Annotated in this window: 48 protein-coding genes, 3 tRNA genes and 1 pseudogene (2 of these 52 running past the window's edge); 31 read left to right on the top strand and 21 right to left on the bottom strand. The window is 65.2% G+C overall.

Annotated elements, in window-relative coordinates; all coding sequences use genetic code 11:
• The 7 genes from PGN27_RS13880 to PGN27_RS13910 all read left to right on the top strand — a co-directional run.
• A protein-coding gene (locus PGN27_RS13880; RefSeq protein WP_335326630.1) for a hypothetical protein crosses the window boundary here: on the top strand, nt 1–1348 show its 3' portion. It extends 1028 nt beyond the left edge of the window; 1348 of the gene's 2376 nt are visible here — the last part of the coding sequence; its start codon lies off the left edge, out of view; the stop codon is at nt 1346–1348.
• The gene (murJ, locus tag PGN27_RS13885) at nt 1345–4857 is read left to right on the top strand and encodes a murein biosynthesis integral membrane protein MurJ (RefSeq protein WP_335326631.1); all 3513 of its coding nucleotides are present in this window, start codon (nt 1345–1347) and stop codon (nt 4855–4857) included. Before PGN27_RS13880 ends, murJ begins: the two co-directional genes overlap by 4 nt.
• 99 nt (nt 4858–4956) lie before the next feature.
• On the top strand, nt 4957–5517 hold the full coding sequence (gene sigM, locus PGN27_RS13890; protein ID WP_335326632.1) for an RNA polymerase sigma factor SigM: 561 nt from the start codon (nt 4957–4959) through the stop codon (nt 5515–5517).
• Nucleotides 5518–5524: 7 nt separating this feature from the next.
• Complete coding sequence (locus PGN27_RS13895) at nt 5525–6163, top strand: hypothetical protein (protein WP_335326633.1); 639 nt, start codon at nt 5525–5527, stop codon at nt 6161–6163.
• 48 nt (nt 6164–6211) lie between these two features.
• A complete protein-coding gene (trxB, locus tag PGN27_RS13900; protein ID WP_335326634.1) occupies nt 6212–7174 on the top strand; it encodes a thioredoxin-disulfide reductase in 963 nt (320 codons plus the stop codon).
• Between the two features lie 9 nt (nt 7175–7183).
• A complete protein-coding gene (gene trxA / locus PGN27_RS13905) occupies nt 7184–7519 on the top strand; it encodes a thioredoxin (protein ID WP_335326635.1) in 336 nt (111 codons plus the stop codon).
• Nucleotides 7520–7645: 126 nt separating this feature from the next.
• The gene (locus PGN27_RS13910; RefSeq protein WP_335326636.1) at nt 7646–8839 is read left to right on the top strand and encodes an N-acetylmuramoyl-L-alanine amidase; all 1194 of its coding nucleotides are present in this window, start codon (nt 7646–7648) and stop codon (nt 8837–8839) included.
• A 24-nt stretch (nt 8840–8863) separates the two neighbouring features.
• Here the strand turns inward: PGN27_RS13910 and PGN27_RS13915 are convergent, their stop codons facing one another.
• From PGN27_RS13915 to rpmH, 9 genes are all read right to left on the bottom strand, one after another.
• The gene (locus tag PGN27_RS13915; protein ID WP_335326637.1) at nt 8864–9607 is read right to left on the bottom strand and encodes an acetyltransferase; all 744 of its coding nucleotides are present in this window, start codon (nt 9605–9607) and stop codon (nt 8864–8866) included.
• Between the two features lie 213 nt (nt 9608–9820).
• Complete coding sequence (locus PGN27_RS13920) at nt 9821–10825, bottom strand: ParB/RepB/Spo0J family partition protein (protein ID WP_335326638.1); 1005 nt, start codon at nt 10823–10825, stop codon at nt 9821–9823.
• A gap of 40 nt (nt 10826–10865) precedes the next feature.
• Entirely contained in the window at nt 10866–11789 is a 924-nt protein-coding gene (locus PGN27_RS13925; protein WP_030132975.1) for a ParA family protein, read from the bottom strand.
• Nucleotides 11786–12478 carry a 16S rRNA (guanine(527)-N(7))-methyltransferase RsmG gene (gene rsmG, locus PGN27_RS13930; protein ID WP_335326639.1) on the bottom strand — a complete coding sequence of 231 codons (693 nt, stop codon included), beginning with the start codon at nt 12476–12478 and terminating at the stop codon, nt 11786–11788. Before rsmG ends, PGN27_RS13925 begins: the two co-directional genes overlap by 4 nt.
• Before the next feature lie 66 nt (nt 12479–12544).
• Complete coding sequence (locus PGN27_RS13935) at nt 12545–13090, bottom strand: Jag family protein (RefSeq protein ID WP_335326640.1); 546 nt, start codon at nt 13088–13090, stop codon at nt 12545–12547.
• Nucleotides 13091–13164: 74 nt separating this feature from the next.
• Nucleotides 13165–14286, bottom strand: a complete 1122-nt coding sequence (gene yidC, locus PGN27_RS13940) for a membrane protein insertase YidC (protein WP_335326641.1) — start codon at nt 14284–14286, stop codon at nt 13165–13167.
• Nucleotides 14279–14509 carry a membrane protein insertion efficiency factor YidD gene (yidD, locus tag PGN27_RS13945; RefSeq protein ID WP_234411556.1) on the bottom strand — a complete coding sequence of 77 codons (231 nt, stop codon included), beginning with the start codon at nt 14507–14509 and terminating at the stop codon, nt 14279–14281. The genes yidC and yidD overlap by 8 nt, the downstream gene beginning before the upstream one ends.
• A gap of 50 nt (nt 14510–14559) precedes the next feature.
• A complete protein-coding gene (gene rnpA, locus PGN27_RS13950) occupies nt 14560–14937 on the bottom strand; it encodes a ribonuclease P protein component (RefSeq protein WP_335326642.1) in 378 nt (125 codons plus the stop codon).
• A 21-nt stretch (nt 14938–14958) separates the two neighbouring features.
• Entirely contained in the window at nt 14959–15102 is a 144-nt protein-coding gene (gene rpmH, locus PGN27_RS13955; RefSeq protein ID WP_073695092.1) for a 50S ribosomal protein L34, read from the bottom strand.
• 594 nt (nt 15103–15696) lie between these two features.
• Here rpmH and dnaA point away from each other — a divergent pair.
• From dnaA to PGN27_RS14010, 11 genes are all read left to right on the top strand, one after another.
• Nucleotides 15697–17190, top strand: coding sequence for a chromosomal replication initiator protein DnaA (gene dnaA, locus PGN27_RS13960; RefSeq protein ID WP_335326643.1), 1494 nt, complete (start codon nt 15697–15699; stop codon nt 17188–17190).
• Between the two features lie 593 nt (nt 17191–17783).
• On the top strand, nt 17784–18977 hold the full coding sequence (dnaN, locus tag PGN27_RS13965) for a DNA polymerase III subunit beta (protein ID WP_191293452.1): 1194 nt from the start codon (nt 17784–17786) through the stop codon (nt 18975–18977).
• Nucleotides 18970–19893, top strand: a complete 924-nt coding sequence (gene gnd, locus PGN27_RS13970; RefSeq protein ID WP_277624534.1) for a phosphogluconate dehydrogenase (NAD(+)-dependent, decarboxylating) — start codon at nt 18970–18972, stop codon at nt 19891–19893. The genes dnaN and gnd overlap by 8 nt, the downstream gene beginning before the upstream one ends.
• Nucleotides 19894–19895: 2 nt before the next feature.
• On the top strand, nt 19896–21056 hold the full coding sequence (gene recF / locus PGN27_RS13975; RefSeq protein ID WP_335326644.1) for a DNA replication/repair protein RecF: 1161 nt from the start codon (nt 19896–19898) through the stop codon (nt 21054–21056).
• Complete coding sequence (locus tag PGN27_RS13980) at nt 21053–21613, top strand: DUF721 family protein (protein ID WP_335326645.1); 561 nt, start codon at nt 21053–21055, stop codon at nt 21611–21613. Before recF ends, PGN27_RS13980 begins: the two co-directional genes overlap by 4 nt.
• Before the next feature lie 282 nt (nt 21614–21895).
• Nucleotides 21896–23923, top strand: coding sequence for a DNA topoisomerase (ATP-hydrolyzing) subunit B (gene gyrB / locus PGN27_RS13985; protein WP_036462633.1), 2028 nt, complete (start codon nt 21896–21898; stop codon nt 23921–23923).
• A 28-nt stretch (nt 23924–23951) separates the two neighbouring features.
• Complete coding sequence (gyrA, locus tag PGN27_RS13990) at nt 23952–26498, top strand: DNA gyrase subunit A (protein WP_335326646.1); 2547 nt, start codon at nt 23952–23954, stop codon at nt 26496–26498.
• Nucleotides 26499–26539: 41 nt separating this feature from the next.
• Nucleotides 26540–27478 (top strand): DUF3566 domain-containing protein, encoded by a 939-nt coding sequence (locus PGN27_RS13995; protein ID WP_335326647.1) that lies wholly within the window; start codon nt 26540–26542, stop codon nt 27476–27478.
• Between the two features lie 91 nt (nt 27479–27569).
• A tRNA-Ile gene (locus PGN27_RS14000) sits at nt 27570–27643 on the top strand.
• Between the two features lie 129 nt (nt 27644–27772).
• Nucleotides 27773–27845: transfer RNA gene (locus PGN27_RS14005), tRNA-Ala, on the top strand.
• A gap of 66 nt (nt 27846–27911) precedes the next feature.
• A complete protein-coding gene (locus tag PGN27_RS14010; protein ID WP_335326648.1) occupies nt 27912–28343 on the top strand; it encodes a hypothetical protein in 432 nt (143 codons plus the stop codon).
• Here the strand turns inward: PGN27_RS14010 and PGN27_RS14015 are convergent.
• Both PGN27_RS14015 and cwsA read right to left on the bottom strand, forming a co-directional pair.
• A complete protein-coding gene (locus PGN27_RS14015) occupies nt 28340–30670 on the bottom strand; it encodes an arylsulfatase (RefSeq protein WP_335326649.1) in 2331 nt (776 codons plus the stop codon). The genes PGN27_RS14010 and PGN27_RS14015 overlap by 4 nt on opposite strands.
• A gap of 60 nt (nt 30671–30730) precedes the next feature.
• The gene (gene cwsA / locus PGN27_RS14020; protein ID WP_335326650.1) at nt 30731–31051 is read right to left on the bottom strand and encodes a cell wall synthesis protein CwsA; all 321 of its coding nucleotides are present in this window, start codon (nt 31049–31051) and stop codon (nt 30731–30733) included.
• A 70-nt stretch (nt 31052–31121) separates the two neighbouring features.
• Between cwsA and PGN27_RS14025 the strand changes: the two genes are divergently transcribed.
• On the top strand, nt 31122–31676 hold the full coding sequence (locus PGN27_RS14025; protein WP_335326651.1) for a peptidylprolyl isomerase: 555 nt from the start codon (nt 31122–31124) through the stop codon (nt 31674–31676).
• Nucleotides 31677–31781: 105 nt separating this feature from the next.
• On the opposite strand, the gene PGN27_RS14030 is transcribed toward PGN27_RS14025, so the two are convergent.
• Nucleotides 31782–32195: a PH domain-containing protein gene (locus PGN27_RS14030; protein WP_335326652.1), complete on the bottom strand. Its 414-nt coding sequence runs from the start codon at nt 32193–32195 to the stop codon at nt 31782–31784.
• A gap of 156 nt (nt 32196–32351) precedes the next feature.
• The gene (gene crgA / locus PGN27_RS14035) at nt 32352–32633 is read right to left on the bottom strand and encodes a cell division protein CrgA (RefSeq protein WP_019512796.1); all 282 of its coding nucleotides are present in this window, start codon (nt 32631–32633) and stop codon (nt 32352–32354) included.
• Nucleotides 32634–32651: 18 nt separating this feature from the next.
• Between crgA and PGN27_RS14040 the strand changes: the two genes are divergently transcribed.
• Together PGN27_RS14040 and PGN27_RS14045 are read left to right on the top strand one after the other, a co-directional pair.
• Nucleotides 32652–33434, top strand: coding sequence for a DUF881 domain-containing protein (locus tag PGN27_RS14040; RefSeq protein ID WP_335326653.1), 783 nt, complete (start codon nt 32652–32654; stop codon nt 33432–33434).
• Nucleotides 33435–33465: 31 nt separating this feature from the next.
• Nucleotides 33466–34125 (top strand): aminodeoxychorismate/anthranilate synthase component II, encoded by a 660-nt coding sequence (locus PGN27_RS14045; protein ID WP_335326654.1) that lies wholly within the window; start codon nt 33466–33468, stop codon nt 34123–34125.
• An 82-nt stretch (nt 34126–34207) separates the two neighbouring features.
• Here the strand turns inward: PGN27_RS14045 and pknB are convergent, their stop codons facing one another.
• The 7 genes from pknB to PGN27_RS14080 form a co-directional block, all read right to left on the bottom strand.
• The gene (gene pknB / locus PGN27_RS14050) at nt 34208–36082 is read right to left on the bottom strand and encodes a Stk1 family PASTA domain-containing Ser/Thr kinase (protein WP_335326655.1); all 1875 of its coding nucleotides are present in this window, start codon (nt 36080–36082) and stop codon (nt 34208–34210) included.
• Nucleotides 36079–37272, bottom strand: a complete 1194-nt coding sequence (locus PGN27_RS14055) for a protein kinase domain-containing protein (protein ID WP_335326656.1) — start codon at nt 37270–37272, stop codon at nt 36079–36081. The genes pknB and PGN27_RS14055 overlap by 4 nt, the downstream gene beginning before the upstream one ends.
• Nucleotides 37269–38744 carry a D,D-transpeptidase PbpA gene (pbpA, locus tag PGN27_RS14060; RefSeq protein WP_335326657.1) on the bottom strand — a complete coding sequence of 492 codons (1476 nt, stop codon included), beginning with the start codon at nt 38742–38744 and terminating at the stop codon, nt 37269–37271. Before pbpA ends, PGN27_RS14055 begins: the two co-directional genes overlap by 4 nt.
• Nucleotides 38741–40156 (bottom strand): peptidoglycan glycosyltransferase RodA, encoded by a 1416-nt coding sequence (locus PGN27_RS14065; protein ID WP_335326658.1) that lies wholly within the window; start codon nt 40154–40156, stop codon nt 38741–38743. Before PGN27_RS14065 ends, pbpA begins: the two co-directional genes overlap by 4 nt.
• Nucleotides 40153–41751 carry a PP2C family protein-serine/threonine phosphatase gene (locus PGN27_RS14070; RefSeq protein ID WP_335326659.1) on the bottom strand — a complete coding sequence of 533 codons (1599 nt, stop codon included), beginning with the start codon at nt 41749–41751 and terminating at the stop codon, nt 40153–40155. The genes PGN27_RS14065 and PGN27_RS14070 overlap by 4 nt, the downstream gene beginning before the upstream one ends.
• Entirely contained in the window at nt 41748–42215 is a 468-nt protein-coding gene (locus tag PGN27_RS14075; RefSeq protein WP_019512310.1) for an FHA domain-containing protein FhaB/FipA, read from the bottom strand. Before PGN27_RS14075 ends, PGN27_RS14070 begins: the two co-directional genes overlap by 4 nt.
• Before the next feature lie 142 nt (nt 42216–42357).
• A complete protein-coding gene (locus PGN27_RS14080; protein WP_335326660.1) occupies nt 42358–43770 on the bottom strand; it encodes an FhaA domain-containing protein in 1413 nt (470 codons plus the stop codon).
• A gap of 272 nt (nt 43771–44042) precedes the next feature.
• Here PGN27_RS14080 and PGN27_RS14085 point away from each other — a divergent pair.
• From PGN27_RS14085 to PGN27_RS14120, 8 genes are all read left to right on the top strand, one after another.
• Nucleotides 44043–44125, top strand: a tRNA-Leu gene (locus PGN27_RS14085).
• 316 nt (nt 44126–44441) lie between these two features.
• Entirely contained in the window at nt 44442–45473 is a 1032-nt protein-coding gene (locus PGN27_RS14090) for a DNA cytosine methyltransferase (protein ID WP_335326661.1), read from the top strand.
• 373 nt (nt 45474–45846) lie between these two features.
• On the top strand, nt 45847–46521 hold the full coding sequence (locus PGN27_RS14095) for a hypothetical protein (RefSeq protein ID WP_335326662.1): 675 nt from the start codon (nt 45847–45849) through the stop codon (nt 46519–46521).
• Complete coding sequence (locus PGN27_RS14100; protein ID WP_335326663.1) at nt 46518–48032, top strand: DISARM anti-phage system protein DrmE domain-containing protein; 1515 nt, start codon at nt 46518–46520, stop codon at nt 48030–48032. The genes PGN27_RS14095 and PGN27_RS14100 overlap by 4 nt, the downstream gene beginning before the upstream one ends.
• Entirely contained in the window at nt 48029–49732 is a 1704-nt protein-coding gene (locus PGN27_RS14105) for a nuclease-related domain-containing DEAD/DEAH box helicase (protein ID WP_335326664.1), read from the top strand. The genes PGN27_RS14100 and PGN27_RS14105 overlap by 4 nt, the downstream gene beginning before the upstream one ends.
• Nucleotides 49729–52290: a putative DISARM system helicase DrmA gene (locus PGN27_RS14110; protein ID WP_335326665.1), complete on the top strand. Its 2562-nt coding sequence runs from the start codon at nt 49729–49731 to the stop codon at nt 52288–52290. The genes PGN27_RS14105 and PGN27_RS14110 overlap by 4 nt, the downstream gene beginning before the upstream one ends.
• On the top strand, nt 52202–53221 hold the full coding sequence (locus PGN27_RS14115; protein ID WP_335326666.1) for a helicase-related protein: 1020 nt from the start codon (nt 52202–52204) through the stop codon (nt 53219–53221). Before PGN27_RS14110 ends, PGN27_RS14115 begins: the two co-directional genes overlap by 89 nt.
• Nucleotides 53222–53232: 11 nt before the next feature.
• Nucleotides 53233–55128 carry a DrmB family protein gene (locus PGN27_RS14120; protein WP_335328732.1) on the top strand — a complete coding sequence of 632 codons (1896 nt, stop codon included), beginning with the start codon at nt 53233–53235 and terminating at the stop codon, nt 55126–55128.
• Here PGN27_RS14120 and PGN27_RS14125 read toward each other — a convergent pair.
• On the bottom strand, nt 55121–55552 hold the full coding sequence (locus tag PGN27_RS14125; RefSeq protein WP_335326667.1) for a very short patch repair endonuclease: 432 nt from the start codon (nt 55550–55552) through the stop codon (nt 55121–55123). The genes PGN27_RS14120 and PGN27_RS14125 overlap by 8 nt on opposite strands.
• Before the next feature lie 319 nt (nt 55553–55871).
• Here PGN27_RS14125 and PGN27_RS14130 point away from each other — a divergent pair.
• Both PGN27_RS14130 and PGN27_RS14135 read left to right on the top strand, forming a co-directional pair.
• Nucleotides 55872–57017 (top strand): annotated as a pseudogene (locus PGN27_RS14130) (IS3 family transposase).
• A 215-nt stretch (nt 57018–57232) separates the two neighbouring features.
• Nucleotides 57233–57671, top strand: partial view of a PGRS repeat-containing protein gene (locus PGN27_RS14135; RefSeq protein WP_335326668.1) — the 5' end (the start) only. Its footprint extends 1421 nt past the window's final position; 439 of the gene's 1860 nt are visible here — the first part of the coding sequence; the start codon lies at nt 57233–57235; the stop codon falls past the right edge of the window.

Below are 57671 nucleotides of genomic sequence, written 5' to 3' on the forward strand. Positions count from 1 at the left end.
TCGCGGACTGAGCACCACCGCGACGGGCGCGGCCGCCGATATCGTCGACCAGATCCTCGGGGTGCGTTCGGTGCGCGGGGCAACCCTGGTCGGCGACGGCCCGCTGACCGACGGGGCGGTGTCGCTACTGGCCGGGCAGAACCCGACCGTGGCGGTCTCGGCCGGTGCACTGACCGCCGAGGACACCGGGCCGACCGACGTCTCCCCGCAGCGCTACGCCCAGCAGGTGGTGGTCGCACCCTTCGATCCCGCGCTGGGCGCCGCGCTGGCCGGAGTCGGGGCCACGCCTCGCACACCGACCTATCTGGACACCGGACTGGACATTCCGCTGGACCATGACTCCCGGGTGGCCCGCCTGCAGGATGCGCTCGGCGCATTGCAGTGGCGTGGCCTGCGACCCGAGGCGCAGGGACGCACCCAGCTCGTCGTACCGCCGCTGACCTGGGACCTCAGTCCCGATGAGGCCCAGAGCGTGCTGACCGCGGTGGCGACCGCGATCAGGGCGGGGCTGGCCGTGCCGCGGCCACTACCGGTGGTGCTGCAGGAGACACCCGCATTGGCACCGTTCGATTCCAGCGCTCCCCCGTCATGGTCCGGTGATGGCGCCGGCACCTTCGACAACGGCGTGACCTCCGGTATCGGCGCGATCACCGGACGCGTGTGGGGGCTGACTGCGGCGTTGACCGTCGACGAACGCACCGGCCTGACCGGTAACCAGTACACCGCTCCCCTACGTGAGGACATGTTGCGCGCCGTGAGCCAGTCGATACCGGCGCAGTCGCGCAATGGCGCCGCCCAGCAACGTCTTTCGACGGTCAGCCGTACCGTCGCGGATCTGTTCGGCGCGGTCACCGTCGTCAACCCCGGTGGCTCGTACACGCTGGCCACCGAGCGCAGTCCGCTACCGCTGGCGCTGCGCAACGATCTGCCCGTACCGATCCGGGTCCGGCTGCGCATCGACGCGCCGCCGGGGATGACGGTGACCGACCCCGGGGAGATCGAATTGCCGCCGGGTTTCCTTCCGGTGCGGGTGCCCATCGAGGTGCACTTCACCCAGCGCTTCGCCGTCGACGTCGCCCTGACCACTGCCGACGGCATGGCATTGGGCGACCCGGTGCGGTTATCGGTGCATTCCAACGCCTACGGCAAGGTGCTGTTCTTCATCACCCTGACCGGAGGGCTGATCCTGGCGCTGCTTGTCGGTCGCCGATTGTGGCACCGATTCCGGGGCGAGCCCGACCGGGCGGACCTGGTGCCGCCCACCAGGGAACCGCGCAGGCCCGACCCGTTGGACACCGCATTGGCCCACACCGCCGAGGACACCCCCCGCCCGGAGCGGACCCGATGAGCGCCGCGCAGGGCACCCGCAAGGAGTTGTCGGACTCGGCCGTCGTCTCCCGGTCGTGGGCGATGGCACTGGCGACGCTGATCAGCAGGCTCACCGGTTTCGCGAGGATGGTGCTGCTGGCCATCATCCTCGGCGGGCCTCTGCTGAGCGCCTTCTCGGTGGCCAACCAGTTGCCCAACCTGATCGCCGCACTGGTCCTCGAGGCGACCTTCACCGCGATCTTCGTGCCCGTGCTGGCCCGCGCCGAACGCGAGGACCCCGACGGCGGAACGGCATTCATCCGCCGCTTGCTCACGCTGGCGACGCTGGTGCTGCTGCTGGCCACCATCTCCTCCACGCTGGCCGCCCCGCTGCTGACCGACCTGATGCTGGGTTCGGAACCGCTGGTGAATCGTCCGCTGACCACCGCGTTCGCCTATCTGCTGCTGCCCCAGATCATCTTCTACGGACTGTCCTCGGTGTTCATGGCAATCCTGAACACCCGCAACATCTTCGGTCCCCCGGCGTGGGCGCCGGTGGTCAACAACGTGGTCGCCATCGCCACCATCGGCCTGTATCTCCTTGTCCCGGGCGAGCTCTCGGTGAACCCGGTGGAAATGGGCAACGCCAAGTTGCTGGTGCTGGGTATCGGGACCACCCTGGGCGTGGTCGCCCAGGCGGCGGTCGTATTCGTCGCTTTACGGGCCGAGCGGATCAGCATGAAACCGCTCTGGGGCATCGACGACCGGCTCAAGACGTTCGGGATGATGGCGCTGGCGATGGTGCTCTACGTCCTGATCAGTCAGATCGGCCTGATCGTCGGTAACCAGATCGCCAGTGCGGCATCGGCATCCGGCCCGGCCATCTACAACTACACCTGGTTGGTGCTCCAGCTGCCGTTCGGCATCATCGGCGTGACGGTGCTGACCGTGGTGATGCCGCGGCTGTCGCGTAACGCCGCATCCGAGGACGGACCGGCCGTGCTCGCCGACCTGAACCTGGCCACCCGACTCACCATGCTGACCCTGATCCCGGTGGTCGCGGTGATGACCGTCGGCGGGCCTGCCATCGGCAGCGCGTTGTTCGCCTACGGCAACTTCGGTGACACCGACGCCGGCTATCTCGGCATGGCGATCACGCTGTCCTCCTTCACCCTGATCCCCTATTCGCTGGTGCTGCTGCAGCTTCGGGTCTTCTACGCGCGCCAGCAACCATGGACGCCGATCGTGCTCATCCTGGTGATCACCGCGGTGAAGATCGTGACATCGGTGGCGGTACCGCATCTGGTCACCGATCCGGGCATGGTCGCCGGGTACCTGGGGCTGGCCAACGGCCTGGGGTTCCTGGCCGGTGCGACCGTGGGATACGTGGTGCTGCGCGCCAACCTCATCCCGGCCGGCAGCGGTGGTCGGATGATCAGCATCGAGGTGGTGCGCACCATCCTGGTGACGATCGCGGCATCCATGCTCGCCGGCCTGCTCGCCCACGTCGTCGACAAGCTTTTCGGTCTGCAAGCCCTGACCGAACACGGCGGTGGCGCGGGATCGCTGCTGCGGTTGGTGGTGATCGGCCTGATCATGGGTCCGATCATCGGCGGGGTGCTGTGGTGGGCCAAGGTGCCCGACGCGGTGTCCGCGGTTGCCGCGGTCCAGGCCCGACTCCGCGGCCGTACGGCGTCGGCCTCCGGGCGCACGACCGGGGCCGATGCCGGTCATGACCGCCGAGCGGTCCCGTATCCTGATCGGAGCAATTCGCATCCGATGCGGCCCGGCCGCCCCCCGGCAGCCCGCCGGTATGCGCCCCAGGCACAAATTGCCACGAGCCACACTCGGAAAGGACCATCGGTGAGCGATACGCCCGGCAGCGGGTCTGCGCCAGACGCCGGAGCCGAATCCGAAACCGGCGCCACCACCCGGATTCCGTTGCAGGGCAAAGCTGATGCGTTTGCGCCCGATACCGGCGGATTCACCGCGCGGCCACCGGCCGACTACGGCGGCGATCCCAGTCGGGAGCCGCTTGCCTTCGACCCGCCGCGCGAGGGTCCCGCCGAGGCCGCGCTCGGTGAGGAACTGCACCTGATCCCCGGCGCGACGATCATCGGCGGGCGCTACCGGCTGCTGGTCTCCCACGGCGGGACCGACACACTGCGGTTCTGGCATGCCCTGGACACCGCCCTCGACCGGCAGGTCGCGCTGACCTTCGTCGATCCCGACGGCACCCTGCCCGAGTCCGAACTGCAGGACATCCTGGCCAGGACGCAACGGCTGTCGTCGATCGACAGTCCCGGGTTGGCCCGGATCTTGGACGTCACCCGGTCCGGGTCCGGCGGCCTGGTGATCTCGGAGTGGATCCGCGGCGGTTCGCTGACCGAGGTGGCCGAGACCTCCCCCTCCCCGATCGGCGGAGCGCGGGCCATCCAATCACTGGCCGGGGCGGCCGAGATCGCACACCGCTCGGGCGTCGCGCTGTCGGTCGACGATCCGGGCCGCATCCGGGTCAGCATCGAGGGCGATGTCGCGCTGGCCTTCCCCGCGACGCTGCCCGAGGCCAATCCCGAGAGCGATATCCGCGGTGTCGGTGCGGCCTTGTACGCCCTGCTGATCAACCGATGGCCGTTACCCCAGACCGGTGCCGCCAGCGGCCTGGAGCCCGCCGACCTCGACGCGGTCGGCCAACCCGTCGAACCGCAGACGGTCAATCCGGACATTCCCTTCCAGATCTCTGCGGCGGCCGCCCGTGCGGTACAGGAGAACGGTGGTATCCGCAGCGCACCGACTCTGCTGAATCTGCTGCAGCAGGCGACCGCGGTCGCCGACCGCACCGAATACATCGCCCCGCTGGACGAGTCACCGGGCGACCGATCCGCACGTTCCGGGGTCGTCGATACCGACCCGGACGCCGTCGCGCGGCGTCGTAAAGGGCTCATCATCGGACTCGCCGTGGGCGGTGTCGTGGTGGTGCTGGTCTTCGTACTGCTGGCCACCGTGCTCAGCCGGATCTTCGGTGACGTGGGCGGTGGGATCAATCGCGACGAGCTCGGCCTGAACAACCCGACCAGCACGACGGCCCAGTCCGACACCGGTACGGTCAAGCCGGTCCGTGCCACCGTCTTCTCCCCCGAGGGTGGCGCCGACGCGCCCAACGAGGCGGGCCTGGCCATCGACGGCAACCCCGCCACCGCGTGGCCCACCGACACCTACTCCGATCCGGTGCCGTTCCCCGGCTTCAAGAACGGCGTCGGCTTGATGCTGCAGTTGCCCAAGCCCACCGATATCGGGTCGGTCACGGTCAACGTCTCCAGTGTGGGCACCTCGGTTCAGATCCGCTCGGCCGACACGGCGAACCCGGCCTCGCTGGCCGATACCAAGGAGCTGACCCCGCCTACCCCGCTGAAAAAGGGTGCCAACACCATCGACGTGCCCGAGGCCGCACCGACCTCGTATGTGTTGGTGTGGATCTCGACGCTGGGCACGGTGGATGGCAAGAGCCGTACCGATATCTCCGAGGTGACGGTCACCGCTCGCTCCTGAGCGCAGTTATCCCCAGGCTGTGCACGGCATTCGCGCAGTTCAGAGCGGTGCGGCAAAGAGGTGCCCAGCGGTTGCCGCAACGGAATCTAGTGTTCGGCTGTGGGGGATATCACGGCGGACGACCGCACCGACGAACAACTGCTGGCCGCGCACCTCGCCGGGGACAGGTTCGCCTTCGAGCAGCTGTTCCACCGCTACGAACCGCAGCTGTACCGACTGGCGCGGATCACGACCCGGTGTCCGGACGACGCCCGTGACGCGTTGCAGGAGGCGATGCTCTCGGCACATTGCGCTGCGGCTCGGTTCCGGCACGACTGCACGGTGAAGAGCTGGTTGCGCCGGATCGTGGTGAATGCCTGCCTGGACCGGTTGCGACGGCACAGAGCGCGTCCCACGGCGCCGTTGGATCCGGATCTCGCCGGCCACGCCCCGGACCCCATCCCGGCGCTGGACACCGCGATCGTGGTGGAGAAAGCACTACTGCGGCTGCCCATCGACCAGCGGGCGGCGATCGTCGCGGTCGATATGCAGGGGTTCTCGGTGGCCGAGACGGCGGCCATGCTCGGTGTGCCGGAGGGCACCGTCAAGAGTCGATGTGCGCGCGGTCGGTCCAAACTCGCGGCGACCCTGGCCCACCTGAGCGCACCGGTGGCGCGATGATGGAACGGTGCCCACGGAGCCCGATGACGCGACGATCGCCCGGGTCCGCCGTGAGCTCGCCGACCTCGCCGAGGCACCGGCGCCTCCGCCGCCGCCGGAGGTGACTGCCGCCGTCGTCGCGGCACTGCGCGGGCACCACCGCGTCATACCCGCCGATGGCGGCCCGTTGCGGCATGCCGACCGGCCCCCGGTGCACCGGGGAATGTGGTTGTTCGTCGGTCTGATCGCGGTCGCCGTCGTGATCGTCCTGGGCAGTCTGGCGCGCACCGGGACCGAACGCCCACCCGCCACCGGAGCGCGGGCGGATTACACGACCGCACGGCATGTCACCGAGCAATCCACACCGCCGGCCCTGCCGTTACCCGCCGACGCCATCGAGGCCTTGCTCATCCGTCCGCCGGTGCTGGGACCGCTGAAGGACCCGTCGGCCTGCCTGACCAGCCTCGGCCGCCCACCCGATACGCCCATTCTCGGCGCCCAACCGGTGCCCGCCGGCGTGCTGCTGGTACTGCCCGGATCCACACCGGAGGAGATGGTCGCGGTCGTGGTGGCCGCCGGATGTCCCGCCGCGGACCCGGTGTTGCTGACCAGTTCGGTATTGCCGCGGCCCTCACATGCCGGTCGGGAACAGCGCGGCCTACGCTGATGTTTGAACTCACGCCGCCTATGCGGCAGAAAGGCTGGGATATCCACGATGTCCACCACTTCTGAGGACACGTCCCCCATCCACGACGTGATCATCATCGGATCCGGCCCGGCCGGGTACACCGCGGCGGTCTACACCGCCCGCGCACAGCTGAAGCCGTTGGTGTTCGAGGGCATCTCCTTCGGCGGTGCGTTGATGACCACCACCGAGGTCGAGAACTACCCCGGCTTCCGGGAAGGCATCACCGGGCCGAACCTGATGGAGGAGATGCGCGAGCAGGCGCTGCGCTTCGGTGCCGACCTGCGCATGGAAGACGTCGATTCGGTGGACCTGAGCGGTCCGGTCAAGACGGTCACCGTCGGCGATGAGACGTTCCGTGCCAAGTCGGTGATCTTGGCCATGGGCGCTGCCGCCCGCCAGCTCGGGATCCCCGGCGAGCAGGAGCGCATCGGCCTCGGTGTGAGCACCTGCGCCACCTGTGACGGGTTCTTCTTCCGCGAGCAGGACATCGCCGTGATCGGCGGCGGCGACTCGGCGATGGAAGAAGCCATCTTCCTGACCAAGTTCGCCCGCAGCGTGACACTGATCCATCGCCGCGACGAATTCCGGGCATCCAAGATCATGCTCGAGCGCGCCCAGGCGAACGAGAAGATCACCATCCTGACCAACACCGCCGTCGACGAGATCGAGGGTGACCCCAAGGTCACCGGAATTCGGCTGCGCAACACCGTAACCGGTGAAGAGTCCAAACTCGCCGTCTCCGGTGTGTTCGTCGCGATCGGGCATATCCCGCGCTCGGATCTGGTCAAGGGTCAGGTCGAACTCGATGACGACGGCTACGTCAAGGTCATCGGTCGCAGTACCGCGACGTCGGTCGAAGGTGTCTTCGCCGCAGGCGATCTGGTGGACCACACCTACCGCCAGGCCATCACCGCCGCCGGCTCGGGCTGTTCTGCGGCTATCGACACCGAACGCTGGCTCACCGAATTCCCCGCTCCCACCGAAGATTAGGAGAAGTCCATGGCTGAGAACTCCGCGACTGTTGCGGTCACCGACGATTCTTTCAAGCAGGATGTGCTGTCCAGCTCCACCCCGGTATTGGTCGACTTCTGGGCCACGTGGTGCGGCCCGTGCAAGATGGTCGCCCCCGTGCTCGAGGAAATCGCCACGGAGAAGTCCGGCGAGCTCACCGTCGCCAAGCTCGACGTCGACGCAAACCCCGAGACCGCCCGTGACTTCCAGGTGGTGTCGATCCCGACGATGATCTTGTTCAAGGACGGTCAGCCCGTCAAACGGATCGTCGGAGCCAAGGGTAAGGCGGCGCTGCTGCGCGAGATCGCAGACGATCTCGCCTGAGGCCGGTTCGGCGCATCACACGCCGAGGTTTTCCGGATTTTAAGCGTCATCTGAGACAATGCTGTCTATCCGGAGTGCCATTGCCGTCGGTTCGGGTGGGGGTACTCAATGTCGGGAAGGCCAGGAATGTCGATACTGCGTCGCGGCGACCGCGGAAGTGCGGTCGTCGAGATCAGAGCGGCACTGGCGGGCTTGGGCATGCTCGAGCACCCCGACGCCGAGCCGACCACCGGCAAGCACATCGTCGCGGACCTGTTCGATGACGAACTCGACCATGCCGTGCGCGCCTTCCAGCAGCACCGAGGTCTGCTGGTCGACGGCTTGGTCGGTGAAGCCACCGCCCGTGCCCTGCGCGAGGCCTCGTACCAGCTCGGCGCACGTACCCTGTCCCACCAGTTCGGCGCGCCGATGTACGGCGACGATGTGGCCACCCTGCAGGCCAGACTGCAAGATCTCGGGTTCTACACCGGCCTGGTCGACGGCCATTTCGGTTTGCAGACGCACAACGCACTGATGTTCTTCCAGCGCGAGTACGGCCTGTTCCCGGACGGTATCTGCGGCCCGGAAACGTTGCGGTCGCTGTACTTCCTCGGCTCCCGGGTCACCGGTGGCTCACCGCACGCGATCCGTGAGGAGGAGTTGGTGCGCCGTTCGGGGCCGAGGCTCTCCGGAAAGCGGGTCATCATCGATCCGGGCCGCGGCGGCAGTGATCTGGGCGCCATCATCCAAGGGCCCGAGGGTCCGATCAGCGAGGCTGACATCCTGTGGGATCTTGCGAGCCGACTAGAGGGCAGGATGACTGCCATCGGCATGGACACCTTCCTGTCGCGCTCGGCCAGCAGCAGCCCGTCCGATGCCGAACGCGCGGCCACCGCCAACACGGTGGGCGCCGATCTGATGATCAGCCTGCGCTGCACCACCCACACCAGTGCGACGGCCAGCGGTGTCGCCTCCTTCCACTTCGGTAATTCGCACGGCTCGGTATCCACCATCGGCCGCAACCTCGCCGATTTCATCCAACGAGAGCTAGTGGCACGCACCGGATCTCGTGATTGTCGTGTGCATGGACGTACCTGGGACCTGCTCCGGCTGACCCGGATGCCCACGGTGCAAGTCGATCTCGGCTATGTAACCAACACCCATGATCGAACGCTGTTGGCATCTGCCGCATCTCGCGATGCCATCGCCGAGGGCATGCTCGCTGCGGTGAAACGCCTCTATCTACTCGGCAAGGATGATCGCCCGACAGGGACGTTCACCTTTGCCGAACTGCTGGCCCACGAGCTGTCGGTCGAGGCCGGCCGCGTCGCCCCCAGCTGACCTCTCCGACACCACACCGCTCGCTCAGCAGACGGCAGCTCCGGCGCCCACCGGCGCCTGCAGACGGGCGCTTTCCAGCAGCCGTTCCAGTGCAGCCTCCACATCGGCCTTCCAACCCAAACCCTGCTCGAGTTCGAGCCGCAACCTGGGGAAGTACGGATGGGGGGCGACGACCTCGAACCCCGCGGCCGTGAGGAACTCCGCCGACACGATGCACTGTCCGGCCGAACAGTCGCCCAACGCCTCGATCACCGCTGCCAGCTCGGCGGTAGCGCCCCCCGCACACAGATCGTCGGCCAGTGCCGTTCGTCCGAATGCCTCGAGGGCGCGCACGCCGCGCCGGATCAGATCGGCCGCGACCGACGCCACCAGTGCCCGGGACAGCTCGTCGCCGTCCTCGGCCGAGTCGACACCCAACGAGGTCAACAAGACCGCGTCCGCACTCACCGGCCCGGTCGGGAATCGGGCGGCGCGGGGCACTGCGCCCGGCGGCGCATAGAAGGCATAGCCCGAGCATGGCGCGTCAACGGTCAGTACCGCAGCGTCCTGCTCGCCAGGGGAATCCGGTCCCACCAACGCCACCTGCGCGCACGAACCCCATTCCAACATGACCATCGACAGCCATGCTTCTTTCTCGAACTCCGGATCGGCGAGATGGTCCTCACCCTGCACGGTGGAGGGGTCGACCTCCCAGAACACACAGCGTCGCGCATGCTTGGGCAACTGATCGAACGCCTCGAGCCGAAGCGAGCTGATTCGCGCTGACACTTCGAGTCCTCACCCTTCGATTCTGGAGAGCGCACGGACCTCCAGGATAGGAGAAATGCCGCCGATTCGATGCGCCGAACCAAATACGTTGTCACACATATGATCTCCGCGATGGCGTCGCTATCGATCGGGTACCCGGATACCCGGCGTCACAGTGACGTAAGTCGCCCTTGTCCTCGGTCGTGGAAAAACAGCGCGAAATCGACCCCATCATTACTTGGCAGAGTTCATCAGCTCGACGATGCGCTGTAGATCATCGACGGAGCCGAACTCGACCACGATCTTGCCCTTACGCTTGCCCAGACTCACCGTCACCCGTGTGTCGAATGCCGTCGACAGCTGTTCGGCGACGTCCTGCAAACCAGGCATCTGGATGGGCTTGCGACGCGGTGCCGGGGGGTCGGCCGGCCCGTTCCGATTCGCCAAGGTGACGGCTTCCTCGGTGGCCCGCACCGACAAGCCCTCGGCCACGATTCGCGCGGCGAGTTCTTCCTGCTGCTCGGGTCCACCCTCGAGCGCCAGCAATGCCCGGGCGTGTCCGGCGGAAAGGACGCCTGCGGCCACCCTCCGCTGGACGGCGATCGGCAGGCGGAGGAGTCGAATCATGTTGGAGATCAGCGGACGCGAACGGCCGATCCGCGATGCCAGTTCGTCGTGAGTCACGCCGAACTCGTCGAGAAGCTGTTGGTAGGCGGCGGCCTCTTCCAAAGGATTCAGCTGAGCGCGGTGGATGTTCTCCAGCAGTGCGTCCCGGAGCATACTGTCGTCCGCGGTCTCCCGGACGATCGCCGGGATGGCGGTCAGCCCCGCCTCCTGCGATGCCCTCCACCGCCGCTCCCCCATCACCAGTTGATAGCGAGTGGCGCCCTCCGCGACCGGCATCGCGCGCACCACGATCGGCTGCATGACACCGAATTCCTTGATGGAGTGGATGAGCTCCGAGAGCGCTTCCTCATCGAAAACCTGCCGGGGCTGGCGCGGGTTCGGATCGATGAGCTTGGGGTCGATCTCGCGGTACACCGCACCGAACTCCGCAACGGCCGCCGCCTCGGCCGCCGTCGGTGCCGATGCGGCGACCTTCGGCGCACCCCCCATCAGGACGTCCGCAGCGCTGTCGCCGATCCGCGGAGCACCCAGCGCCTCCCCCTCACCGGGGCCGGTCGGGATCAACGACGCCAGTCCGCGTCCCAGTCCGCTGCGCTTCTTCGCCTGGTTCATCGACCTCTCCTGCTGATCTTCTGCTCGGGAACTACGTGGATCACTTGGCCGATCGCCCGCGCTCGGCGATCTCGCGGCTCGCATCGAGATAGCTCATCGCTCCTCGGGAGCCCGGGTCATAGTCCAGGATCGTCATCCCATACCCGGGCGCCTCGGACACCTTCACGCTGCGCGGGATCACCGTGCGCAGTACCTTGTCGCCAAAGTGCGCACGGACGTCTTCGGCTACCTGGTCGGCCAATCGAGTGCGACCGTCGTACATCGTCAGCACGACGGTCGTGACGTCGAGTTCGGGATTGAGATGCGATTTGACCATCTCGATATTGCGGAGCAGCTGCCCCACACCCTCCAGGGCGTAGTACTCGCACTGAATCGGGATGAGCACCTCCGGCGCGGCGACGAGGGCGTTGATGGTGAGCAGGCCCAACGACGGCGGGCAATCGATGAACACGTAATCGAAGCTGTGATCGCGCAGCGCCGCCAGTGCCGACCGGAGTCGACCTTCTCGCGCGACCATGCTGACCAATTCGATCTCGGCGCCGGCCAGATCGATGGTGGCCGGCACGCAGTACAGCTTGTCGTTGTGGGGACTGCGCTGCAGTGCATCGGCGAGCGGGATCTCGCCGATCAACACCTCGTACGACGACGGTGTGCCCTGACGATGTTCGATGCCAAGAGCCGTACTGGCGTTGCCCTGGGGGTCGAGATCGATGACCAACACCTGCAGACCCTGGCGCGCCAGCGCTGCGGCCACATTGACGGCTGTCGTGGTCTTGCCGACACCACCCTTCTGGTTGGCGATGGTGAAGACGCGCTGGCGGGCGGGGCGCGGCAATCCGCGTTCCCGGTTGTGCAGCAACCGACTGGCGCGTTCCGCCTCGGCGGCTATCGGGGTGTCGATGGTCGGCCACGCCTCGGGCTCAGCCGTCCATGTTTCACGTGAAACATCACGCTGGCCCGTCATCGCTTCCTCCTGCCGGGTCGCCCCGTCCGACTGTCCACCGCTCCGCGTCGTGCTTCGACCACGGTGGCGGGTGGATTCAAAAAGTCCACGCCACATCTCACCACCCTTACCTCTGAAGCACCAAGCGAACTCAACGTCCGCCGGTGCTGCTCGACTTCGTCGGCCGCCCGTTCGCCCTTGAGCGCCAGCATGCGTCCGCCCACACGCAACAGGGGGATACTCCAGCGCGACAACTTGTCCAGCGGCGCCACGGCCCGGGAAACCACCGCATCCATCTCCCCCGCCGCTGCTCGGATCGTCTTGTCCTCCGCACGACCGCGAACAACTTCCACGTCAAGCTTCAACTCGTCGATGGCTTCGCGGAGAAACTCACTTCGGCGCAGCAGGGGCTCCACCAAAGTCACCCGCAGGTCTGGACGTGCGATGGCCAGTGGGATTCCGGGCAGACCCGCCCCACTCCCGATATCGGCGACACGCTCCCCCTGATCAAGGAGTTCGGTCATGGCGGCGCTGTTGAGGATGTGCCGTTCCCACAATCTGTCCACTTCAGCGGGACCGATCAACCCTCGCTCGATTCCTGCCCCGGCCAGGATCCGCCCATATTGCTCGGCGATATCAATCCGGTCGCCAAAGCAAAGAGCCGCCGCCTGGGGCGCCGGACTCAATTCACCATGTTTCACGTGAAACATCCTCCGGTAGTGCCCCAGGCCGACGGCCCTGAACTTCTCGCTAGAACTACATCCGTGTAACTCGGCTTACGCCGGCAGCACGACCACGCGACGTGACGGCTCGGCGCCTTCGCTCTCGCTGCGCACCCCGTCGACCGCGGCCACTGCGTCGTGGACGATCTTGCGCTCGAACGGCGTCATCGGCGACAGCTCCTCACGCTGACCGGACTCAACCACCCGGCGGGCGATCTTGTCACCGAGGGCAGCCAGTTCGTCACGACGACGCCGGCGCCACCGAGCGATGTCCAGCATCAGCCGGCTGCGCTCCCCGGTCTTCTGATGAACGGCCAGGCGCGTCAGCTCCTGGAGAGCGTCGAGCACCTCGCCCTTGCGTCCCACCAACTTGTTCAGATCATTACCGCCGTCGATGCTCACCACGGCGCGATCGCCCTCGACATCCAGATCGATGTCACCATCGAAATCCAACAGATCCAAGAGCTCTTCCAGATAGTCACCGGCGATCTCGCCCTCGGCGACGAGCCGATCCTCCAGATCGTCCTCCGCGGGCGCGGGAACGTTCTCGGACTCGGCGGTGACCTCGTCGGTACGGTCGGCAGTTTCTGCGTCAGTCATATCGGTTCTCCTTACTTCGCCGTGGCCGCCACCGGAGTCTGTATCCGGGTTCATCGGCTCTCTCGGCTTGGCTTCTAGCGCTTGCGCTTGTTCGGTCGGCTGCCCGGTCGCGGCGTGTTCCCCGCCGCCCGGGATCCGGGAGTCTTCGCAGCGTTCTGATTCTTGGTGTTCTTGGGACTCTTGGATTCCGGGGCAGCGGACTCGGCCTCACCCACCGAGTCGGCTTCACCCGGTGCCTTGGCGGCCGCGGAGTCCTCGCCACCACCGGCGTCCTTGGGTTGCTTACGACCCTTACTCGGCTTGGCACCCGGTGCGGGTGCGTTGGCCGCACGACGTTCGAGTTCGAGGGCCTTCTTGGCTTCCTCTTCCTTTTCGATCTTGCCGAAGACCACATGCTGCTGACCGAAGGTCCAGATGTTGTTGGCGAACCAGTACAGGATCACGGCCAGCGGCAGGAACGGACCGCCGACGACGACGCCGAGCGGGAACACATACAGCGCCAGCTTGTTCATCAGAGCGGTCTGAGGATTGGCGGCCGCTTCAGGGCTCTGCCGGGCTATGGACGCCCGGCTGTTGAAGTAGGTGGCAATACCCGCCAGGATCATGATCGGCACGCCCACCCCGATGACAGCCACCCGACTGAACTCGGTGAACGCGTCCAGACCGGTCTTCTGGATCATGGTGGCGCCCAGCGGAGCCCCGAACAGATTGGCGTCCAGGAAGTGCGCAACATCGGTCGGGCTGAAGACATAGTTGCCGGTGGCCCGGTTCTGTTCCACCGACAGCTGGATCTGACCGAATCCACCCTGGGTGCGGTTGAACGACCGAAGCACATGGAACAGGCCGATGAAGACCGGGACCTGCGCCAGCATCGGCAGACATCCAAGGATCGGATTGAATCCGTGCTCCTTCTGCAGCTTCTGCATCTCCAGCGCCATGCGCTGCCGGTCCTTGCCGTACTTCTTCTGCAGAGCCTTGATCTGCGGCTGCAACTCCTGCATCTGCCGCGTGGTGCGGATCTGCTTGACGAACGGCTTGTACAAGATCGCGCGAAGGGTGAAGACGAGGAACATCACCGACAGCGCCCAGGCGAAGAAGTTCGACGGCCCCAGCAGGAAAGCGAACGCTTTGTACCAGACCCACATGATCGCCGACACCGGGTAATAGATGATGTCGAGGCTGAACCAGTTAAACAACAGAATCGCTCCTGACGACTTCTTCCGAAGTCTTATCGCCGGCCTTCTCGCCGCGCTCGGGTATCGGGTCCCATCCTCCGCGATGCCATGGACCGCACTTCGCAAGCCTGACGACAGCAAGCCAGCTTCCGCGGATCAGACCCCACTCGGTCAAGGCATCCACCGCGTACTCGCTACAGGTGGGGGTAAACCGGCACGATGGCAGCCGCAACGGCGAAATCATCGTGCGGTACAGCTGAATCACGAAAATCACGCACTTCGCCGGCAGCCCCGTCACGATCGGGCCTGTTGCAACATGTGGGCGCGTGTCAACGCCGAACGCAGTTGCGTCTCCAGGCGCTCCGAGCGCGCGTCACGGCTACCCGGTAATGCGCGAATGACCACGCGGTCGGCAGTGTCGAGGCCTGACTGACCGTCGCAGAGAAGGCGATAAGCGGCATGCCGCAACCGGCGCGCGACACGGTGCCGTTGCACCGCCGTCCCCACCGATTTGGACACCACCAGACCTATCTTCGGGCCGACGACCTTCTCGTCGCCGACCGCGTCGCGCCAGGCGTGCACAACCAGATCAGGCTGGGCCGCCCGGACACCTTGCCGCACCGTGACACCGAAATCCGTGGACCGTGTCATCCGGTACTGGGCCGGAAGCACCGCCGCAGACCCTGCGTCGAATCACGCAGTGAGAGAGCGACGACCCTTGCCGCGGCGTGCCGAGACGATCGCGCGACCCGCGCGCGTCCGCATCCGCAACCGGAATCCGTGCACACGGGCCCGGCGGCGGTTGTTCGGCTGAAAAGTCCGCTTGCCCTTGGCCACGGCTGTCTCTCCTCGTTCGGTCTGGTGCCGACATCAACGACCCCCATGGATATCATGGCGGACGAAGACCTAAGCACCGTTGGTAAGCTCATCGATCTTGCGTACTTAGCCGCAGCGCCGCCCCGAATCTCTTCGAGGGCTTGAACCCGGCCGTATCGCCACGTGTGGGCGACTGTTCGAGGGTACTGACGAGAATTGTCTGGGTCAAACCTGCTCGGACCCGTCACCACCGCCCCCGAACTGCGTATCAACCAACACAGAAGCCACATCTGCCCCTGACGATCCACGGGCTGAACAGATCGCGCGAGCAATGTTGCCGAACGGTTGGCACTCCGAGAGAAAACTGTTAGCTTCTGCCAAAGCCGTTTCGTACCTGAGGCGGCGCAGGACACAGAGCGGGGATGACCACCGGCCGCGAGCCCACAAACCGACTGACCGGAATTGTGCCGAGCTCCGACACCAGGCCTCCACGCCGCAACATAGCGCGACAGCAGACGATGCTCGCTTTCCACAGGCTGTGGATAACTATGTGGATGGTTTGTTACTGTCGCCCCCGGGAAGTCCCGAGGAAGCCGAAAAAGGGGGTGGGCGTCGTTGACCGCGGACCCAGACTCCTCCTTCGTCACGGTGTGGAACAACGTCGTCGCCGAACTCAACGGCGAAACCCCGTTCGGTGAGACCGTCAACGGCGGACCCCGCGAATCCGGCCTCACCGCACAGCAGCGGGCCTGGCTGAAGCTGGTGCGGCCGCTGGTGATCACCGAAGGTTTCGCCCTGCTCTCGGTGCCGACGGCATTCGTCCAGAACGAGATCGAACGCGGACTTCGCGAGCCGATCGTCGAGGCGCTCAGTCGCCAACTCGGACAGCGAGTCGAACTGGGTGTCCGTATCGCCACTCCCCCGCCGGACGATGACGCCGAGTCCGAGGCCGAGCCCGCACAGGATGCAGCCGACACCGAAGAGGTCGACGACGATCTGGCCGCGATCCAAAGCGCCGAAGCCAGCTGGCCGACATTCTTCAACCGATCGCAGAGCCCCGCACCGGAGGCCGCGAACTCCGTGACGCTGAATCGGCGCTACACGTTCGAGACATTCGTGATCGGCTCGTCCAACCGGTTCGCCCACGCCGCCACGCTCGCGATTTCCGAAGCACCGGCACGCGCCTACAACCCGCTGTTCATCTGGGGTGAGTCAGGGTTGGGCAAGACCCATCTACTGCACGCCGCGGGCAACTATGCCCAACGTCTCTTCCCCGGGATGCGGGTGAAGTACGTCTCCACCGAGGAATTCACCAACGACTTCATCAACTCGCTGCGCGATGACCGCAAGGCGTCGTTCAAGCGCAGCTATCGCGATGTCGACATCCTGCTGGTCGACGACATCCAGTTCATCGAGGGTAAAGACGGCATCCAGGAAGAGTTCTTCCATACCTTCAACACGCTGCACAATGCGAACAAGCAGATCGTCATCTCCTCGGATCGATCGCCCAAGCAGCTCGCGACGCTCGAGGACCGCCTCCGGACTCGTTTCGAATGGGGTCTGATCACCGACGTCCAGCCCCCCGAGCTGGAGACCCGGATCGCGATCCTGCGCAAGAAGGCGCAGATGGACCGCCTCGACGTGCCCGATGACGTCCTGGAACTCATCGCCAGCCGCATCGAACGCAATATCCGCGAGCTCGAGGGCGCGTTGATCCGAGTGACGGCATTCGCCTCGCTGAGCAAGACCACGATCGACAAATCGCTGGCCGAGATCGTCCTGCGCGATTTGATCGCCGATGCGGGCACCATGCAGATCAGCACCGCCACGATCATGGCGGCCACCGCCGAATACTTCGAGACATCGGTCGAGGAGCTGCGGGGACCCGGTAAGACCCGTGCGCTGGCACAGGCCCGGCAGATCGCCATGTACCTGTGCCGTGAGCTCACCGACCTCTCCCTACCACGCATCGGCGAAGCATTCGGCCGTGACCACACCACCGTCATGTACGCCGAACGCAAGATTCGCGACGGCATGGCCGAACGACGCGAAATCTTCGATCACGTCAAGGAACTCACCACCCGGATCCGGCAGCGCTCCAAGCGCTGATTGCGTCCCTCACGCCCCTTCACGCACTATGCCGTGTCAGCGGCGATCTTTGGGGTACCTACGACACGCGCACGAAATGCCGTGGCGGGTCGCCGACATCTGAAAAACTTCTGTCACATCTGCCCGCCGAATCACAACCGAGCGATGTGGACGCACCTGTGGACAACTTGGGAGAAAACTGGTGGCAACCGACCGTCCACTACACACCCGACATGTTCTCCACATTCGTCCACTGCCGACCCCGCCGATCCTCCACAATCTGCCCACACGTGCTCGAGCCCGGTGACCAGCATCTGTTGGCATTCATCCACAGAATGCACAGCCCCTAATACTGTTGCTTGTATCTCTAGAGATTCTTCTTCTAAAAACAGGCTGGTGGGGACAAAGCATCAACACCCACCTTCGCGAGGGTCGATGCAGTCCCCCTCTGCAGTGAGCGAATCACTTTCAAGTTCGCCGCCGACGCTCTACGGTGGTGATTCGATACGCCCTCCTGCGATCGCGGGTCAGATCGCGACTACGCTCGGTGGGTACACGGGGAATCCGCTGGTTGATGCTCGTTTGACGCGGTAGATCGAAGGGACGTTATGGACGTGGTGACGACGAATGTTGGTCTCACCGATTTGAAGTTCCGTCTGGTACGCGAGGATTTCGCCGACGCCGTGGCATGGGTCGCCCGCAGTCTGCCGAGCCGACCGACCGTTCCGGTACTGGCCGGTGTGCTGCTGACCGGCTCCGATGACGGCCTGACCATCTCCGGTTACGACTACGAGACCTCCGCGGAGGTGCGGGTCGCCGCTGAAATAGCCTCTCCTGGAAGCGTTTTGGTGTCCGGTCGATTGCTCTCCGATATCACCCGGTCGTTGCCGGCCAAGCCGGTCGATGTCACGGTCGAGGGCACTCGGGTGGCTCTGACCTGCGGTAGCGCCCGATTCTCCCTGCCCACCATGGCCGTCGAGGATTACCCCTCGCTGCCGGCGCTGCCCGACGAGACCGGTGTGGTCTCCGCCGACCTGTTCGGCCAGGCGATCAGTCAGGTCGCGGTCGCCGCCGGCCGTGACGACACACTGCCCATGCTGACCGGTATCCGCGTCGAAATTTCCGGCGACAAGGTCGTTTTGGCGGCCACTGACCGGTTCCGACTGGCCGTCCGCGAGCTGACCTGGTCGACGGACTCGGCCGGGGTCGAAGCTGCGGTGTTGGTGCCGGCAAAGACGCTGTCGGAGGCCGCCAAGACCGGCACCGACGGTACCGAGGTGCACCTTGCGTTGGGTGCCGGCGCGGCCGTGGGCAAAGAGGGTTTGCTCGGTATTCGCAGTAACGGCAAGCGCACCACGACTCGACTCCTCGACGCCGAGTTCCCAAAATTCCGTCAGCTGCTACCGGCCGAGCACACCGCGATCGCGACCGTCGGGGTGGCCGAACTGACCGAGGCGATCAAGCGTGTGGCCCTGGTCGCCGACCGCGGTGCCCAGGTCAGGATGGAATTCAGCCCCGACGGCCTGCGACTGTCCGCCGGCGCCGATGATGTCGGCCGCGCCGAAGAAGACCTGCAGGTGGAGTTCGCCGGTGAACCGTTGACCATCGCCTTCAACCCGACCTACCTGACCGATGGGCTCGGCTCGCTGCATTCGGAGCGGGTGACGTTCGGTTTCACGACACCGAGCCGTCCCGCAGTATTGCGGCCGGCGGGGGACACTGGAAACGACGTCGACGCCACCGGTCCGTTCCCGGCGGCTCAGACCGACTACGTCTATTTGTTGATGCCGGTGCGGCTCCCTGGCTGACCGGCCCGAGGAGGTACGTGCGATGCAGCTGGGCTTGATCGGTCTCGGCAAGATGGGCTTCAACATGCGGGAACGCCTGCGTGCCGGCGGCCACGACGTCATCGGGTTCGATCCCCGACCCGAGGTCACCGATGTCCCGACCCTGAAGGCGTTGGCCGAGTCGCTTGCCGCGCCGCGCACGGTGTGGGTGATGGTGCCCTCCGGGGAGGTCACCCGGCAGACCATCGCCGAGCTCGCCGAGGTGCTCTCCCCCGGTGACCTGGTGATCGACGGTGGCAACTCTCGCTACACCGAGGACCGCCCGCACGCAGACCTGTTGGGCGAGAAGGGAATATCCTTCATCGACGCGGGCGTCTCGGGTGGTATCTGGGGCTTGACCGAAGGTTACGGGCTGATGGTCGGCGGCAGTGACGACGATATTGCGCGTGCCATGCCCATCTTCGACACCTTGCGACCCGCGGGTGATATCGCCGACGGATTCGTCCATGCCGGGCCGGTCGGGGCCGGCCACTTCACAAAGATGGTGCACAACGGCGTGGAGTACGCGTTGATGACGGCCTACGCCGAGGGTTACGAGATGCTGGCCGCTGAAGATCTGGTGCGCGATCCGCAGGCGGTGTATCAGGCCTGGACCAATGGCACGGTGGTGCGGTCGTGGCTGCAACAGCTGCTGGCCAAGGCGCTGAAGGAAGATCCCGCGCTGGCCAATATCAGCGGCTACACCGATGACTCGGGTGAGGGACGCTGGACGGTGGAGGAAGCGATCCGCCTTCGTGTTCCGGTGCCCAGTATCGCGGCATCCTTGTTCGCCCGGTTCCTGTCGCGTCAAGATGATTCTCCGACCATGAAAGCCGTTGCTGCACTGCGTAATCAGTTCGGTGGACATGCGGTCAAGCGCATCTCGGAATCCGGATAGCTTTGTACGTACGTCACCTGGGATTGACGGACTTCAGGTCGTGGCCGCGGGTCGAGCTCGACCTGGAGCCCGGCCACACGGTGTTTGTCGCACCCAATGGTTTCGGTAAGACCAATCTTCTTGAAGCCCTGTGGTACTCGGCCACCCTGGGCTCACATCGTGTGTCGACCGACGCACCGCTCATCCGGGCCGGCGCAGACCGCGCCGTGGTGTCGACCGTGGTGGTCAACGATGGTCGGGAGTTGGCCGTCGATCTCGAGGTGACCACCGGCCGCGCCAACAAGGCGAGGTTGAACCGATCACCGGTGCGCAGCCCGCGTGAGATCCTCGGAGTGCTGCGCGCTGTCTTGTTCGCACCGGAAGATCTGGCATTGGTGCGCGGCGACCCATCGGAGCGACGTCGATTTCTCGATGAGGTGGCGACCTCGCTGCGCCCGCGTATTGCGGGTGTACGCGCAGATTATGACAAGGTGCTCCGCCAGCGCACCGCACTGCTCAAAACCGCGGGCCCGGCTCGCCACCGCGGTGACACCAGCGTCCTGGACACCCTGGAGATCTGGGATGGTCACCTGGCTTCGCATGGCGCACAGTTGATCTCGGCGCGCGTCGATCTGGTCAACCAGCTCGGACCCGAGGTGGAGAAGGCCTATCAGTTGTTGGCCCCGGCATCTCGCCCGGCGGCCATCGGCTACCGCAGCAGTATCGACGGTGTCGAGATCGAAGCAGGCAATGGCACCGTCGACCCGTCGGTCTATGAGGCCGCACTGCTGGAGGAGTGTGGTCGTAAGCGCGGCGCGGAACTCGAACGGGGTGTCTGTCTGGTCGGTCCGCACCGCGATGACCTCGAGCTGCGACTCGGCGATCAGCCGGCCAAGGGTTTCGCCAGCCACGGTGAATCATGGTCGATGGCATTGGGTTTGCGGTTGGCGTCGTATGAGTTGTTGCGATCCGACGGCACCGACCCGGTGTTGTTGCTCGATGACGTCTTCGCCGAACTCGACAGCGCGCGCAGGCAGGCACTGGCCAAAGTAGCCGGCTCGGCCGAGCAGGTATTGGTCACCGCCGCTGTCCCGGAGGATCTCCCGGCGGACTGGGATGTCCGTCGGGTGGAAGTGACCATGCGGGATGGCGACGGAGGCCGAGTGTCGGAGGTGATCACGTGAACCACCAGGACGATCGCGCAGATGGTCCGCCGGAGCACCTCGAGGGCTTGCCGGGCATGGACATGGTGCGCCGGGCTCTGGAGGAGGCCCGCGGCGCCGCGCGCAGTCAGGGCAAGGATGTCGGACGCGGGCGCACCGTCCCGGCTGCCCGCCGACCGGCCGGGACCGGGCGCCGCCGCTGGTCGGGACCGGGTCCCGATGCCCGCGACCCCCAGACCTTCAGTGCCGCCACGCGGGATCTGGCCCGCTCGAGGGGCTGGACCAGACAGGTCGCCGAGGGTGCGGTGCTCGGTCAATGGACGATGGTGGTCGGAGATCAGATCGCCGACCATGCGATCCCGACCGGTCTCCGCGATGGTGTGCTGACGGTATCGGCCGAGTCGACGGCCTGGGCGACGCAGTTGCGCATGGTGCAGGCCCAGCTGTTGGCCAAGATCGCCGCCGCCGTCGGCGACGGGATCGTCACATCCTTGAAGATCCAAGGCCCGACCGCGCCGTCATGGCGGAAAGGCAAGTTCAACGTGCCCGGCCGCGGCCCCCGCGACACCTACGGCTAGTCCCCGTCCGGCGACCGTGCGTGTCCGCGGCCCGACGCGCGGGCTTTCGGCCGAGTTCGCGCTCGGTCGGCAGCGTCGACTGAGAACGTCGAGACGGCAGAAATCAAGGGTCTGCAGCGTCCTGACTTTCGGATGGGCCGGAAATTCCGCGCACGGCGCAGATAGCTGGCTGGAAACACCGCCGCAGAGTCAGTTCCAGCGCTATCGCGCGGTAGACTGTGGGGAGCTTTTGCAGGCGGTGACAGAACCACCTGCGCGCAACCCCAAGGAGACGCGTCCAACGTGGCTGCCCAAGACAAGAATGCCCCGGCCGAATACGGTGCCGACTCGATCAAGGTACTCGAAGGCCTGGAAGCAGTCCGCAAGCGACCGGGTATGTACATCGGCTCCACCGGAGAGCGGGGTCTGCACCACTTGATCTGGGAGGTCGTCGACAACGCCGTCGATGAGGCCATGGCGGGCTTCGCGACCAAGGTCGACGTCCGCATCCTCGAAGACGGCGGAGTTCAGGTCACCGATGACGGTCGAGGTATCCCGGTCGCGATGCACGCCACCGGCATCCCCACCGTCGACGTCGTGATGACCGTGCTGCATGCCGGCGGCAAGTTCGAAGAAGGTGCCTACCAGGTGTCGGGCGGTCTGCACGGCGTCGGTGTGTCGGTGGTCAACGCGCTCTCGACGCGGCTCGAGGCCGATATCCACAAGGATGGCTTCGAATGGCATCAGACCTATGACCGGTCGGTACCGGGCACCCTGCGCAAGGGCGAGCCGTCGAAGAAAACCGGAACCACCATCCGATTCTGGGCCGATCCCGACATCTTCGAGACCACCACCTATGACTTCGAGACCATCGCCCGACGGCTCCAGGAGATGGCCTTCCTCAACAAGGGCCTGACCATCGAGCTCACCGACGAGCGGGTTGCCCCCGAAGAGATCGTCGACGAGGTGGTCAGCGACCACGCCGAAGCGCCGAAGTCGGCCGAGGAGAAGGCCGCCGAGCACGCCGCACCACAGAAGGTGAAGCACCGGGTGTTCCACTACCCCGGTGGTCTGGTCGACTTCGTCAAGCACATCAACCGCACCAAGACCGCGATCCAGCCCAGCGTCATCGACTTCGAGGGTAAGGGCCCGGGACATGAGGTCGAGATCGCGATGCAGTGGAACGCCGGTTACTCCGAGTCGGTGCACACCTTCGCCAACACCATCAACACCCACGAGGGCGGCACCCACGAAGAGGGTTTCCGGGCGGCGCTGACCACGGTGGTCAACAAGTACGCCAAGGACAAGAAGCTGCTCAAGGAGAAGGACCCGAACCTCACCGGTGACGATATCCGCGAGGGTCTGGCCGCGGTGATCTCGGTGAAGGTGTCCCAGCCGCAGTTCGAAGGTCAGACCAAGACCAAGCTCGGCAACACCGAGGTGAAATCCTTCGTGCAGAAGATCTGCAACGAGGAGCTGCAGCACTGGTTCGACGCCAACCCGGCCGAGGCCAAAACCGTTGTCAACAAGGCGGTCTCGTCGGCCCAGGCGCGTATTGCCGCACGCAAGGCGCGCGAATTGGTCCGTCGCAAGAGTGCCACCGATATCGGCGGTCTGCCCGGCAAGCTCGCCGACTGCCGCTCCACCGATCCCAGCAAGTCCGAACTGTATGTGGTGGAGGGTGATTCCGCCGGCGGCTCGGCCAAGAGCGGCCGCGATTCGATGTTCCAGGCGATCCTGCCGCTGCGCGGCAAGATCATCAACGTCGAGAAGGCCCGCATCGACCGGGTATTGAAGAACACCGAAGTCCAGGCCATCATCACCGCACTGGGCACCGGCATTCACGACGAGTTCGACCTCGCGAAGCTGCGCTATCACAAGATCGTTCTGATGGCCGACGCCGACGTCGACGGCCAGCACATCTCGACCCTGCTGCTGACCCTGCTGTTCCGATTCATGAAACCGCTTGTCGAGAACGGGCATATCTTCCTGGCGCAGCCGCCGCTGTACAAGCTCAAGTGGCAGCGCAGTGAACCGGAGTTCGCCTACTCCGACCGTGAGCGCGACGGTCTGCTCGAGGCAGGCCGCGCGGCCGGTAAGCGCATCAACCCCGAAGACGGCATCCAGCGGTATAAGGGTCTGGGCGAGATGGACGCCAAGGAACTGTGGGAGACCACCATGGATCCCAGCGTGCGGGTGCTCCGGCAGGTGACTCTCGATGACGCCGCCGCGGCCGACGAGCTGTTCTCCATCCTGATGGGTGAAGACGTCGAGGCCCGCCGCAGCTTCATCACCCGTAATGCCAAAGACGTTCGCTTCCTTGACGTTTAGCCAGGAATACCAGGTTTAGGACTCCTAGATGACTGACACCACACTGCCGCCTGGCGACGAAGCCGGCGACCGCATCGAACCTGTCGATATCCAGCAGGAGATGCAGCGCAGCTATATCGACTATGCGATGAGCGTCATCGTCGGTCGTGCGCTGCCCGAGGTCCGCGACGGCCTCAAGCCGGTGCACCGCCGCGTGCTCTACGCCATGTTCGATTCCGGATTCCGGCCCGATCGCGGCCATGCGAAGTCGGCGCGTTCGGTTGCCGAGACGATGGGTAACTATCACCCGCACGGTGACTCGTCGATCTACGACACCCTGGTCCGGATGGCTCAGCCGTGGTCATTGCGCTATCCGCTGGTCGACGGGCAGGGTAACTTCGGCTCGCCCGGTAACGATCCGCCGGCCGCCATGCGTTACACCGAGGCCCGGCTGACCCCGTTGGCCATGGAGATGTTGCGTGAAATCGACGAGGAGACAGTCGATTTCATCCCGAACTATGACGGTCGCGTGCAGGAGCCGACCGTGCTGCCCAGCCGGTTCCCCAACCTGCTGGCCAATGGGTCGGGCGGTATCGCCGTCGGTATGGCCACCAACATCCCGCCGCACAACCTGCGCGAGCTGGCCGAGGCCGTGTACTGGTGCCTGGACAACCACGAGGCCGACGAGGAAACCACGCTGGCTGCGGTGTGCGAGCGGGTCAAGGGGCCGGACTTCCCGACCTCGGGCCTGATCGTCGGGTCGCAGGGCATCCACGACACCTACACCACCGGACGCGGGTCCATCCGGATGCGCGGTGTCGTCGAAATCGAAGAGGATTCGCGCGGGCGCACCTCGATCGTCATCACCGAGCTGCCCTATCAGGTCAACCACGACAACTTCATCACCTCGATCGCCGAGCAGGTGCGCGACGCCAAGCTGACCGGCATCTCCAATATCGAGGACCAGTCCAGCGACCGTGTCGGCCTGCGAATTGTGGTGGAGCTCAAGCGCGATGCCGTGGCCAAGGTCGTGCTGAACAACCTCTACAAGCACACCCAGCTGCAGACCAGCTTCGGTGCGAACATGCTGTCCATCGTCGACGGGGTGCCGCGCACCCTGCGCCTGGACCAGATGATCCGCTACTACGTCGAACACCAACTCGACGTGATCATCCGGCGCACCCGCTACCGGCTGCGCAAGGCCAACGAGCGGGCCCACATCCTGCGCGGTCTGGTCAAGGCACTCGATGCCCTCGACGAGGTCATCGCGTTGATCCGGGCCTCGGCCAACGCCGATATCGCCCGCCAGGGCCTCATCGAGCTGCTCGATGTCGACGAGATCCAGGCCCAGGCCATCCTCGACATGCAGCTGCGCCGCCTCGCCGCACTCGAGCGGCAGCGCATCGTCGATGATCTGGCCAAGATCGAGGCCGAGATCGCCGACCTCGAGGACATCCTGGCCAAGCCGGAACGCCAGCGCGCCATCGTCCGCGACGAGCTCAAGGAAATCGCCGATAAGTACGGCGATGACCGGCGCTCGCGCATCGTGCCCGCCGATGGCGAGGTCAGTGACGAGGACCTCATCGCCCGCGAGGACGTGGTCGTCACCATCACCGAGACCGGTTATGCCAAGCGCACCAAGACCGATCTGTACCGTAGCCAGAAGCGCGGCGGTAAGGGTGTGCAGGGTGCCGGTCTCAAGCAGGACGACATCGTCAACCACTTCTTCGTCTGCTCCACCCACGACTGGATCCTGTTCTTCACCACGCAGGGTCGGGTGTACCGGGCCAAGGCCTACGAGCTACCGGAGGCCTCGCGCACCGCACGCGGTCAGCATGTGGCCAACCTGCTGGCCTTCCAGCCCGAGGAGCGCATCGCCCAGGTCATCCAGCTGCAGACTTACGAGGATGCGCCATACCTGGTGCTGGCCACCCGCAACGGCCTGGTCAAGAAGTCCAAGCTGAGCGACTTCGACTCCAACCGCTCCGGCGGCATCGTCGCGGTGAACCTGCGCGACGGTGACGAACTGGTCGGAGCCGTACTCTGCTCGGCCGAGGACGACCTGTTGCTGGTCAGCGCGAAGGGCCAGTCCATCCGCTTCTCGGCGACCGACGAGGCGCTGCGGCCCATGGGTCGGGCGACCTCGGGCGTGCAGGGCATGCGGTTCAAGGAGGACGACCGGTTGCTCTCGCTCAATGTGGTCGAGACCGACAAGTACCTGTTGGTGGCCACCGCGGGCGGATACGCGAAGCGGACGGCGATCGACGAATACACCGCGCAGGGGCGTGGCGGCAAGGGCATCCTCACCATCCAGTACGACCCCAAGCGTGGCAGTCTGGTGGGAGCGCTGATCGTCGACGACGAGACGGAGCTGTACGCCATCACCTCGGGCGGAGGTGTCATCCGGACCGCCGCACAGCAGGTGCGCAAGGCGGGTCGGCAGACCAAGGGGGTCCGCTTGATGAACCTCGGTGAGGGCGACACACTGATTGCGATTGCGCGGAACGCCGAAGCGAGCGAGGAGTCGGAGTCCGAAGTGGACGCCGATGAGACGGTCGAGTCGACCTCCGACGGCGACCAGACCGACGCAACGTGACGCCGCCAGCCCGCCATGGGCGTGAGACAAGGAGCCACTAGGTGACCTCACCGAACGAGCCCGGACACCCGGCGCCCGCCGGGACCCCGGGTGCGTCACAACCCGAGGGAGCCACGCCCGCCCGACGGTCACCGGCCGCCGACTCCAACGAAGTCCCGCCGTGGCAGCGCGGCCCGGCGGCGCGGGCCGCCAACCCGCAACGCCCCGGTGAGCCCGCCCGTCCCACCGAGCCGGTACGTCCCACCGAGCCCGCCCGGCCTGCGGAGCCGGCCCGGCCCGCCGAGTCCAACCGCACCGGTGAGCCGCAGCGGCCGCCCACGCGCTCCCCTGGCACCGACGCCCGGGTCGGACAGTTCCTGTCCGGCACCGCGTTCAACCAACCCCGGGAGAGCCGCGAGACACGGGACACCGAGGTCGTCGCGACCAGGGCACCGGAACGTCCGGAGAGCCGCCCGGAGGGCCAACGCACCGAGGCGCAGCGCCCGGAGAAGTACGCCAGCGAGCTGCCCGATCTGTCGGGACAGCCGCCCCGCCAGGGTCGCCCGCCGGCGCCGGCCTCCGGTGATTCGCGTCCCGCCGCGGCGGGACGGGTTCAGGTGGGCGCGCGCAAGCACCAGGGTCCGGTGCGCGCGAGCATGCAGATTCGTCGGATCGACCCGTGGAGCACGCTGAAGGTCTCGCTGGTGCTCTCCGGCGTGATGTTCTTCGTCTGGATGATCGCCGTGGCGTTCCTGTACCTGGTGCTCGGTGGCATGGGCGTCTGGACCAAGTTGAACAGCAATGTCGGCGACCTGCTCACCAGCGACAGCGGTGGCGGCGGTGAACTGATCTCCAGCGGAACGATTTTCGGCGGTGCCACGCTGATCGGTCTGGTCAACATCGTGTTGCTGACGGCCATGGCGACCGCCGGCGCGTTCATCTACAACCTGATCACCGATCTGGTCGGCGGCGTCGAGGTCACGTTGGCCGATAGGGACTGATCGCACGATCAGATGCACGCGGTTTGGGCGATGGGCAGTGCTTACGGTAATCTCGTCGCTCGGCCAGCCAGTGCGTTTCGGGTGGTTGTACGGGCCTATAGCTCAGGCGGTTAGAGCGCTTCGCTGATAACGAAGAGGTCGGAGGTTCGAGTCCTCCTAGGCCCACGGAAGGGTATGCACCATGAAGTTGGTGTTGGTGGCAGTTGTCACAGCCGTCGCGGTGATCGTCTACCGGTCCCGCCACGGTGTCGAGGTCTGGCACACCATCGAGGATCGGCCCGCATAACCCCGTAAGGGGCCTTAGCTCAGTTGGTAGAGCGCTGCCTTTGCAAGGCAGATGTCAGGAGTTCGAATCTCCTAGGCTCCACAGTTCACTCCTCTGGCTCCGTTATTGGTGAGTCGCCCACCCGCCCGGCCGCCTTAGGCTCAATTCATGAGACTCACCGGCGTGCTTGGGGCATTCGTCGTCACCTCCGCCCTCGTGGGCTGTGGTTCCACCGATGGCCGCCCCACGGCGGCACCTGCCGAGTCCAGTAGGCCGGCGCAGACGACCGCCACCAACGAGACAACCACCACCCGCCCCTCCCCCACACCCGAGGGTGCGCCCATCGGCACCGCGACCATGCAGGTACGCGGGGGCACGGCCCCGGTGACGATCACCTATCAGATCAACGGCGAGCCAGAACAGACCGAGACCAACGTGACCTTGCCGTGGGAGAAGCAGTACCCGGTCTATGACAAGGTGCAGTCCTCGGTGCGCGCCGACGGCGGTGACACCGAACTCATCTGCGACATCATCATGGATGGCAACCTGGTCTCGTTCGTCACAGAACCCCGGCCGACATGCAGCTTCGCCTACTACTAGGTCGAGTACGCGACGTGTACCTGGCGGATATGCCCCTCGTACGGAAACGGGGCACGCTCGCGGTAATCCAGCGATACGGGTGAACCCAGGCAGGTCCCGATGTCGAGGCAATCGTTGGCGGTGAACAGCAGCGGCGCAGACACCGGAACCTGACCGGAGGCAACCACGTCACCGTCCACCGACAACGTCACGTCCAGCGGGCCACCGGGACGTTGTTCGGCGTAGCTCGTCTCGACGACGATGGTGTGCCTGCCGGGTGAGATGGGCTGCGTCGAGCGCACCTTGGTCCGCATCAGGATGAACAGGTTGTACTCGTAGCAGAGATGACCGGCATCCAGATAGCAGGTCAACCCGCCCGCCGCGCCGCCCAGGGCATAGAGCACTCCGTTACCGCCGGACGGCACCTCGGCATCGATGGTCACGACGTTGTTCTTGTTGCCCAGCGCCGGCGCGCAGAACTCCGGCATCCGGACCATGTCCCCGGCGAATGTCCACTCCCGGTACGGCGGGGCGATCCGCAGCTCCGGGTGATACACCGGAACCCACAACCCGCCGCCGATCGGCAGCACCGCGTTGCGTGCGGCCTCGATGGCGAACAGTTCGCGGAGCTGCGCCAGCTTCTGTGGCTCGGCGTCGGCCAGATCGTGGGCTTGGGACCAGTCGTCGTCGAGGTTGTAGAGCTCCCAGCGGTCCTGGTCGGGGGTCCAGGTCGCGATGCCCTCGGGCATCCCGGCCAGCCACGGAAGACGGGGGCCACGAGCACACGCCAACCAGCCGTCATCGTAGATCGCGCGGCTGCCCATGATCTCGAAGTACTGGGTTCGCTTCCCGCCCTCGGCGCTGCGGTCGACCAGCGTCCGGGCGAAACTCGCTCCGGCCATGGGCATCTGGGGTTCGCCGGCCACTGTGCGTGGCGGTTCGATACCGACCAGCTCGTAGATGGTCGGAACGATGTCATTGCAGTGCAGGAACACATCGCGCGGGACCGGATCGGCCGGGATTCGCGCCGGCCACCGCGCGACCAGCGGATTGCGCGTGCCCCCGAGGTGGGAGGCCAACAACTTCATCCCCTTGTACGGTGTGCTGCCCGCCCACGCCCAGCCGGCGTGATACTGGTTGTCCACCAATGGTGAACCCAGCACATCGAGGCCACCGAGGGCGTCCAGAGCGTCGATATGCTGACGTACCGTCGTCGGAATGCCGTTCTGGGCAAGGAGTTCGGCGATTGTGCCGTTCTGGCCCTCCCCCGATGACCCGTTATCGCCCCAGATGTAGAGAAACAGTGTGTTCTCGCCATAGCCGAGGGCATCCAGCTCATCGCTGATCCGGCCGACCTGGACATCGACATGTTCGGCGTACCCGGCGGCGACCTCCATCAAGCGGCGCTGGAAGGGCTTCTCGTCCTCGGGAATGTCATCCCACGCCGACAGTGTCTCGTCGCGCTCGGTGAGCGTGCAGTCCTGCGGTATCCAGCCCTTGGCCTTGGCGCGCTCGAACACCCGCTCGCGGTAGGCATCCCACCCGTCATCGAACTTGCCTGCGTACTTGTCGGCCCACTCCTTCATGATGTGGTGCGGACCGTGCAGGCACCCGCTGGCCCAATACATGAAGAACGGCTTGTCGGCGTTGAAGGCCTTGTGCCGCCGCAGCCAGCCGATCGCGTCATCGGCCAGATCCTCGGATAGGTGGTAACCCTCTTCGGCGGTCTTGGTCGGCGCGACGACGGTGGTGTTGCGCACCAGGTGGGGCTCGTACTGGGATGCCTCACCGGCCAGGAATCCGTAGAAATACTCGAAACCCAAACCCGTGGGCCAATTCTCGAACGGTCCGGCGGCGGTGGTCTCTTCGGCCGGGGTGTTGTGCCACTTACCGAACGCGGAGGTGGCGTATCCGTACTGTTTGAGCACCTCGGCGACCGTCGCCGCCGAGCGGGGGATCTTGCCCGAGTAGCCGTCCCAGTCGTTGGCCAACTCGGCGATCTGGCCGTTGCCGATCTCGTGGTGATTGCGCCCGGTCAGCAGTGAGGCGCGGGTCGGGGAACACATCGCGGTGGTGTGGAATCGGTTGTAGGACACGCCTTCTTCACACATCCGGTCCAGCGTCGCGGTGTTCACCTCGCCACCGAATGCGGTGGGCAGCCCCGGTCCGGCGTCGTCGATCAACACGATGACGATGTTCGGGCTGTCGGCGGGCAACCGGCGCGGTACCGCACGGCTGGCGTAGCTGGACTCGGCGAGCGTGCGGCCGGCCACACTGGCCGACGGTACCGGCGGAAACGGCAGAGTCCCGCCGTCGGGGATCTTCGGGGCCACGATGTCGGTGCTCATGCTGGTCCTCTCCGCGCACGGTGTATCCGATAAGTGATACACCGACTTTCCCGGAGCGGCTCAGGGTTTGGGGCTGATCTCCACGCTCGGCGGCAACGTCGACGGTTCGGGCCGCATCGACCGGCGCACGATCGAGAACGTCACCGCGCCGATGGCGAGGACACCGGCGCCGATCACCACGTACAGCAGCGGGCGCCGTTTCGGCGGTGCGGGCGGCTCAGGACGGAGTCGGGCGCTGAGCCAGGAAACGCCGGAAGCGGCCGAGGACGCGCCGAGGCCGACGGTGCCGCGGGTGATGTCGACGGGGCCGACCACGGTGTACCTCAACCCGCGGCTGAGGCGCTGCGCCGGTGTCAACGGTGTGTCGGTGCTGGTGCTCATGGGTCACCTCTCTGAGCTGTCCGGAAGTCCCCCACAGCGTGCCACTAACCGCGGGGCCGTGGACAGCGGTATGGGACCGAGTGGCAGACTGAAATCCGTGACGAGCCCCATTCAGACAGCGACCGCGACGCTGCACACCAACCGTGGTGACATCAAGATCGCCCTGTTCGGCAACCACGCCCCCAAGACCGTCGCCAACTTCACCGGTCTGGCGCAGGGCACCAAGGAGTACAGCACCGAGAACGCCACCGGCGGATCGTCGGGTCCCTTCTACGACGGTGCGGTCTTCCACCGCGTCATCGAGGGCTTCATGATCCAGGGCGGCGACCCGACCGGCACCGGTCGCGGCGGCCCCGGCTACCAGTTCGCCGACGAGTTCCACCCCGAATTGCAGTTCGACAAGCCCTACCTGCTGGCCATGGCCAACGCCGGACCGGGCACCAACGGATCGCAGTTCTTCATCACCGTCGGCAAGACCCCGCACCTGAATCGCCGGCACACCATCTTCGGTGAGGTCGTCGATCCGGAATCGCAGAAGGTCGTGGACGCGATCGCCACGACCGCGACCGATCGCAGTGACCGGCCCACCGAGCCCGTCGTGATCGAGAGCATCACCATTTCCTGACGCGAGATTCCCAAAGCGCACGCTCACCGATATTCGGTGAGCGTGCGTTTTCTTTGGGTGCGGGCCGGTGTGTCGGGCCGCAGACACGCACGGTCACCGGGAAGGTCAGCGCACGTAACCGGCGGCCCTCAGCGCATCGAGAACCTCGACGGGACTGGTGCCCAGATCCCACCGGGTGAAGATGTAGAGCCGGTCGTCGGCGGTGTCGATCTCCAACAGCCGCTGTTTGCGCGCCAGCCGCCGGAACTCGGTGATCCGAATCTGGGTGATCTCATCGCGCGCGATCACCCGGGTGCTCACCCAGCCGCGTACCTGCAAGCCGCTCTCGGTGATTGCCAGTTTTGGTCGTGCACGCCACGAAAATGTTGCAAACAACACCAAACCAGCGGCGGCAACGATGCCGAGAACACGTCCCGGCACGTCTGTGACCACGGTCACAGCCACAATTGCCATCGCGAGACCGGCGATTCCGATCCAGATGATGGCTGCGCTCTTCGGCGCCCAAAAAGTTTGCTGCATTTGCTCAGCACCCCCTCTTACCGGGGGTTTTGAAGTTATCCACAGACGCTATCCCCAATGGGGATGAATCACAACGGTGTGATTGGGTTACGCACAGGTTGCGGGCCGGATAACCACGGTGATGCACGGGTTGGCTCATTTTGGACGCTTTTGGCGTCAGCGCCACCGCATCGTCAGCAAAAGTCCGGAGATCATGAAGGCAAACGCGATCGCGTAGTTCCACGGGCCCAGATCGGCCATCCAGCCCAACCAGGTGGGTGCGTTCAATCCGGTGGCACCGAGCTGGAAGACCAGCAACCAGAACAGCCCGAAGAGCATCAGCCCGACGAACAGGACGACGAACCACACACTCGACGGCCCGGCTTTGACCTTGACCGGGGTCCGACTCACCGGGTTGATGGTGAAGTCGTTCTTCTTACGGACTTTGGACTTGGGCATGGTTAACCTTTGGAGACGATGGTCGAGGCAGTGGACTCCGAGCCTAACGCAGCACCGCACCGCAAACGGTCGCTGTGGCGGTTCGGGGTGCCGATTGTCTGCTTGTTCGCCGGTCTTCTGCTGTCCACCACCCATGGTGTGGCCGACGGCGCCGAGATCCGGCGCAGCGACGCACCCCGACTGGTCGACCTGGTGCGGGAGACCAGCGCCGGCGTCGACCGTCTGACCGCACAGCGCGATGCCCTGGTGGCCGGCACGGAGAGTCATCACGGGGGCTCTCCCGGCGTCCAAGCCGCTCTGGCCGCCATCACCCATCGCTCCGATGTTCTCGCCGAACAGGTCGGCCTGGACCCCCTGCGTGGGCCGGGGCTGGTCGTCACGCTCGACGATGCCCAGCGCGATGCCGACGGCCGCTACCCCGTCGACGCCTCACCGGACGACCTGGTCGTCCATCAGCAGGACATCCAGGCGGTGTTGAACGCCCTGTGGAGCGCCGGCGCGGAGGGCATCCAGATGCAAGACCAACGCATCATTGCCACCTCCGCCCCGTTGTGCGTCGGCAACACGCTGCTGCTCAACGACCGCACCTACAGCCCGCCGTATGTCGTCACCGCGGTGGGCGATCCGGTGGCCATGCAGGCGGCGCTGTCGGCCGCTCCCCTGGTGACCCTTTACAAGCAATACGTCCTGCGGTTCCAGCTCGGTTACTCCGAGGAGGTCCGCGACGACGTCGAGTTGGCGGGCTATACGGCGCCGGTGCGTATGCGGTATGCCAAACCGGCAGGTCCGCTCGGATACTGACGCCGCGGCCCGGCGCAGTAGCCTGATCCCCATGCAGGTTCTGGTCGTCGACAATTACGACAGCTTCGTGTTCAACCTGGTCCAGTACCTGGGCCAGCTCGGCGTGACGGCACAGGTCTGGCGCAACGACGACGAGCGGCTGGCCGATCCGGGCGAGGTGGCCCGACAGTTCGACGGCATCCTGCTCTCCCCCGGCCCAGGCACCCCCGAGCGCGCCGGCGCCTCGATCCCGCTGGTCCATGCCAGCGCGCAGACCAAGACTCCGCTGCTGGGAGTCTGCCTCGGCCACCAGGCCATCGGGGTGGCCTTCGGTGGCACCGTGGACCGGGCGCCCGAGCTGCTGCACGGTAAGACCAGCACGGTGCATCATCGCGATACCGGTGTGCTGCAAGGGCTTCCCGACCCGTTCACCGCGACCCGCTACCACTCGCTGACGATCCTGCCCGAGACGTTGCCCGCCGAGTTGGAGTCCACCGGCGAGACCGACAGCGGGGTCATCATGGCGGTGCGCCACCGGGAACTACCGATTCACGGTGTGCAGTTCCACCCCGAGTCGATCCTCACCGAGGGCGGGCACCGGATGCTTGCCAACTGGCTCGGCTACTGCGGCGCCGCTCCGGACGAGGGTTTGGTGCGCACGCTGGAGAACGAGGTCGCCGACGCGGTGCGCGCGGCGACCGCTCGGGCCTGATCGCAATGTGACGCTGACAGCGCCGTCGTGCCACATATGGCGTGGCGGCGCTGTCAGCGGAACATTTGACGGGCGCCCGGGACTAGGACGCGAAGCTCAGCGTGATCGAATCTCCGTAGCCGACGCCGGCCCCCGGCGCCGGGTTCTGGGTCACCACGGCGTTGGTGCGCTGACCGCTGTTGTCGACGTTGGCGCCCTTGATCAGCACGCCGCGCCAGCCCAGTGCCCGCAGGTTCGGCTCGGCATCCACCCAGAACTGACCGGTCAGATTCGGCATCACGAACTGGTTGCCGCGCGAGACCCGCATCTGGACGACCGAGTCCTTGGCCACGGGCTGCCCGGCGGGGGGGTTGGTACCGACGACCTGCCCGGCCGGTGCGGTGTTGTCCACCTCGACCGGAAGGACGTTGGTGAAACCGGACGCGGTCAGGATCTGCTGGCACACCTCGACGCTCTGGCCCACGCAGTCGGGCACCGCGACGCTGCCCGGCCCTGAACCCACGATGATGGTGATGACGTTGGTGATCGCCGAAGTGGAGTTCGCCGGGGGATTGGTGCCCAACACCTTGCCCTTGAGCTCGGGGGTGGACTCCGATTCGGAGGGCTGCACCCGACCGAAGCCCGCGTCCAGCAGCTCGGTGGTGGCTTGGGCCAGCGTCATGCCCTTGACCTCGGGCACGGCGCGCTGCTCGGGTCCGGTCGACACCACGATGGTGATGTCCTCGCCCGCACTGACTTCCGTGCCGGGCGACGGCTCGGTGGTGATGACGTGCTCGACGCGCACCGTGGAATCCGGGCGCTGCTGGGTACGGGTCTTGAAACCGCGATTCTGAAGAGCGGCAATGGCATCCGCGGAGGCCTGGCCCGTCACATCGGGGACCTGCACATCGCGGGGGCTGCTGCCGAACGCGTTGATGGCGATGGTGACCACCACGGTCAGCACGGCCAGGACCGCGACGACGATGAGCCAGCGTCCCACCGAGTTGTTGTTGGACCTATTGGGATAACCACCCGCGGTCGGGATGTGCTCGGTGGGCAGGGCCCGCGCGTGCGGGGTTGCGATATTGCTGAGCAGATTGGTGCGCTCGGCGTCGGTGAAGATCTTCGGGGCCTCGGGCGCCTCGCCGCTGTGGACGCGGATCAGATCCGTGCGCATCTCGGCCGCACTCTGGTAGCGATTCTCGGGGTTCTTCGACAGCGCCTTGAGCACCACGGCGTCGAGTTCCGGGGACACCCCGGCATGGCGCGTCGACGGCGCTGCGGGATCCTCGCGGACATGCTGGTAGGCCACCGCCACCGGCGAATCTCCGACGAAAGGTGGCTCTCCGGTGAGGATTTCGTACAGCACGCAGCCGAGCGAGTAGACATCGGAGCGGGCGTCGACCTTCTCACCGCGAGCCTGCTCGGGCGACAGGTACTGGGCGGTGCCGATGACTGCGGCGGTCTGGGTCACGTTGTTGGCGTCAGCGAGCGCGCGGGCGATGCCGAAGTCCATCACCTTCACGGCGCCGGACTTGGAGATCATGATGTTGGCCGGCTTGACGTCACGGTGGATGATGCCGTGCTGGTGGCTGAAATTCAGCGCCTGGCAAGCGTCGGCGATGATCTCGATGGCGCGCTTGGCCTCGATCGGGCCCTCGGTGTGCACGATATCGCGCAGCGTCACCCCGTCGACGTACTCCATGACGATGTAGGGCAGGGGACCGTTGGGGGTCTCGGCCTCGCCGGTGTCGTACACCGCGACGATCGCCGGATGGTTCAGCGCGGCGGCATTCTGGGCCTCGCGACGGAAGCGGAGATAGAAACTCGGGTCGCGGGCCAGGTCGGCGCGCAACACCTTCACCGCCACGTCACGGTGTAACCGGGTGTCGCGGGCGATGTGAACCTCGGACATGCCACCGAACCCGAGGATCTCACCAAGCTCGTAGCGGTCCGAAAGGTGCTGGGGGGTGGTCACGGGGTCTCACTAGGTGGTGCCGCCGGCGGAACCCCGATGACGGTGGTGCTGGTGGAGGTCTCCTGCTGCACCGGATTGTCGCGCTTGTCCTGGGCATTCACCACGATCAACACCGCGATGATGATGGCCAGCGCTCCGAGCACACCGGCGGCCCACAGCAGTGCGCGCTGACCGGGGGAGAAGGTGCGCCGCGGTGGCGGCGGACGGTGACTTCCGGTCCCCGCGCGCGGTCGCGACGTGGTCACCGGCGGACGGTATTCGGCGGCCGCGGCGGCGCGGGCCTGGGTGCCCGACGGGATGGCCGCGGGCGCGGCGCGGCCGATGGTCGGCGCCGAGTTGGGGCGCGGTGGGCGGCGACCGGCGCGCACCGCGGCGACGGCGTCGGCGAACGGCCCACCCGAGCGGTACCGCTGGTTGGGCTCCTTGGCCAGCGTGATCTCGATGAGCTCACGCACGTTGGGCGGCAGGTCGGGAGGAAGCGGCGGTGGCGCCTCCTTGATGTGCTTCATCGCGACCGTCAGCGCACCGTCGCCGGTGAAGGGACGCTTGCCCGACACCGACTCGTAGCCGACGACGCCGAGGGAGTACACATCGGATGCGGCGGTCGCGTCGCGGCCCAGGGCCTGCTCGGGCGCGATGTACTGGGCGGTGCCCATCACCATGCCGGTCTGGGTGACCGGGGCGGCGTCGACGGCCTTGGCGATGCCGAAGTCGGTGAGCTTGACCTGCCCGGTGGGCGTGATGAGGATGTTGCCGGGTTTGACGTCGCGGTGCACCAGGCCCGCGGTGTGGGCGACCTGCAGGGCCCGGCCGGTCTGTTCCAGCATGTCCAGGGCGTGGCGCAGCGACAGCCGCCCGGTGCGCTTGATGACGGAGTTCAGCGGCTCACCGTTGACCAGCTCCATCACCAGATAGGCGGTGCGGCCCTCGCCGGCGTCCATCTCGGTCTCGCCGTAGTCGTACACGCTGGCGATACCCGGATGGTTGAGCATGGCGACGGTGCGCGCCTCGCCGCGGAAGCGGTCCACGAACTCCGAGTCCTCGGAGAACTCGGCCTTGAGCACCTTGATCGCGACCTGGCGGCCGAGCCGGGTGTCCAGTCCCTCCCACACCTGTCCCATACCGCCGGTGGCGATCAGGCGCTGCAGTCGGTAGCGCCCCGACAGCGTCACTCCGACCCGGGCCGTCATGATCCCTCCCGGAGTGCGGCGGCTATGGTGGCGCGCCCGATCGGGGCGGCTACGGCGCCGCCGGTGGCGGACAATCGGTCTCCGCCATTCTCCACGAGGACGGCGACGGCCACCTTCGGGGCTTGGGCCGGTGCGAAGGCGATGTACCAGGCGTGGGGCGGGGTGTTGCGGGGATCGGTGCCGTGCTCGGCAGTGCCCGTCTTGGATGCGATCTGCACGCCGGCGATGGCTCCCTTCTGCTGCGTCACCTGCTCGGCGCCCACCATCAAATCGGTAAGTGTAGCTGCGACCTGCGGTGACACTGCTCGTCGCTGTTCGGTCGGAGCGGTGGTGGCGATGTTGGACAGGTCCGGTCCCTTGAGGGTATCGACCAGATACGGCGTCATGGTGACGCCGCCGTTGGCGATGGTCGCGGCCACCATCGCATTCTGCAGTGGGGTGACCGCCACATCGCGCTGCCCGATGCTGGACATTCCCAGCGCAGCGGCGTCGCTGATCGGGCCGACGGTCGACTCGGCTACCTGCAGCGGGATCGCCGCCGGGGTGCTGTCCAGACCGAACGCCCGGGCGGTGGCCTTGAGTTTGTCGGCACCGTTGTCGATGCCCAGCTCGACGAAGGCGGTATTGCAGGATCGGGCGAAGGCCTCGCGCAGCGGTGCGGTCGGGCCGCCGCCACACGGGCTGCCGCCGTAGTTCTCCAGCGTGGCGGTGGTGTCGGGCAGCGCGATGCGCGGGGCCGCGGTGAGCTGGGTGTCCGGCGTGGCGCCGGCCTGCAGCGCGGCGGCGGTGGTGATCACCTTGAACGTCGAACCCGGGGGATAGGTCTCCGAGATGGCCCGGTTGAGCAGCGGGGCGTCGGCGTCATCACGCAGCTGCTCCCAGGCCTTGGTTTGCACCGCACCGTCGTGGCTGGCCAGCTGGTTGGGGTCATAGGACGGCGCCGAGACCATGGCCAGGATCTTGCCCGTCGACGGTTCCAGCGCGACGACAGCACCCTTGCAGGGGCCGTCGCAGCCGTTTTCCATGGCTTCCCACGCCGCTTCCTGCACATCGGGTTTGACGGTGGTGTCGACGTTGCCGCCGCGCGGATCCCGCCCGGTGAAGAAGTCGGCAAGACGCTTGCCGAACAGCCGTTCGTCGGAGCCGTTGAGGATGGGGTCCTCCGCGCGCTCCAGGCCGCTGCTGGAGTAGCCAAGCGAGTAGAAGCCGGTTACCGGGGCGTAGGTCTGCGGCTTGGGGTAGGTCCGCAGGAAGCGGAACCGGCCGTCGGTGGACACCGAGTACGCCAGCAGTTCCCCGCCCGCGGTGATCTGGCCGCGCTGGCGGGAGTACTCGTCGAGCAGCACCCGTTGGTTGCGCGGATCGGCGCGGTACCCGTCGGCGGTGAACACCTGGGTCAGGGTGGCGTTGGCGAGCAGCAACACGATCAGTGCCATGAAGACGACCGAGAGCCGGCGCAGCGAGGTGTTCATGCTTTCCCGATCACCTCGGTGGACGCCGCGGCGATGGGCGCCGGGTTCGGCCCGGTGGTGGGTCCGATCGGTCGCCGGGCGGCATGGGAGATGCGGACCAGGATGGCCAGCAGCACGTAGTTGGCCAGCAGCGAGGAACCGCCGTAAGACATCCACGGGGTGGTCAGGCCGGTCAGCGGGATCAGCTTGGTGACACCGCCGACGACGATGAACAGTTGGATCGCCAGCGTCGAGGCAAGCCCGGCGGCCAGTAGTTTGCCGAAGCTGTCCCGCACGGCGATCGCGGTGCGCAACCCGCGGGTGATCAAGATGGTGTACAGCATGAGAACGCCTGCCAGACCGACCAATCCGAGTTCTTCGCCGACTGCGGCGATGATGAAGTCGGTGGAGGCGGCCGGGACGGTGCCGGGCTGACCGTTGCCCAGTCCGGTGCCGAAGATGCCGCCGGTGGCGAAGCTGAACAGCGATTGCACCATCTGGTAGCCGGCCCCGTCAGGGTCGGCGAACGGGTCGAGCCAGTTCTGCACGCGCACCCGGACGTGGCCGAACAGGTGGTAGGCCAGCACGCTACCGACGGCGAACAACGCGAGCCCGATGATGACCCAGGCCAGTCGGCCGGTGGCGATGTAGAGCAGTACCAGGAACGAGGCGTAGAGCAAAAGCGAAGTGCCCAGGTCCTTTTCGAAGACCATGACGCCGACCGAGGTGATCCAGGCCACCAGCAGCGGGGCCAGGTCACGCGGCCGTGGCAGGTCGAGACCCAGGACGTGTTTGCCTGCGTTGGTGAACAATTCACGCTTGGAGACCAGGACGGCGGCGAAGAAGGTCAGCAACAGGATCTTGGAGAACTCGGCGGGCTGGATCGAGAAGCCTTCGAACCGGATCCAGATCTTGGCCCCGTTCTGTTCGGAGAAGCTGGCCGGCAGCAGCGCCGGAATCACCAGCAGCACAAGGCCGACCAGGCCGCAGGTGTAGCCGTAGCGGGCCAGCATGCGGTGGTCGCGCAACACGGCCAACACTGCGGCGAAGGCCACCACCCCGACCAGCGTCCAGAGCATCTGCTGGGCGGCATTGCCTCCGACGCTGGCCTGGTCGAGTTCGCGCTGGGCGAGGTCGAGCCGGTGGATCATCACCAGGCCCAGCCCGTTGAGCAGGGCGACAACAGGCAGCAGCAGCGGGTCGGCGTAGGGGGCGTAGCGGCGGATGGCCAGATGCGCCCCGCTGAACAGGGCCAGGTAGGCCAGCGTGTACTGGGCCAGATCCCAGTTGACGCCCTGCTCCTGGTTGGCCTCCACGATCAGCAACGCCACGGTGGTGATGACCGCGGCGAAGATCAGCAGGCCCAGTTCGGCGTTGCGCCGATTCGGCAGGGGAGGGGTGACAGAGACCGGTGACTGAGGCTCAGTGCTCATGACGCGGTCCGGCAATTGGTGCCCGGCTCCGGCGGTGAGGGCGGCAGTGCCGTGACGGTCGGGGACGGGGAAGGTGTGGTGGTGGTCGCGGGCGCCGCGGGCGGTGTGGATCCGCCGGCACGAGGTGCCAACGCGGGATCCGGCGCGTCCGCGTCGTCCTGATCGGCGGGTTGACCGGCTCGGGTCGTGGCCGGCGGGGCCGAGGTGGCCGGTCGCGGCGCGCCGGAGGTGGGTGCCGCCGCGGTGCCCGACGGGGCCGCCGGCCGGGACGCGGGCGCCGGGCTGGGCCGCGGGGTGGGAGTCGGTGACGGGGTGGCCGTCTTGGTCGGCACCGTGCAGATGGGCAGCAACGAGGTGCGCGACAGTTCGTTGATCTGGCGGATCGCGTCGTCCAAGGTGCCCGACGGAAGTCCTGCGGTCACCTGGGCGCGTTCGGATTCCCGGATGTCGTCGACGCCGAGCAGCTGGCAGTCCAGCGCATCCTTGGATTGGCCGAAGCTGATCAAGGACAGTTCGTTTCGGGAGTTCAGACACCCGACGAGGAACGGTTCCTGCAGGGAAAGGCCCAGAAAGGAGCCCTGCACACCGCGCATGATCGCGACGGTGCCGTCCTCTTCGCTGACGTAATAGTTGTTGCGAATGATCTCGCGGGCGATGGCCAGCCCCGCCACCACTACCAGCAGGACCACCACGGCGGCGATCCACATCCGGCGCTTGGAGCGGGGCGGGCGTTGCTCTTCGGGTTGGGTGACAACCCTTTTCGGCTGGTTGCGTTTGGGGTTGAACGCCGACGCCCGGCCCGCCGCGGTATTGGGTGGTGCGGTGTCGTTGTCCTCACCGGAGACCGCCCCGGCCAGGATCGGCTGGGTCTGGCCGTAGTCGTAGTCGACGACATCGGCGACCACCACGGTCACGTTGTCCGGGCCGCCGCCGCGCAGCGCCAGTTCGATGAGTCGGTCGGCGGCATCGGTGACATCGGGGATCTGCAGCGCCTCGGCGATGGTCTCCTGGCTGACCGGGTCGGAAAGACCGTCCGAACACAGCAGGTAACGATCACCAACGCGGGCTTCCCGCATGATCAGGGTCGGCTCGACCTCGTGACCGGTGAGCGCCCGCATGATCAGCGAGCGCTGGGGATGGCTGTGCGCCTCCTCGGCGGTGATGCGCCCCTCGTCGACCAGGGTCTGGACGAAGGTGTCGTCCTTGGTGATCTGGGTCAGCTCACCGTCGCGCATGAGATAGCCGCGCGAGTCGCCGATGTGGACCAGACCGAGGCGGCCGCCGGCGAACAGGATGGCCGTCAGCGTGGTGCCCATGCCTTCGAGCTCGGGATCGGCCTCCACATGCGCGGCGATGGCCGAGTTGCCCTCGTGGACGGCGACATTGAGCTTGTTCAGCAGGTCGCCGCCGGGTTCGTCATCGTCGAGGTGGGCCAGTGCGGCGATTACCAGCTGTGAGGCGACCTCACCGGCGGCGTGGCCCCCCATCCCGTCGGCGAGGGCCAGCAGGCGGGCACCGGCGTACACCGAGTCCTCGTTGTTGGCGCGCACCAACCCGCGATCACTACGCGCTGCGTAACGCAATACGAGTGTCACGGGCGCAGCTCGATTACCGTCTTGCCGATCCGTACCGGCGTTCCCATCGGAACCCTTACCGCCGTAGTCACCTTCGCCCTGTCAAGGTATGTACCGTTGGTCGATCCTAGGTCCTCGACGTACCATTCCGAGCCCCGAGGCGACAGCCTGGCGTGCCGTGTCGACGCGTAATCGTCGGTCAGTACCAGCGTGGAATCGTCGGCGCGACCGATCAGCACCGGCTGGCTGCCCAGCGTGATGCGGGTGCCGGCAAGGGCCCCCTCGGTGACGACCATGTGTTTGGCGATGTGCCGCCGTTCGCCGCGGGGCAGCAGCGGCCCGCGCAGCGCCAAGCCGCGACGCACCATCACCGCGCCGGTCGGCGCGTAGATGTCGGTACGCAGGATGCGCAGTACCGACCAGATGAACAGCCACAGCAGCAGCAGGAATCCGACGCGGGTCAGCTGCAGAACTAGCCCCTGCATCTGACGTCCTCTCCATGACGGTGCGCTGTCGCGGACACGATACTGGGAGCGCTGCTGATGCGTCGACGAAGCGTGCCGCCCGAGGCCGGACCGTTACGCCGTGGCGCCCGCGGGCTCGGCCCCCTCGTCGGCACCCGGTGGATCAGTGGACCCGGACGATGATCTCGGAATGACCCAGCCGGATGACGTCACCGTCGGCGAGCTGCCACTCCTGCACCGGGGCATTGTTGACCGTGGTGCCGTTGGTCGAGTTCAGGTCCGACAGCAGCGCGACCTGGCCATCCCAGCGGATCTCCAGATGCCGGCGCGAGACACCGGTATCGGGCAGCCGGAACTGGGCGTCCTGGCCGCGTCCGATCACGTTGGCGCCCTCGCGCAGTTGGTAGGTGCGGCCGCTGCCGTCGTCGAGCTGCAGGGTCACCTGCGCGGCGGCGCCGTAGGAACCGGCGTATCCGGCGGCCTGCTGACCGTAGCCCTGCTGGCCGTAATCGGGCTGGCCGTAATCCTGTTGACCGTAGTCCTGCTGGCCATAGTCCTGTTGTCCGTACCCGGCGGGCTCACCGTAACCGCCCTGGTCGGGGTATCCACCCTGGGCGGGCGGCTGACCGTAACGGCCGTAATCGGGTGCGGCCGGGGGTGCCGGCGGGGCCGAGTAATCGGCGCGGTCGTACTGCTGACCGCCGTAGCCACCCTGATCGGGGTAGGCCGGCGGGCGGCCGTGCGAACCGTAACCCTCGTCCTGGCGGGGGCGGCCATAGTCGTAATCGCCGTATCCGGGCGGCGGCGCACTCGGGGGCGCCCCGGCGGGCTGGCCGTATCCGGCAGGCGGCTGCTGCGGGCGGTAGCCCTGCTCGCCGTACCCGGCGGGCGGCTGGCCGTACCCGGCAGGGGGGCGCTGCTCGTAGGACGGCGGCGGGTAACCCTGGTCCGGGTAGCTGCCCTGCTCCTGGGAGTAACCGCCCTGGCGCTGCGGGTAGCCCTGGTCGGGGTAGCCACCCTGCTCGGGCGGGTAGGCGCCGCGCGGCTCGTCCTGCTGGCGGTACCGGTCGTCGTACTGCTCGTCGCCGGGCCGACCCTGTCCCTGGCCGCGGTAGCTCGGGTTGTCGGTCATCGCTGGTACTCCTGGTTCTGCGCCTACCGCGCTTTTGCGTTCTGCTGGGGCGACGGGGTCGCCGGTGGTCGAGTCGGGGTTGACCGCTCCACGGGTGCGGAACTGGCCGGTGTGCAGGCTCGGCGATGGCGCAAACCTGACGACAACATCGCCATAAGTTTGCCACCCCTGGTCCTGAATGAAACCTGCCAGGTGGCGGGCAAACGTGGTCGATGTGCGGACCGGGTCTGCGCTCACCTTCTGATAGTCAGTCTCACTGAGAGTAATGACGTAGTCATTGGGAGCCAAGATGCGGCCATGACCGACATCGCGGGCGTGGGTCTCGGCTTCCCGCCGCAACAGGGCTTCGACCTCCTGCGGGACGATCGACCCGCCGAAGACCCGGGCGAAGGCATCACCGACCGTCGACTCGAGGCGTCGCTCGATACGGTCTGCCAGCCCCATATCACCGCCCTGTCCGTCGTCCGATGCCGTCGCTGCGTGTCGCTCTGGCCACACTGCTCACACGCATGTTATCGGCCCTTGTGCGCAATACGTGACCAACGGATCTCTGAGAATCCAATAGCGCCAGGTCAGAGTATTTCGGTCGGGCTGCGGTCCGGCCCGCGAGAGCGACGTTTTGGTGGTCTCCAGCCCGAAAAAAGCGCAACAACGTCAGTCTCACGGCCGGTTTTGGGTCTGGTGGGTCCGTGGTGATACTGTTGCGCGGTCATTCAGGGCGAGTGGCGGAATGGCAGACGCGCTGGCTTCAGGTGCCAGTGTCCTTCGGGACGTGGGGGTTCAAGTCCCCCTTCGCCCACAGTGAGCGGTTCTACGAACCGCAGGCATAAAGGTCACGAACCAGAAATGGGTCGTGACCTTTGTGTTTTGGTGGAGTTCGCGCCGACAGGCGTCGTTGAGGTTGGTCCGGGACTTCCGCGGCCAAGTCCCCGATAGTCATGGATGACGTATCAGCCTTACCTGGAGGCCAGGCTCGGTGTGGCTCAAATATTTGTCTTTGGCGATCGCTAGAGTTGCGGAAGTCAGCCGCGGTCCGACGCGGGGGAGTTCGCAGGTCACAGGAAGGATCTCGCCCCCTCTTGTCCTGTGAGAACGCGGGTAAGTCAGGAGCTAGCATGGCACTGCCGAAGATCGTGAGCCTATTCTCGGGTGCCGGCGGATTGGATCTCGGCTTCCAGCGTTCGGGCTTCCCCCTAGTATTTGCCACAGATCTATCGACGGCAGCAATCCAGACTCATCGCCGTAACTTCAAGAACACCATCTCTGTGGCGGCAGACTTAGAGGAACTTGGGCCTGACGGGGTCCTTGCTTATTTGGACGGGATTCTTGAGGCGGGCGAATCGATCGCCGTGATAGGTGGGCCGCCGTGTCAAGGCTTCTCGCGTGCCAATACTGGATCCGCCGCGAACGACCCGCGCAACCGACTCCCACTGCTCTACTTACGGGTGGTTGAGGCGCTTCAGCTCAACTACAAAGTCGAGTTTGTTCTATTCGAGAACGTACTCGGTATCCGTGATGCCAAACACTCCGTGACCTTTCGAGGGATTCTCTCGAAGTTTCGTGCGATTGGACTCACTCCTGATGTGAGCGAGTATTCGGCGCTCGATTATGGCGTTGCGCAACGCAGAAATCGTGTGATCATCTCCGGTTTCCGCGACGAGTCGGTGGCGCGCCACTTCAAGCCAAAGAAGGTTCCGCCGAACGGACTGACGGTGCGCGCAGTTATCGGCTCGCTCCCCGAGCCCGCGTTCTTCGCGCGGAACCTCGATAGGGCGGCGATACCCCATCATGAGAATCACTGGACGATGAGGCCCGTCTCAAAACGATTCGCGCGTCCAGGGGGGGCGGATCGCGCAGGCCGATGCTTCCGCCGGCTGGAATGGGACAAACCAAGTCCTACAGTTGCCTACGGTCACCGGGAAATTCACGTTCACCCAGAGGGACACCGGCGCATCAGCATTTACGAAGCCATGCTCCTGCAGGGATTTCCGAGTGACTTTGTACTTGAGGGAACGCTTTCTTCTCAGGTCGAACAGGTTTCGAACGCGGTCCCGCCTCCGCTTTCACAGGCACTCGCCACTGCAATAAATGCCGCGATGCGTCGGGCAGCCAGACAGTCTGCAGCGAGTGCTTCTCTGACCGCGTGAAACCGGCCTATTGCCAACCAAGAACCGTGGTTGGTCTCGCCTACGGCGAAAATCTCCAACATTCTGTCCGACGCCGTCGCTACACTCACTCCAGCTAAGAACGGGCAATGAAGGTCAAGGGGGGAGAGGCCTGTCAATCCAGCTTGAGCTGTCTGAATCGGCAGGGGTGTCGGGTCGAGCAGCACCGTGGATTGGGCCGCTCTTGGCGCTCGGGACGCGGGCCGCCCGGTATTCGCGAAAGTCAGCCGATCGGCAATTGGTCATCGCTCTATCGGTGCCGAAGCGGGATTTCGCGGCGTGTTTGATCGGATGCGGTTGGGTTCTCGCAAGCGATGCACCGATCCTCGAGGGGCCTTTGGCCACGCTGCGTGAGATGAAGCCAGGGCAAACGCTCAGGGCTGTCAACAGCCTGGAGGTGGTAACCGGCGCGTTTTCGTCTCTAGACGAACTCACGCAGCAACCCCGGGCTAGGTTCGCCGGCTCAACATGGCGAGTCGACGCCATCAGAGCAATCGCTGCGACAAACGAGCTGGACGAGCCTGCACGTGCGCCTCGCCCAGAGCCGGGCAGCATTGAACGGATGGCGCACCTCGATTTGGCGTGGGATTCCCGCCTCGCAAAGCCGGCTGCAGACCTTGCGATTGTCGGAACTTTGGCGTGGCTAAGGGAGGACTTTGAAGCCTACCTAGCTAGGGAGAACGACCAATTTCCGCCAAGCAGAATCGGGTCTTTGCTGATGCCGAAGAATGCGCGCGCGGCGACTTGGTATACACGGATCTATCCCTATGCGAAGCTCGCTGACCTCCTCCCCATCCCACAAGATGTGACGGCAGTGATTCTCGATGGAAATGGAGCGATCAGGTACTTGGCCGAAATCGAATCACCGGTTGTCATCTGTGTGCTGGATCGCTCGATTGCGGACGAGACAGCAGCAGAACTCATGATTCAGCTCCGTAACACTCGCGGCGAGGCCGTGTCTCTCTCAGATGACATTGGGTGGCGGCCCCCGACGGGAGTCGAAGCTCTAGCCTTCACGGTTGCCCTATGAATCGCATCGATACGCTAGACCAGCGCTATGCCGCCTCAACCAGCCTCGTTCTCACCGGCGTCGAGATTGTCGCTGTGGGAGATCCAGCTGGAGCACGGCTAAACGCTGCTGTCCGCCGACTCTTGGCCCTAGTGAAAGCGGAAGGTGGAGATTACCTAGACGATCTAGCTGGCGCCGCGAAGGCGCTTCGCTGGCGGCGAGTCACCCAACCTCAACCTCTGGAATTCAACCCCAATCTGATCTACCTATCCGACGAAGTAAACAAGCACGCTGCACGCCTGCGGGGTGCAATCGTAGATCAGGGACTGCTTGATGAACTCGCTGCCACAGCTGTGCTGGTCGCGTCGACCAATTCCGTTGTCGGAGAGACGTTGTTGCGTTCCGTCGAGGAGGTCGGCGCCGATTCCAGCGTCGTCATCGTTTCGAACAAGGCCGCCGCGGCTGGGATTGAGGCATGGCTGCAGGAGCGTGACGTACTGGTGCTCACCGCAGGCGAATTAGAACGCGTTCAGCCTCTGCGCGAGCAGGCTTACGTCGTCGGCCCGCCCAGGTTTTACCCATCATCGCTAGTAACAGCTCCAATAGCCAGCGGGGTCGCTTTCGTGCTGCCCGCCTGGATGAGTGACCGCACGGTGCCCCGTTCAGCTATCGCCGCCTACGCCGAAGGAGCTATCCGAATCGAAGCGCGGACCTTCACGGAAAGCGACACGAGCGAGCCGGCGCTTGAAATGCCGGACGAGCCTGAAGACGTGAATGAATACCTCCCGCAGCCAGTTTGGGGTCGCCGACAGGGCTGCGATCGCGAACCGACGAGCGAGGAGGTCGAGGCCCGCAAAGTTCTGCTGAGTGGCAACCTTGCGATGTGGCTCGACGACGGCGAACGAATCCGGTCAGTTGACCCAGAACAGCCTGCCGGTGAACGCGTCACATACACCGACATCCCGGCTGTCCGCGTTGGCACGTACCTTCTGCTGCGACAAGGTGAGACTGAACGAAATGCGTTATACCAGGCTGCTATTGCTCGCTTGGTGAACGGTGACGTGGTCCAGCAGACGCAAGAGGCATGGAAGCGCTTGCTAGCCAAGCGGATTGAACAGAGCGGAATTCGGCATGTGGTCAGGCAGTTGCGGGCTGCGGGAGTAAGGACTGCCGACCGGGCGCGCGCCTGGACCGACCCAAACCTGATACGTCCGATCAGCGACCAAGACTTCGAGAGGCTCCTGCAGTGGCTCGATGTCCCGACCCAACCGACGTTCGGCTACGCGACCCTACTGCGCAAGACTCTGTACCAAGTGAGTGCCGAGATCGGGAAGCATCTCGAACTCGCGGTCTCCGCCACCGACCTCTCGGAGCTGAAGACTGCGGGTCATCTCAGTCTCGAAGTCGAGCATGAGGGGTTCCGGGGAATACTCGCCACACGCGTACTGGCGATCTCGCCCTTCGCTGAGATCGTGCAGCGGCACGATGCAAGGGTGCCGTTCAAAGATCGGAGTGGGCAGTGGCTCGAATGATGCCCGCCTTCTGTCCGGCAGATGCGCCACCGGGAGAGAAGACCGTATACGCGGCGCTGCAGGAGGCCAATGAGACCGACGACTGGATCGCGCTCCACTCCCTCGGTATCGCCCAGCATGTTCGCCAAGTCGAAGGTGAGACGGACTTCGTCATCATCGTCCCGGAGTCCGGCATCCTTGTCATAGAGGTCAAATCGCACCAGACGATCGACCGCCGCAGCGATGGGACCTGGAAACTAGGAACCGACTTACCCACAGCGCGGGGACCCTTCCAGCAGGCCGGCGAAGCGATGCACAGCTTGCGCAACTACTTGGAGAAAAAGCACGTCGACCTCCGCTCGGTACCGATGCTCTCGGCCGTCTGGTTCACCAGCGTGCGGGCCCGCACAATGCTGCCTACAAATCCAGAGTGGCAAGACTGGCAGGTGCTGGACTCCGAAGATCTCAAGGCCGCACCGGCAGCTGTCCTGCGGACTCTCGCTGCTGGGACAAAGCACCTCGACGACAAGATCAAGTACTTCACCTACGGTGGCGTCGGACCAGACGGAGAGACCGCCGACCGTATTGCCGCATTGCTGCGCCCGAAGTTTGAGTTGGCAACGGTCGCGGGGGACCGCCGACGAGCGCGTGACTCACAGCTAGTTTCGTTCGTGGAGGAGCAATTCCTCGCGCTCGACGCCGCCGCTGAGAATCGCGGTGTGCTCTTTTCAGGCCCGGCGGGGTCAGGCAAGACGTTTCTCGCGATGGAATCAGCACGACGCGAACTAGCGAGCGGGAAGCAGGGACGACTTCTGTGCTTCAACCGCTTTCTCGGCAAACGCCTTGGCACTGAGATGGCAGGCCTTGAGGGCCTGACGGTCGGAACCTTCCACAAGGAGTTGCTTCGGCTGGCCGGGCTAACCCACGCGCCCGGTGATCCGCCACCTGAGTTCTGGAGCCAGGAGCTCCCCGAGCGTGCAATGGAGGCGCTTATCGACGCCGATACAGCTGAGACGAGCGATTTTCTGGTCGTCGACGAGATTCAAGACATTGCCACCGAGACATACCTAGACGTGCTCGACCTAATGGTCGCCGGCGGTCTGCGAGACGGGCGGGTGCTTTTATTTGGCGACTTCGAGCGCCAAGCTATCTACGAGAACGAGACCGGCCGCGAACGACTCCGGACCCGTGCGCCCCATCTGACCAGCTACAAGCTGATGCAGAACTGCCGCAATCTACCGCGCATCGGCTACCAGGTGAACCTCCTAAGCCATCTCCAGCCGGGCTATCAGCAGTTCCGCCGGTCCGACGACGGCGTGGACCCGACCTTCCACCAGTATCAGGCAGGGTGCGACCAGTCGGCACTTCTCGCCGAGGCAATCCGGCAGCTCAGGCTAGAGGGATATGAACTGAACGAGATCGTTGTTCTAAGCCCTCAGCGGAACAGCTCAACTGCCACCACCACCGAAGATCGCTGGCTAAAGCAGATCCTGAAAGCCGCCGATGGACTCCCAGCACGTCGCGGGCAGTTGCAGTACTCAACCATCCATGCCTTCAAAGGTTTGGAATCACCGGCGGTCGTCATCACCGACCTCAATCAGACGACAGTGGACGACAACTTCGACGCACTGCTGTATGTCGGGCTGACGCGCGCAACCGACCGACTAATCGCATTCATCGAAACGAACACATTCCGAAGAGCTATTGGAGGCGCCGCATGAGCGGTCTCGAAGCCCGCGCTGTCGTTGAAGCCGAACTGCGGCGGGAACTATTCGGTCCCCTCGGCGAGGAATCTACTGGAAAGCCGGTTGACTGCACATCCGGCACCATCACCTTTGCTACTGCCGAGGAGAGCAGAGGCCAGTTCCACGACGCGGCTACCAAGCAGGAGATTCTCACGATCGGGACGCCGCTGTCCCGCTACGGCATCGGTGTCCTTCACAGCGGGGGCGCCACTGGCGGCACGAATGTCGACCAGGCCGGAACGGTCGACGTCGACCTGACGGGTGTCCAGGGCGTGGCGACCAGTGAGGACGATCCTGATGGGCCGCCGGTCGAGATAAAGGGTTCGCTCCGTGACGACGTAGCCGACTCCGATGACTTCGACCTGAGCGACGCCAACAGCTTCAAACCGTCCGCTATGGCGATATCGTTTCAGTCCCGTGTTCCCGCAGGGGGTTTACTGCGGATCCGGGTGAGTGGCGCACATTACGAGCGGATCGTTGTCCACATCCCGGGACTCAGCAAGCCCGTTGACTGGTGGCGTCGCCGCCCGTTCACGTTGTTAGGCACCGTGCCAGGAAGCGTTCTTCGGGACGAGACCAACAGGCTCAAGGTAGTGCCGATGGTTCCTGACGGCGACGCGCCCGGCATCGCTCCGACGACGCGGGTGTTCAGCCGACCGGTACCTGGTGTAGGTGATCCTGAGTTACGGCTCGTGACCGTTGCTGTGGTAAACAACACCCCCGGCACAGGACCCCGCAGTGCCTTTTTCCAGATGGGTTTTACGGCAACAGCCGATGGGTTGGTGATCGAACCCTATCCAGAGGTGGAACTGCCTGACCGCGATGACGAAGAGCAGTCGATCGACCTGCTCTACCGCAACAAGCGCACCTATGCAATCGGGCACGGTTGTGCTGCCGAGTGGGAGGGTGGTGCCGGGTCACCCGTCCCGTTTGTGAAGGCTGTTGCGTTGCCCGCGTACGAGGTGGTCAGCTTGACACCGAACATCTATCGAACCGATAAGCAGGGCTCCTATCTCATGGATGCCGAGGGGAATCGGCAGGCTGTAACGGTCAGCATGAAGGAGCTGGCTGACGCCACCGAGGTAGGCAAACAGCAGGTGGAGGACGTACTGCGGCTCTACCGCGAGTGGATTGCCGCGCGAACGTCAGAGATCGACGACCTTCCTCAACGCTTCCGCCGCGCCGCGACCAAACACGTGCAGCTAGCGGGTGAAGCGCTGAAGCGGATGCAGGAAGGTTGGGCCCTGGTGGGGTCAGACCTCAACGCCACTCGGTCATTCCGCTGGGCTAACGAGGCGATGCTCTACCAGCAGGTGCGGTCAAATTTCCCTTTGCGTGAGGTTGAGCGCGGAAAGGACGACATTCTCCGGGTCAAGGGCACGCACCCTAAGCCCGATATCCCCGCAGGTAGGGGGACCTGGAGACCTTTTCAGATCGCGTTTATCCTCGCCAGCCTGCCCGAGCTGGTTGACCCGACCCGGAAGACCCGCTCGCTCGTTGACTTGATCTTCTTCCCAACGGGTGGCGGAAAGACCGAGGCGTATCTCGGCGCTTGTTCGATCAGCTTGTTGGCACGGCGGCTTCGTAACCCAGAAGACGCGGGCACAGACACCCTGATGCGGTATACGTTGCGGTTGCTGACCGCCCAGCAGTTCTTGCGCGCCGCATCGTTGGTGTGCGTGCTAGAAGACATCCGCGACACCAACAAGGACTCTCTCGGAACCTCCCCATTCGGAATCGGGATCTGGCTGGGTGGTTCATCGACTCCGAATAGCTGGACGAAGGCCGTCGATGTACTCGGGAAGCTACGCCGAAATCCCCATGAGCAGAATCTTTTTCTCCTTCTGCGCTGCCCCTGGTGTGGTGCCCAGATGGGCACCAAGCCCAGGGGCAAGGGCGGTCAGGACGTCATCGGATACGAGCAAGCCGGGAGAAAGGTTGTCCTGCGCTGCGTTGATCCACAGTGCCGTTACTCCCGGCGTGCCGGACTGCCCATCCATGTTGTCGATGAGGACATCTACGCGGTGCGTCCCTCGATAGTCATCGGCACCGTCGACAAGTTCGCGATGATGGCGTGGCGCCCTGAAGCACGGAACTTGTTCGGTCTCAACGAGCAGGGCGTGCGCGAAGTCTCGCCGCCCGGCCTGATCATTCAGGACGAGTTACACCTCATCTCCGGGCCGCTCGGGTCAATGGTCGGGCTCTACGAGCCGGTCATCGACGAATTGTGCACCGACCGTCGTAGCGTTCCCCCCCATTCCGCCCAAGATCATTGCCTCCACCGCCACCATCCGGCGCTACGAAGACCAGATCAAGGGACTATTCGGCCGCGAAGACGTCGCGCTGTTCCCGCCGCACGGGTTGGAGGAAGGCCGTTCCTTCTTCGCGGAGCCCGCTCGGCTCTCCACCGGGGAACTGGAACCGGGCCGACGCTACCTGGGGATTATGAGCGCCTCCCTCGGCTCGACGCAGACCGTTCAAACCCGCGTCGCGGCGGCCACGCTGCAGGGCGTCACGAAGGTGCCGGAGGATGACCGCGACGGGTATTGGACCAATCTCAACTTCCTGAACTCGCTACGCGAGTTGGGCAACACCGTGTCTCTGCTGGAGTCCGACGTACCCGACTACCTAACGGGTCTGGTGCGTCGCGACGGAATCGACCCGCGCTGGCCCAACCGGACCATGGAGCTGACTTCCCGTCGGCGCTCGGACGAGATTCCGAAGGCAATCGAGCAACTGCAGGTCCGCTACGTGCCGGGGCAAGACCGCCAAGAGGCCATCGATATCTGCCTCGCGTCGAACATCATCGAGGTCGGGGTCGATATCGACCGGCTCGGCCTGATGACCATCGTGGGCCAGCCAAAGACCACCGCGCAGTACATCCAGGTGTCTGGCCGCGTCGGCCGCCGAGCTGACGTAAGCCCTGGTCTTGTGATCACAATTTATGGTGCGGCGAAACCTAGAGACCGAAGCCACTACGAGCGCTTCCGCACCTACCACCAGCAGCTATACGCACAGGTCGAACCCACCTCGGTCACGCCTTTCGCCACCCCGGTACTGCGGCGAGCGTTCCACGCTGCCGCAGTGGCTTATGTCCGTCAGGTGTCGCCCGAGGACCTACCGCCCTACCCCTTCCCCTCTCAAGAGTTCGACGAGGCGGTCCGGCTGCTTCGCGAACGCGCCCTCATCGCGGACCAGGAAGAGGTACCGATGTTGGAGAAGATGGCTGAGAAGCGGGCCCGTCAGTGGGCTGGTTGGGAACGAACGCAGTGGGAAGCCAATCCGCCTCCATGGGGCGACCCGAAGCAGGGACTTATGCGATACGCCGGCACTCTGCCCGACCTCGACAGCAGAGCCACCATCTGGGATGTCCCGACCAGCATGAGGAACGTCGATGCCGAGTGCCGCCTGGCGATCTCCCTGGCCTACGCCTATGCCGATTCCGACACAGGAGCCGAACTATGAGCACTGGTGCAATGCGGCGAGCCCAGCTCGTAACGCCGTTCGGGGTGGGCGCCATGAGTGTGCTTGTCAATGGAACGTCCGTCATCACCGCGGGTCTGGACCATTGGTATGAGCCTGATGCTAGTAGCACCCTGGCACTTGAAGAATACCAGGAGCACGACTGGCGGTTAGAGGCCAGGTTGCGGGTCTCGGAGTTCCGGCTGCCGCCGGATCACCGCTATCAGGGCCAAGGCAACGACAAGCGCAATGTCAAGCTGACAGTGCCGGTACTGCGCTTTCCTCGTTGGTCCTTCTGCATGTTCTGCAAGCGGCTTGAACTGTCGACGCTCACGATGCAGCAGTCGGTTTTCTGCAAGGACAGAAAGCACGCTGACTGGAAGTACAAGCCGCGCATGTCACAAGTGCCGTTTGTTGCCGTATGCACCGCTGGGCACCTCGACGACTTTCCATTTGAGAAGTGGGTGCACCGATCGCACCGGCCAACGTGCTCCGGGACACTACGCCTCAAATCGCTCGGCGGGGGTGGCCTGGAAGGGCAGCGCGTAGTGTGCGACGCGTGCGGGAATGAGCGCAACCTTCGTGGTATCACGGAGGCGCGCTACGTCAACGGTGAAGAGCACACCAACCTGAGTGACCAGCTGTCTTCCCCCACCGACCCCTACCTCTGCACTGGCGCCCGCCCCTGGCTGGCGAAACTTGACGGTGCATGCGACCAACCTATACGCGGTGCGTTGCGTTCGGCAGGCAACGTCTACTTCCCGAAGGTCGAATCGTCGATCTACTTGCCGCGCAAGGAAGGTGCCGTTAGCGAAGAGATGCATGAGCTGATGGGGCATCCGGCCGTAAGCGGCACAATGCGGACGCTGCACAGCATCTTCGGCGCAGACCTCGATGTGAATATGTTGCGCGAGCAACTACTCAAGAACGTGCCGCCGGAGCTATTCGGTCCAATCTCCGATGAGGAACTCATCGCTGGATACGGCGACCTCCTCGGGGTCGGCGAGAAAGAACCCGAGTCCGGCGAGGATTCGGATGCTGAGCTACTCACCGGAGACGACGAGTGGCGATACCCGGAGTTCCAGCACATCCGTGAGACACCGAAAGATGACTACCTGACGGCAACGAATCCCGGTATCCATACCGACCTCGTTCTTTATCTGGAGCGTGTTCGTTCCGTAGACGTGCTTCGGGAAACCCGTGCACTGCGCGGTTTCACTCGGGTCAGAGATGACGTGCTGAAGTTGAGTACCGGCAAGGCATTGCTCCGGCGTGAGGCTCTGCCGCCGGTACACGACTGGTTGCCTGCTTACGTCGTCAAGGGTGAAGGCATCTATTTCGAGCTCGACCCTGCGCATCTCGCAGCATGGGAGGCGCGCGCCGAAGTCCAGGCCCGTGCTGAAATGATCACCGGTAACTACGGCCAAAGTGCTTCGCAGCGCGGACTTCAACACCGAAGCCTGGCTCCGCGCTTCGTACTTTTGCATACACTTGGGCACCTTCTGATCAACGAGTTGGTCTTTGCATGCGGCTACAGCTCCGCATCGCTTCGCGAGCGGCTCTTCGTCTCTACGACTAAGCCTAGGGAGATGGCGGGGCTGTTGATCTACACGGCCGCCGGCGACTCGGAGGGAACCATGGGTGGGCTGGTGCGAATGGCGCGCCCCGACAATCTTCGCTCGGTGTTCGCGTCGGCGCTCACGGATGCCCGCTGGTGTTCGACCGATCCGGTCTGTATGGACGCGGGCGAGAAGGGGCAGGGGCCAGACTCATGCAATTTGGCTGCGTGTCACGGCTGTGCGTTACTCCCGGAAACCAGCTGTGAAGAGTTCAACCGCTTTCTCGATCGTGGGTTAGTAATTGGGACCTTCGCAGACCCGGCGCTGGGCTACTTCTCGGCATTCACCTAGGCGCGTCGACTTTCGCGCCGACGGCTCGCTGTACGGTCTCCGCGACATCGGTGGCGTCTTCGTGTTCCCAGAACCGCAGGACGGTCCAGCCTGCGTCTTTGAGGCGTGCGTTGGTGTCCGCGTCGCGGGTGACGTTGGCGGCAATCTTGGCAGGCCAGTAGTCGGCGTTGTAATTGAAGTTCAATCGGCCGTGTTGGGGACAACCATGCCAGAAACAACCGTCGATGAACACGGCGATACGCGCACGCGTGAACACAATGTCTGCCCGGCGCCGGAGGCCCGCTTCTGGGGCCATCGCGACCCGGTAGCGAAGACCCAGGCGATGCAGGCGGCGTCTCACTTCGAGTTCGGGTCTGGTGTCCCGCGAACGGTTCGCCTGCATATTGCGTCGCCGACCCGGACTCGACGCCCAAGAGTCAGTCACTGATTTCGGCGCCACTAAGTCAGCATACTTCGGTCGTCTGGACCATCGCGCATCGACAGCTACGCAAGTTCGGCTGGGATGCCGCGGGCCCGTTGCACGAATAGATGCAAGTTCCGGCTACGTGCCCTGACTGGCAATATCAACTTGAAGTGGCCCCGCTGTGACGGCTAGTTTTGGCCCCCTTCGCGCCGCGTTGGGATTTCTGGCGTTGATGCGGTTAGCCCCAGAAGATGCCTGAGGGTTGTGATCGATTGGGACTGCCCCAGTTTGGTTGACTCCTGACCTGTGTGGATTCGTCCTTGCTGGAAGGATCAATCTCGTGCCGATACCGTTTCCTGGGGAGTTCCGAGCCGACGTCATCGCCGTGGCCCGCAAGGGCGAGGGGCCGCTGCGTCAGATCGCGAAGGACTTCGGCATCTCGGAGGCCTGCCTGCACCGCTGGCTCAAGATCCCGACCGTGAGGATGGTCGCAGCCAGCCAGCCTCACCGGCCAATGCTGACGACATGGCTGCGCAACTGCGCGAGGCGCACAAGCGGATCAAACTCCTCGAGTAAGAGGCCGAGGTGATGCGCCGCGCGGTCGGATATCTGTCGCGGGACGCCAACTCGAAATGATGTACTCGCTGGTCCTCGACCTTGCCGATGACGGGATCCCCGTCACGGTGACCTGCCGTCCTGGGATTCGCCACCCAGGCGTTCTACAAATGGCGCAAAGCACCGCTGTCGCAGCGGGATTGGGACGACGCCCATCTGATCAACGCTGCCCGCGTCATCCACGCCGCCTTCGGCTACCGATTCATCGCCGATGAGCTGCCCGGCCGCGGGATCCCGCTGGTGAGAACCGTGTCGCGCGGCGGTGCTCCCAGGAGCGGATCTGGTCGATCTTCGCCAAGAAGCGAGGACTGAACCGCCGATCCGGACCGCCGGTGCGTGACGACCTCGTGCAACGTCAGTTCAGCGCCCGCGCCGCCAACCAGGCCTGGCCGGCCGACATCACCGAACACCGCACCGACGAGGGTAAGCTCTACCTGCGCGCCATCAAGGACGTCTACTCCAACCGGATTGTCGGCTACTCGATCGACTTCCGTATGAAGTCTTCGTTGGCCGTGGCCGCCCTGGAGAACGCTGTGGCGCTGCGCTCACCGGTCGAGACGATCGTCCACTCCGACCGAGGTAGTCAATTTCGATCGCGAAAATTCGTCCACGCTCTGTCGTACAACGGGTTACACGGATCGATGGGCCGCATTGGCGCCTGCGGAGACAACACAGCCATGGAGTCGTTCTTCGCCCTGCTGCAACGCAATGTGCTCGACCGGCGACGCTGGTCCATCCGGGCGAGCTACGCCTGGCGATCGTCACGTGGATCGAGCGGACCTACCACCGCCGCCGGCGCCAACGCGCACTCGGCAGACTCACCCCGATAGAGTTCGAACTGCTCCGCACACCAGTCGCAACCGCGGCCTGAAATTCACACCCCGCGAGTCAACTGAACCCGGGGCAGTCCCCTCTTTTTCGTCGGTTCACAGTGCGGCGAGCCCAACGGTCCTGCGCGCAAACCCCAGCCGTACCAGCTGCCGTCGCTCCGGAACCGACCGCCGGACTCTATCGACTAGCATCAGCGTCAATTCTCCGAGTTTCCGTCCTCTGCTGACATTCCTCGCCCGGCCCCGAAAGGTCCTCATGACGTGCAGTTCTGACCGACACCTTGCTGCTGCGGGCCTGGTGCTGGCGGGTCTGAGTGCCGCGGCACTCGGAGCGCTCTGCCTGGAACCGGTCGATGCCGGCGGCTCCGAAGTCGTGCACCGCGCGGTGACGCTGGCCTGCGAAACTTCCGAAACCTCGGAGACGCCGACGTCGTGGTGGTGGACCGTCCAGCCGCGAGACACCGGTGCGCGAGCGTACGACCAAGCGTTCGAGCGCCTCATGCTGAGGCCGCTGATCGGCAACGGCTCTGATGCGCCCCTTGATTGCGTGGGCGCGGCGTGTGACGGCGGACTGGGCGGCTTCCTCTTCGGCAACGGCGGCCGAGGAGCTAACGGTGGCAAGGGCGGCGACGCGGGCCTGTTCGGACACGGCGGCGCCGGTGGTGCGGCAACCGTGCCCGGGGCGGCGGGGGGTG

Source organism: Mycolicibacterium neoaurum, assembly GCF_036946495.1.
Lineage (GTDB): Bacteria > Actinomycetota > Actinomycetes > Mycobacteriales > Mycobacteriaceae > Mycobacterium > Mycobacterium neoaurum_B.

Coding starts and splice junctions, on each gene's coding strand:
- PGN27_RS14025 (WP_335326651.1), top strand. CDS start 31,122: ATGGGACCGAGTGGCAGACTGAAATCCGTGACGAGCCCCATTCAGACA.
- PGN27_RS13920 (WP_335326638.1), bottom strand. CDS start 10,825: ATGAACCAGGCGAAGAAGCGCAGCGGACTGGGACGCGGACTGGCGTCG.
- PGN27_RS14110 (WP_335326665.1), top strand. CDS start 49,729: ATGAGCGGTCTCGAAGCCCGCGCTGTCGTTGAAGCCGAACTGCGGCGG.
- yidD (WP_234411556.1), bottom strand. CDS start 14,509: ATGATTTCGCCGTTGCGGCTGCCATCGTGCCGGTTTACCCCCACCTGT.
- rsmG (WP_335326639.1), bottom strand. CDS start 12,478: ATGTTTCACGTGAAACATGGTGAATTGAGTCCGGCGCCCCAGGCGGCG.
- PGN27_RS14055 (WP_335326656.1), bottom strand. CDS start 37,272: ATGACGGCCCGGGTCGGAGTGACGCTGTCGGGGCGCTACCGACTGCAG.
- PGN27_RS14040 (WP_335326653.1), top strand. CDS start 32,652: ATGGTCGAGGCAGTGGACTCCGAGCCTAACGCAGCACCGCACCGCAAA.
- PGN27_RS13910 (WP_335326636.1), top strand. CDS start 7,646: ATGTCGATACTGCGTCGCGGCGACCGCGGAAGTGCGGTCGTCGAGATC.
- PGN27_RS14080 (WP_335326660.1), bottom strand. CDS start 43,770: ATGGGGCTGGCAGACCGTATCGAGCGACGCCTCGAGTCGACGGTCGGT.
- PGN27_RS14100 (WP_335326663.1), top strand. CDS start 46,518: ATGAATCGCATCGATACGCTAGACCAGCGCTATGCCGCCTCAACCAGC.
- PGN27_RS14095 (WP_335326662.1), top strand. CDS start 45,847: ATGAAGCCAGGGCAAACGCTCAGGGCTGTCAACAGCCTGGAGGTGGTA.
- PGN27_RS13935 (WP_335326640.1), bottom strand. CDS start 13,090: ATGACTGACGCAGAAACTGCCGACCGTACCGACGAGGTCACCGCCGAG.
- PGN27_RS14010 (WP_335326648.1), top strand. CDS start 27,912: ATGAGACTCACCGGCGTGCTTGGGGCATTCGTCGTCACCTCCGCCCTC.
- PGN27_RS14065 (WP_335326658.1), bottom strand. CDS start 40,156: ATGAGCACTGAGCCTCAGTCACCGGTCTCTGTCACCCCTCCCCTGCCG.
- trxB (WP_335326634.1), top strand. CDS start 6,212: ATGTCCACCACTTCTGAGGACACGTCCCCCATCCACGACGTGATCATC.
- PGN27_RS14075 (WP_019512310.1), bottom strand. CDS start 42,215: ATGCAGGGGCTAGTTCTGCAGCTGACCCGCGTCGGATTCCTGCTGCTG.
- PGN27_RS13925 (WP_030132975.1), bottom strand. CDS start 11,789: ATGACGGGCCAGCGTGATGTTTCACGTGAAACATGGACGGCTGAGCCC.
- PGN27_RS14115 (WP_335326666.1), top strand. CDS start 52,202: ATGAGCGCCTCCCTCGGCTCGACGCAGACCGTTCAAACCCGCGTCGCG.
- trxA (WP_335326635.1), top strand. CDS start 7,184: ATGGCTGAGAACTCCGCGACTGTTGCGGTCACCGACGATTCTTTCAAG.
- PGN27_RS14045 (WP_335326654.1), top strand. CDS start 33,466: ATGCAGGTTCTGGTCGTCGACAATTACGACAGCTTCGTGTTCAACCTG.
- murJ (WP_335326631.1), top strand. CDS start 1,345: ATGAGCGCCGCGCAGGGCACCCGCAAGGAGTTGTCGGACTCGGCCGTC.
- PGN27_RS14090 (WP_335326661.1), top strand. CDS start 44,442: ATGGCACTGCCGAAGATCGTGAGCCTATTCTCGGGTGCCGGCGGATTG.
- crgA (WP_019512796.1), bottom strand. CDS start 32,633: ATGCCCAAGTCCAAAGTCCGTAAGAAGAACGACTTCACCATCAACCCG.
- cwsA (WP_335326650.1), bottom strand. CDS start 31,051: ATGAGCACCAGCACCGACACACCGTTGACACCGGCGCAGCGCCTCAGC.
- PGN27_RS14105 (WP_335326664.1), top strand. CDS start 48,029: ATGATGCCCGCCTTCTGTCCGGCAGATGCGCCACCGGGAGAGAAGACC.
- pbpA (WP_335326657.1), bottom strand. CDS start 38,744: ATGAACACCTCGCTGCGCCGGCTCTCGGTCGTCTTCATGGCACTGATC.
- gyrA (WP_335326646.1), top strand. CDS start 23,952: ATGACTGACACCACACTGCCGCCTGGCGACGAAGCCGGCGACCGCATC.
- PGN27_RS14120 (WP_335328732.1), top strand. CDS start 53,233: ATGCGGCGAGCCCAGCTCGTAACGCCGTTCGGGGTGGGCGCCATGAGT.
- PGN27_RS14030 (WP_335326652.1), bottom strand. CDS start 32,195: ATGCAGCAAACTTTTTGGGCGCCGAAGAGCGCAGCCATCATCTGGATC.
- PGN27_RS14015 (WP_335326649.1), bottom strand. CDS start 30,670: ATGAGCACCGACATCGTGGCCCCGAAGATCCCCGACGGCGGGACTCTG.